Raw genomic sequence first — 56,662 nt, forward strand, 5'->3', positions numbered from 1 at the left:
ACCGCGGGAGATCCCGGGGTTCGAAACCATCACTGCCTGACCGACACGGCCACCGCCTGCCGTCTGACCGCCGGCACGCGCCGTCGCACGGTACGCGCGCGTGCCCGTCGAGCAGTCGATCCGCCGGCGCTCCCGCGTGCCGTCACACCGTGCTCAGCAGCCCCGCGTGGTGCCGCTCGGCGACCAGCGGGTGGGCGCGCAGCTTGCCCTTCAGCTCGTTGTAGCCGTACTCGGCGAAGAGCGGGTTGGCCGGGTCGTCGGTGACGCCGGGGGCGGTGGAGGCGTGCGGGAAGACCAGCGGCTCCACGCGCGCGTCCAGGCGCGGGTTGTAGAAGAACGGCACGGAGAAGCGCTCGGTCGCGCCGGGCGGGCTGACGACGCGGTGGCGCGTGGCGAGCAGATAGCCGTTGGTCGCCACCTCCAGCAGCTCGCCCAGGTTGACCACGAAGGCGCCGTCCATGGGCGGCACGTCGTGGTAGTTGCCGTCCTCGCGCAGCACCTGGAGGCCGCCGACCTTGTCCTGGAGCAGCAGCGTCAGGAAGCCGTAGTCCTTGTGGATGCCGACGCCCTGGTTGGAGCCGTCGGCCGCGCTGCCGGGGTAGCGCACGAGCTTGAGGTGCGGGTAGGCGCTGTCGCCGAAGAGGGCGTCGTAGAAGTCGGCGGGGGCGCCGATGGCGGTGAGCAGCTCGTGCAGCAGCCGCTCGGCGACGCTGCTGAGCCGGTCGACCCAGGCGAGGGCGGCGCTGCGCAGCTCGGGCAGGGCGGCGGGCCACTGGTTCGGGCCCTGCAGCCACCAGTACGCGGGCTCGCCCGGCCCCGGTATGTGCGCGGGCCGCTCGGCGCCTATGTCGAGCTGGTCACGCCAGTCGCGGGCGCCGGCGGTGCGCTCGTCGCCGGTGCGGGTGTAGCCGCGGAAGTGCGGCGAGTTGATGTTGTCGAGGGCGAGCCGGTCGGCCTCGGGAAGGGCGAAGAAGGCGCGCATCGCGGAGAGCAGCGCGTCGGTCTCGACCTGGGTCACGCCGTGGCCGACGAGCTGGAAGAAACCGACGTCATGGGCGGCGCTGTGCAGCTGCTCGTGCAGCAGGGCGCGCTCCCGGGGGCCGCGGTCGGCGGCCGAGAGGTCGATGATCGGGAGCTGCTGGTACGACGGGTTCGTCGTGGTGTGCGTCATGGAGTGCGTCCGCAGGTTGTACGGGAGGGCCGGGCGGCCGTCATGGGTGGACGGGGGCCACGGATGCCACAAGGGTCCGGAAAGAAAGGGGGCGGGAGTCAGGCAGAGCGCCGACAGCCCATGCTTGTGACACGCACGTAGTCCACGTGGCGGCGTCGAACAAGCATCGGATGCATGGGCCCCAGCGTAACGCCCCTCGATCGTTACCCTTGCGCCCGCACTCAGCCCAGGGCCTCGTCCAGCAGGGCCGCCCACTGGGCCACCACCCGCTCCCGGCGCGCGGTGTCGTCGGTGAGGAGGTTGGCCAGGCCCAGGCCACGGGCCATGTCGAGCAGTCCCTGGACCGTCTCGCGGACTCCGGGGCGGGATTCGTCGGCGCCCAGCAGCTCCACCGCTATGCGATGGGTCTCACGTCCGACGCGCGCCTCCAGCTCGGCGACGCGCGGACCCAGCTGCTCCTCGTTGGAGGCGGCCACCCACAGGTGGAGGGCGGCGCGGAAGAGGGGGCCGGTGTAGAGGTCGACGAGGGCGGCGACGGCGGCCCGCCGGTCACCGGGGCCCTCGGGGCCGTCGGGGAACAGGGCGCGCAGGGCGGTGGAGCGTTCCTCGGCGACGTATTCGACGGCCGCGGTGAAGAGGTCCTCGCGGGTCGGGAAGTGGTGCTGGGCGGCGCCGCGGGAGACGCCGGCGCGTTCGGCGACGACGGAGACGGTGGAGCCCGCCCAGCCGTGTTCGGCGAGGCAGGCCACGGCCGCTTCCAGGAGCCGCTGCCGGGTGGCCCGGCTGCGGTCCTGTTTGGGGTGGCGGTCGACTGAGGTCACAGCACCCATGCGGGATCCCGTCGTTCTAGGAAGGCCGTCATCCCCTCCCGGGCCTCGGCGGAGGAGAACAGCCGGGCCGAGAGCGCGGTCAGCTCGGCCGCGTCCCGGTCGAAGACTTCCAGCACCCTAGCCGTGAGCAGGCGTTTCGTCTCGGCCAGCCCGTGCGGGGAGGACCGGCGCAGCCCTTCCAGTACGGGCGCCAGGACGGCGTCGACGTCGTCGCCGGCCGCCGTCAGCAGGCCGGCGCGGACCGCCTCGGCCGCGTCGAAGCGCTCGCCGGTGAGGCAGTAGCGGGCCAGGGTGCGCGGGTCCGCGCGCGGGATCAGCGGCAGCGAGATGACGGCCGGCGCCACCCCGATCCGTACCTCCGTGAACGCGAACGTGGCGTCGCTCGACGCGGCCGCGATGTCGCAGACCCCGAGCAGTCCGAGCCCGCCCGCCCGTACGTGTCCGGTCACCCGGGCGACGACGGGTGTGGGCAGCTCGACGATCTGCCGCAGCAGCCCGACCAGGGCGTCCGGGTCGGGCGGGTCCTTCAGGTCGGCGCCCGCGCAGAACGTGTTGCCGGTGTGGGTGAGGACGACGGCCCGTACGTCCGCGTCCTCGGCGCTCTCGGCCAGGGCGTCCGCGAGCTCGCCGACCAGCGCGGCGGAGAGGGCGTTGCGGGTGTCGGGCGAGTCGAGGCTGAGGAACGCGATGCCCCGCGCGCGTGTGCGACCGATCAAGGGGGTGCCGTCGATCGAAGTGGTGCGGCCGGTCAGGGTCATGAGCGCTCCCGCAGCTGCCGTCGGAGGATCTTCCCGGAGGCGGCCCGGGGCACGCCGTCGATGAAGGTGACCTGCCGTATCCGTTTGTAGGGGGCGACGCGTTCGGCGACGTACATCATCACCTCGCCCGCGCCGAGGTCCGGGGCGGTGGGCCGGCGGACGACATAGGCGTGCGGAACCTCGTTGCCGTCGTCGTTGTAGACGCCGATCACGGCGGCGTCGGCGATGCCGGGGTGGGTGAGGAGCAGGGCCTCCAGCTCGGCGGGTGCCACCTGGAAGCCCTTGTACTTGATGAGTTCCTTCACCCGGTCGACGACGAACAGCCAGCCGTCGGTGTCCACGTGCCCGACATCCCCGGTGTGCAGCCAGCCGTCGGCGTCGATCATGTCGGCGGTGGCGTCGGGGCGCCCCAGATAGCCCTTCATGATCTGGGGGCCGCGGATGAGGATCTCGCCGGGCTCGCCGGTGCCGAGGTCGCGGCCCGGGTCGTCGAGGGAGACGATGCGCATCTCGGTGCCCGCGACGAGCTTGCCGACGGTGCCGGGAGGCGCCTGCTCCATGGCGTCCAGGGGGACGACGTGCGTGCCGGGCGAGAGCTCCGTCATGCCGTACGCCTGCCCGACCGGCGGCAGCCCGAGCCGCTGCGAACAGGCGGCGGCGAGGTGGGCGTCCAGGGGGGCGGCGGCGCTGATGACGTACTTCAGGGACGACAGGTCGTACCGCGCGACCGCCGGGTGCTTGGCGAGGGCGAGGACGATCGGCGGGGCGACGTACAGACCGGTGATGCGGTGGTTCTCGATGGCCGCGAGGAACGTCTCCAGGTCGAAGCGCGGCAGTACGACGACGGTGGCGCCCTGTCTGAGGGGCGCGTTCATGAGCGCCGTCAGGCCGTAGATATGAAAAAAGGGCAGCACGGCGAGGATGCGGTCGCCGGGGCCGACGGCGATCGGGGCTTCGAGCTGGGCGAGATTGGTGGCGATCTGGCGGTGGGTGAGCATGACGCCCTTGGGGACGCCGGTGGTGCCGGAGGAGTACGGCAGCGCGGCGACGTCCTCGGCCGGGTCGATGTCGGGGCGCGGTTCGGGCGCGGTGCTCGACAGCATGTCCACCAGTGAGCGGTGGCCGCGTGTGTCGTCGCAGACGAATATCTCCCCTACGCCACCGGCGAGTTCGGCGGCCCTGCGGGCCGTGCCGAGCAGCGGTGAGACGGTGACGATCCAGCGGGCCCCGGAGTCCCGCAGCTGCTTGGCGAACTCCTCGGGTGTGGCGAGCGGGTGCACGGTGGTGACGGCGGCACCCGCGCGCGTGGCGGCGTAGAAGGCGGTCGGGAAGGCGATGGTGTTGGGGCTGTGCAGGGCGAGGACGTCGCCCTTGCGCACGCCGGCGTCGGCGAGCGCGGCGGCGATGCGCCGGTGGAACCGGTCCACTTGTGCGTACGTGAGCGTGGTGCCGTCCGTGCCGTCGATCAGGGCGGGCAGGTCGCCGAACTCGGCGGCCCTCCCCAGGACGGCTTCGTGGATGGGCAGTTCGACGGGCGGGACGTCTGCGTACTCGCTGCGGAACACGGTTCCTCCAAGCGGCTACGGCGGCCTAGTAGGACTTGGGCAGGCCCAGGGTCTGGTGGGAGACGTAGTTGAGAATCATCTCCCGGCTCACCGGGGCGATACGAGCCACGCGTGAGGCGGTTATCAACGAGGCGAGCCCGAACTCGCGCGTGAGGCCGTTGCCGCCGAGGGTGTGCACGGCCTGGTCGACCGCCTTCACACAGGCCTCTCCGGCCGCGTACTTGGCCATGTTGGCGGCCTCGCCCGCGCCGATGTCGTCGCCCGCGTCGTACAGATGGGCCGCCTTCTGCATCATCAGGCGGGCCAGTTCGAGGTCGATGTGCGCCTGGGCGAGGGGGTGCGCGATGGCCTGGTGGGCGCCGATGGGCGCCTTCCAGACGGTGCGGTCGCGGGCGTACTCGACGGCCTTGGCCAACGCGTAGCGCCCCATGCCGATCGCGAAGGCGGCCGTCATGATCCGCTCGGGGTTGAGACCGGCGAACAGCTGCAGCAACCCCGCGTCCTCGTCGCCTACGAGCGCTTCGGTGGGCAGCCGCACATCGTCCAGGACCAGTTCGAACTGCTTCTCCGCGGTGTTGAGTTCCATGTCGATGGGGTTGCGGGAGAAGCCCTCGGCGTCGCGCGGGACGATGAAGAGGCAGGGCTTGAGGCTGCCGGTGCGGGCGTCCTCGGTGCGGCCGACGATGAGGGTGGCGTCCGCCTGGTCCACGCCGGACACGAACACCTTGCGGCCGGTCAGCAGCCAGTCGGCGCCGTCCTTGCGGGCCGTGGTGGTGATGCGATGGGAGTTGGAGCCGGCGTCGGGTTCGGTGATGCCGAAGGCGATGAGGCGGCTGCCGTCGGCGAGTCCGGGAAGCCAGGTGCGCTTCTGCTCCTCGGTGCCGAAGCGGGAGAGGACGGTACCGACGATGGCCGGGGAGACGATGAGCATGAGGAGAGGTGCGCCTGCGGCGCCCAACTCCTCCAGCACTATGGAGAGTTCGGCGATGCCGCCTCCTCCGCCGCCGTACTCCTCCGGGAGGTTGACGCCGAGGTAGCCGAGTTTGCCCGCCTCGGACCAGAGTTCCGTGAGGGGGGCTCCTGCGGCGATGGTGCGGGTGACGTAGTCGCGGCCGTAGCGCTTGCCGAGGGCTGATACGGCGGCTCGCAGGGCTTTGTGCTCGTCGGTTTCCAGAATGGTGCTCACTGGTCCTGAACCTCCTTCTGTACGTTCGCTCGTACATCCGTTGCTTCTTCCACGACGGCGAGCAGGGCGCCGACCTCGACCTGCCCGCCGACGACGGCGTGCAGAGCGCTGAGCGTGCCGTCGGCCGGGGCGGTGATCCGGTGCTGCATCTTCATCGCCTCCAGCCAGATCAGGGGTTGGCCCGCCCGGACCGTGGTGCCTTCAGCCAGGCCCTCGGCGACGCGGACGACCGTGCCCGGCATCGGGGCCAGGAGGGAGCCGGGGGCGAGTTGGGCGCTCGGGTCGGGGAAGCGGGGGAGGGCGGTGAGGGCGGTGGAGTTGACGTACACCTGGTCGCCGCCGTACCGGGAGACCTCGAACCTCCGCCGTACGCCGTCCACTTCGAGGACGACGAGCCGCGCGTCGGCGTGCACGACCCGCACCCCGTCGGCGGCCAGGCCCGCACGTGTGTGCCGGTAGTGGACCTCGTGCTCCTGCCCCGCCATCGCGTACCGCTTGACCTGCGGCTGTGACGCCACGTTGCGCCAGCCGCCGAACCGGGAGCGGCCGTGCGCGTCGGCGAGGGCGGCGGCCAGCGGGGCGTACGGGTCGGGGGCGGGCCCGGTGAGGGCGGTGAGGTGGCGGTCGTAGAAGCCGGTGTCCATGCGGGCGGCCGTGAACTCCGGGTGGCGCAGGGAGCCCACGAGCAGGTCGCGGTTGGTGACCGGGCCGTGGACCGCCGCGCGCTCCAGGGCGCCGGCGAGCTTGCGGACCGCCTCCGCGCGCGTGGGTGCGTACGCGACGGCCTTGGCGAGCATCGGGTCGTAGTGGACGCCGATGGTGTCGCCGTCGCTGTAGCCGCTGTCCAGGCGGATGCCGTCCGGTACGGCGAGACGGTGCAGGGTGCCGGTCTGCGGGGCCCAGTCGCGGGCCGGGTCCTCGGCGTAGAGGCGGGCCTCGACGGCATGGCCACGCGCGCATGGCGGCTCCTTTTCCAGCGCGTGCCCCTCGGCGACGCGGATCTGGAGTGCCACGAGGTCGATGCCGAACACGGCTTCCGTGACCGGGTGTTCGACCTGGAGGCGGGTGTTCATCTCCAGGAAGTGGGCCCGGCCGTCGGCGACGAGGAACTCGACGGTCCCGGCGCCGACGTAGTCGACGGCTCGGGCGGCCCGGCCGGCCATCTCGTACAGCTCGTCGGTGAGCCCGGAGTCCAGACCCGGCGCGGGGGCCTCCTCGATCACCTTCTGGTGGCGGCGCTGGAGGGAGCAGTCGCGGGTGCCGAGCGTCCACACCGTGCCATGGGTGTCGGCGAGGATCTGCACCTCGACATGGCGGCCGCTCTCGACGTAGGGCTCGACGAAGACCTCGCCGTCGCCGAAGGCGCTCGCGGCCTCGGAGCGGGCGGACTCCAACGCGCCGTCGAGGTCGGCCAGTCGGCGCACGATCCGCATGCCGCGCCCGCCGCCGCCCGCCGCCGCCTTCACCAGCACCGGCAGATCGGCCTCGGCGACCTCGCCGAGGGGCGCGACGCCCATCAGCTCCTTGGCGCGCGTCTTGGACGCCATCGCCTCGATCGCCTCCGGGGGCGGCCCGATCCAGACGAGCCCGGCGTCGAGGACGGCGCGCGCGAAGTCGGGGTTCTCGGAGAGGAAGCCGTAGCCGGGGTGCACGGCGTCGGCGCCGGCCAGGGCGGCGGCCTTCACGATCAGGTCGCCGCGCAGATACGTCTCGGCGGGCGCGGCGCCCGGCAGCCGTACCGCCGTGTCGGCCATGCGCACGTGCAGGGCACTGTCGTCGGCGTCCGAGTGCACGGCGACCGTACGGACGCCCAGCTCACGGCAGGTTCGGAAGATCCGGCAGGCGATCTCGCCCCGGTTGGCCACAAGGACAGAAGTGATCACGGGTGGTCCCTCACATCCGGAAGACGCCGAAGCCGCCGCGCGCGCCTTCGTAGGGGGCGGTGTGGAGGGCGGACAGGCACAGGCCGAGGACGGTGCGGGTGTCGCGCGGGTCGATGACGCCGTCGTCGTACAGCCGCCCGGACAGGAACATCGGCAGCGACTCGGACTCGATCTGCTGCTCCACCATGGCCCGCAGCGCCGCGTCCGCCTCCTCGTCGTACGGCTGCCCCTTGGCGGCGGCCGACTGGCGGGCGACGATCGACAGCACGCCGGCGAGCTGCTGCGGGCCCATGACGGCCGACTTGGCGCTGGGCCAGGCGAACAGGAAGCGGGGGTCGTAGGCGCGGCCGCACATGCCGTAGTGCCCGGCGCCGTACGACGCGCCCATGAGCACGGAGAGGTGGGGCACCTTCGAGTTGGAGACGGCGTTGATCATCATAGCGCCGTGCTTGATGATGCCGCCCTGCTCGTACTCCTTGCCGACCATGTAGCCGGTGGTGTTGTGCAGGAAGAGCAGCGGGATGTCGCGCTGGTTGGCCAGCTGGATGAACTGGGCGGCCTTCTGCGACTCCTCGCTGAACAGGACGCCCTGGGCGTTGGCCAGGATGCCGACGGGATAGCCGTGCAGGGTCGCCCAGCCGGTCGCGAGGCTCGTCCCGTACAGCGGCTTGAACTCGTCGAAGTCGGAGCCGTCGACGACACGGGCGATGACCTCGCGCGGGTCGAAGGGGGTCTTCAGATCGCCGGGGACGATCCCGAGGAGTTCCTCCGGGTCGTACTTGGGCGGCTCGGCCGGGCCCGGATCGCCGTACGCCTTGCGGTGGTTGAGCCGGGCGACCACGCGGCGGGCCTGGCGGAGGGCGTCCTGCTCGTCCACGGCGAAGTAGTCGGCGAGGCCCGACACGCGCGCGTGCATCTCCGCGCCGCCGAGCGACTCGTCGTCGCTCTCCTCGCCGGTCGCCATCTTCACCAGCGGCGGCCCGCCGAGGAAGACCTTGGCCCGCTCCTTGACCATGATCACGTGGTCGGACATGCCGGGGACGTAGGCGCCACCGGCGGTGGAGTTCCCGAAGACGACGGCGACGGTCGGGATGCCGGCGGCGGAGAGGCGGGTGATGTCCCGGAAGATGGCGCCTCCGGGGATGAAGATCTCCTTCTGGGAGGGCAGGTCGGCGCCGCCGGACTCGACCAGACTGATGCAGGGCAGCCGGTTGGCGAGTGCGATGTCGTTCGCACGCAGGGCCTTCTTCAGGCTCCACGGGTTGCTGGCGCCGCCGCGTACGGTCGGGTCGTTGGCGGTGATCAGGCACTCCACGCCCTCGACGACGCCGATGCCGGTGACGAGGGAGGCGCCGACGGCGTAGTCGCTGCCCCAGGCCGCCAACGGGGACAGCTCCAGGAACGGCGTGTCCGGGTCGAGGAGCAGCTCGATGCGCTCGCGGGCGAGCAGTTTGCCGCGCCCGCGGTGTCTGGCCACGTACTTCTCGCCGCCGCCCGCGAGGGCTTTCGCGTGCTCGGCGTCCAGCTCGGCGAGCCTGGCGAGCATGGCCTCGCGGTTGGCCCGGTGGTCGGAGCCGCTGACGTCCAGGGTGGAGGGGAGGAGCGTCACAGGAGGGCCTCCGGAATGTCCAGGTGGCGGGAGCGCAGCCATTCGCCGAGGGCCTTGGCCTGCGGGTCGAAGCGGTGCTGGGCGGCGACGCCGTCGCCGAGGATGCCCTCGACGGTGAAGTTGAGGGCGCGGAGGTTGGGGAGGACGTGGCGGGTGACGGGCAGTTCACGGCACTCGGGGATCAGTTGCCGGAATCGGTCGACCGTCAGCTCGTGCGCGAGCCATCGCCAGGCCTCGTCGGTACGGGCCCAGACGCCGACGTTGGCGTTGCCGCCCTTGTCGCCGCTGCGGGCTCCGGCGATCAGGCCGAGGGGGGCGCGGCGCGTCGGTCCGGGGGGCGGAGGCTCGGGCAGGGGCGGTTCGGCCACCTCCTCGAGGACGAGGGTCCCGCGGGCCGGTGCCACAGGGATGCGCCGCCCGTCGTAGAAGACAGCCACATGGTCGACGGCACCATGGGGCACGTACACATCCTCGAAGACCCCATAGGGCGCCCCCTTTCCCGGTGGCGCGAGCACATGGAAGCCGGGGTAACTGGCCAGTGCCAGCTCGATGGCGGCCCCGCTCAGCGCCCGCCCGACGGCCTGCTGCTCCGGGTCCCGTACGACGAGCCGCAGCAGCGCACTGGCCGTCTCCTCGGTGTCGGCGTCGGCGCGGTCGGTGCGGACGAGTTCCCACCGGATGTCGGCGGGCGGGGACTTGGCGAGGGCCGCGCTCATCTGCTCCCGTACCAGCGCGGCCTTGTCCTCGATGTCGAGCCCGGTGAGGACGAAGACGACCTCGTTGCGGAAGCCGCCGAGCCGGTTGAGGCCGACCTTGAGGGTGGGCGGCGGAGCCTCGCCCCGCACCCCGTCGACGCGCACCCGGTCGGGGCCGTCCCCGGTGAGCCGTACGGTGTCGAGCCGGGCGGTGACATCGGGCCCGGCGTACCGGGCACTCCCCGTCTCGTACAGCAGCTGGGCCGTGACCGTGCCGACGTCGACGAGGCCGCCGGTGCCGGGGTGCTTGGTGATGACGCAGCTGCCGTCGGCGTGGATCTCGGCGAGCGGGAAGCCGGGACGGCGGACGTCGACGGCGCCCCTGTTGAAGAACGCGTAGTTTCCGCCGGTGGCCTGCGTGCCGCACTCCAGCACGTGCCCGGCGACGACGGCGCCCGCGAGCCGGTCGTACTCCCCCGGCTCCCAGCCGAAGTGGGCGGCTGCGGGCCCGGTGACGAGCGCGGCGTCGGTGACGCGCCCGGTGACCACGATGTCGGCGCCCTCGCGCAGGCAGGTGGCGATCCCGAAGCCGCCGAGGTAGGCGTGGGCGGCGAGGCTGCCGGGGTGTGCGGCGGAGAGGTCGTCGCCCTCGACGTGGGCCACGCGCACGGGGATGCCGAGCCGGTCGGCCACCTGCCGTACGGCATCGGCGAGTCCGGCGGGGTTGAGGCCGCCGGCGTTGGTCACGATCTTCACCGACCGCTCGTGCGCGAGGCCGAGGCACTCCTCGATCTGGCGCAGGAAGGTACGGGCGTACCCGGCGGAGGGGTCCTTGAGCCGGTCCCGTCCCAGGATCAGCATGGTGAGCTCGGCGAGGTAGTCGCCGGTCAGGACGTCCAGTTCACCGCCGGTGAGCATCTCGCGCATGGCGTCGAAGCGGTCGCCGTAGAAACCGGAGGCGTTGCCTATGCGCAGAGGGGTGCGCTGGGTGGTGCGCGGGGGCGTCACCGGGCGGACTCCTTCGGTTCGCGTCCGGCGCCGGGCGGGCCCGCGAAGGCCTGGGCGATGTCGAGCCACCGGTCGGCGTCGGGCCCCTCGGCGCGTACGGCCAGATCGGCGCGGTGGGCACGCTGGGTGACCAGCAGGCAGAAGTCGAGGGCGGGCCCGGTGACGCGCTGGGCTGCGTCCTCGGGTCCGTAGCCCCACACCTCACCACTGGGCGCGGTGATCTCGACCCGGAACTCGTCGGCGGGCACGGGAAGTCCCCGCGCGCCGAAGGCGAAGTTCCGTGCGCGCACACCGATGCGGACCACATGCTTCAGACGGTCGGTGGGTGTACGACGCACACCCAGCGCGTCGGCGACGTCCTGACCGTGGGCCCAGGTCTCCATGATCCGGCCGGTGGCCATGGAGGCGGCCGACATGGGCGGCCCGTACCAGGGGAAGCGGGCGCCGGGAGCGCTCTGCCGCAGGGCCCGGTCGAGTGCGGCCCGCCCTTCCCGCCACCGCGCCAGCAACGCGTCGGACGCCAGCCGGGCCCCCTCTTCCGCACCGTCGTCCACGAACGACTCCGGCGCGGCGAGGGCCTTCTCCACGAGCGCCTGGAAGCCGTCCGCGTCCGTGACGGCGAGGAGGGCCGAGCGGTCGGTCCAGTGAAGGTGAGCGATCTGGTGGGCGACGCTCCAGCCGGGTGCGGGCGTCGCAAGCGCCCACTGCCCGGGACTCAACCCGGCCACCAGCCGGTCGAGTTCCTCGCTCTCCTCACGCAGATCGTCGAAGACGGGCGTCGGATCGGACACGATGCGCTCCCTCGGGGCACGACGGTGTGCGGGGCGGTGCGTGGAGGAGCATGGCAGTGCGAGCAGAAACAATCAAGCATGCTTGCATGAAAATCAGGCCGGGGTGTCGGGCGACCGGCACCGCCCCCTCAGGCCAGTGATCGAGGCAGACAGGAAGAGCCCTGCAAGCGCCCTCGGACCTCAGGAAGGAGAGCCCACCCCGCTCGCCTTCCCCCGGCCCACCTGAGTCCGCACCGCGCCCATGCTCGCCGCGATGACCAGGGCGATCGCCAGTGCCTCCGTGAGGGAGAGTGCCTGGCCCAGGATGAGGAAGCCGGCCGTGGCGGCGATGGCGGGTTCCAGGCTCATCAGGATGGCGAAGGTGGACGCGGGGAGGCGGCGCAGGGCGAGGAGTTCGAGGGTGTAGGGGAGGACGGAGGAGAGCACCGCCACCGACGAGCCCAGGGCGATCGTCGTCGGGTCGAGGAGCCTGCCGCCCGCTCCGGCGATCCCCAGCGGCAGGAACAGCAGCGCCGCCACCACCATGGCCAGCGCCAGCCCGTCGGCCTGCGGGAAACGTCGGCCCGTACGGGCGCTGAAGACTATGTATGTCGCCCACATGGTGCCCGCCCCCAGGGCGAAGCCGACACCTATGGGGTCGAGGTCGCTGAAGCCTCCGCCGCCGAGGAGGAACACGCCGGCGAGGGCCAGGGCCGCCCAGATCGCGTTGATCGCGCGGCGGGAGGCCAGGACCGAGAGCGCCAGGGGGCCCAGCACCTCCAGGGTGACCGCGGTCCCCAGTGGGATGCGGGCGATCGCCTCGTAGAAGAGGCCGTTCATCGCGCCCATCGCCGCGCCGAAGGCGAGCACGGTGCCCCAGTCGGAGCGCGAGTGCCCGCGCAGCCGGGGACGGCAGACGAGCAGCAGGATCACCGCCGCCGCCATCAGCCGTAGGGTCACCACGCCCAGGGCGCCGGCCCGCGGCATCAGCGTCACGGCGAGCGCGCCGCCGAACTGGACCGAGATCCCTCCGGCGAGCACCAGCCCGACCGGCCCGAGAGAACCGAGAGAGCCGAACGAGCCGAAGCGACGCCTGGTGCCACCGTCCGGCGCGGGGGCGGCCGACGCCGGGACGTCGGCCGGTGACGACGAGGTCGAAGTGGTGGCGCTGGGGGTACTCACAAGGCGGTCCCGGGGTGACTCGGATCAGGATGCGATCGGCGGTCGATCGGCGCTCGATCGGGGTTCGTTCATCACGATGTACTGGCCAGTCCAGGGTAAGAGACCGCGTCAGGTGTGTGAACCGATGATGCGGCTGTCTCACATGCCGGTCGGGCCCTCCGCCTCCAACCCCTCGGGCTCCAGCGCCTCCGCCAGCACCTCCGCCACGTGCCGCCCCCGTACCCCGCCCAGCTGCTCCAGCTGCGTACGGCAGGAGAAGCCGTCCGCCAGGACCACCGCCCCCTCGGGCGCCTCCCGTACCGACGGGAGCAGTTGTTCCTCCGCGCAGGCCCGCGACACCTCGAAGTGGCCTTTTTCGAAGCCGAAGTTGCCCGCCAGGCCGCAGCAGCCGCCGCTCAGTTCGCCCGTGAGGCCCGCGGCCTCGCGCAGGCCGCGGTCCGGAGCATCGCCCAGGACCGCGTGCTGGTGGCAGTGGGTCTGGCCGGTCACGGGGCGGTTCACGGCGGGCGGGGACCAGTCCGGGGCGTACCGCTGGAGCGCCTCGGCGAAGGTGACGACCGCCGACGCCAGCCGTGCCGCGCGCGGGTCGTCGTGCAGCAGCTCGGGCAGGTCGGTGCGCAGGGCGGCCGCGCAGCTGGGTTCCAGGACGACGACCGGCGGGGCGTCCTCGCCGAGCTCCGGGAGCAGGTAGGGCTCCATCAGGTCGAGCGTGCGGCGCATGACCGCACGGGCGCGGTCGAGCTGGCCCGTGGAGACGTAGGTCAGCCCGCAGCAGACGCGGTCGCGGCGCCCGAACCACAGGTTCGTGCCGACCGACCGGACCTCGCCCCGCGCCGACCGCTCCACCCGCACCCGCACCCTCGGCGTCGGCACCACGGCCAGCCCCGCCGCCTCCAGGACGCGGACGGCCGCCCGGCCCACGGACGGCGAGAGGTACTCGGTGAAGGTGTCGGGCCAGAGGAGCACGAGCTTCCGGGGCCGCCGCTCCGTCCGGCCCCACCGCTCCCCCGCCCGCTCCGCGGCGCTCAGGTCTCCCACCCGTGCCCGCAGTCGCCGGCCCCACCACCGGCTGAACGTCTCCACGGCCACCCGCGGCAGCTCCCGCTCGGGCGCGATCCCGCCCAGCCGCTTCGCCGCGCGCGCGAGCGGCCGTACGGACGCGAGCGCGTTCACCGGCCGGGCCGTGTGCGTCCGCGTCACCCAGCGCAGCCACACCGGCAGCAGGCCCATCGCGTAGTGGGCGGCCGGGCGGCGCCGTCCCGCGTAGTGGTGGTGCAGGAACTCCGCCTTGTACGTGGCCATGTCGACCTCGACCGGGCAGTCGGAGCGGCACGCCTTGCAGGACAGGCACAGGTCCAGCGCGTCCCGGACCTCCGTCGACCGCCAGCCGTCCGTCACCACCTCGCCCGCGAGCATCTCGTGCAGCAGGCGCGCGCGCCCGCGCGTGGAGTGCTCCTCCTCGCCTGTCGCCCGGAAGGACGGGCACATGACCGATGAGCCGGCCGCCGTCGTCGTACGGCATTTCGCCACGCCCACGCAGCGGCGCACCGCCGCCGAGAAGTCGCCGCCGTCGGCCGGGTAACCGAAGGCCACGTCCACGGGCCCGCGCGGCAGGACGGAGAAGCGGAGGTTGGTGTCCAGGGGCGCGGGGCGCACCAGCATCCCGGGGTTGAGCAGGTCGTCGGGGTCCCACACCGCCTTGGCCCGTTCGAAGAGGCGGACCGTCTCGGCGCCGTACATCGTCGGCAGGAGCTCCGCGCGGGCCTGCCCGTCGCCGTGCTCCCCGGACAGCGAACCGCCGTGGGACACGACCAGTTCGGCCAGTTCCTGCGAGAAGCGCCGGAAGCGGGCGATTCCCGGCCCCGTCAGCAGGTCGAAGTCGATGCGGACGTGGACACAGCCGTCTCCGAAGTGGCCGTACGGGGTGCCGCGCAGGCCGTGGGACGTCAACAGGGCCCGGAAGTCGCGCAGATACCCCCCGAGCCGGGCCGGCGGCACCGCGCAGTCCTCCCAGCCGGGCCACGCCTCGGTGCCGTCCGGCATCCGGGTCGCCGTGCCGCTCGCGTCCTCGCGCACGCGCCACAGGGCCCGTTGGGCGCTGTCGTCGGTCACCACCAGGGAGTCGACGACGTCGGCCGCTCGGACGATTCGCTCGGCACGCGCGCGTGCCTCCCCTGTCGTCTCCCCGCCGGTCTCCACGAACAGCCAGGCGCCGCCCCGCGGCAGCCCCGCCGTCGACGGCACCAGGTCGGCCGCCATGCCCTCCACCGTCAACGGCCCGTACGGCAGCAGTCCCGCAGCCGCGTCCGCGGCCGCGCTCTCGGTGGCGTACGCCAGCACGGCCAGGGCACGCGCGCGTGGCGCCTCGACCAGCCGCACGACGGCCTCCGTCAGCACGCCCAGCGTGCCCTCGGAACCGCAGAAGGAGCGCGCGACATCGGCGCCCTTCTCAGGGAGGAGGGCGTCCAGCGCGTAGCCGGAGATACGGCGGGGCAGCTCGGGGAAGCCGGTGCGCAGCCGCGCCAACTCGCCTTCCGCCAGGGCCCGTAGCCCCTCCGGCGCACCCGCCCAGTCACGGCCCGGGCGCAGCCGCTGCCCGCGCGCGGTGAGCACCTCCAGTTCCCGTACGTTGTCCGCCGTGGTCCCCCAGGCCACCGAGTGCGAGCCGCACGCGTTGTTGCCGATCATTCCGCCGAGCGTGCACCGGCTGTGGGTGGAGGGATCGGGGCCGAAGCGGAGCCCGTGCGGGGCGGCGGCCTCCTGGAGGCGGTCGAGGACCAGGCCCGGCTGGACCACGGCCGTGCGCGTGCCGGGGTCGATCTCCAGTACGCGGTTCATGTGCCGGGTGAAGTCCAGCACCACGCCCGTGCCGGTCGCCTGCCCCGCGATCGACGTACCTCCGCCGCGTGCCACGACCGGCACGCCCCGCGCGCGGCACACCGCCAGGACGGCGGCCGCGTCGTCCGCGTCGCGCGGGGCGACGACCCCGGTCGGGACGCGCCGGTAGTTGGACGCGTCCATGGTGACCAGCGCCCGGGAGGTGACGTCGAACCGCACCCCGCCCCGGACGGCCGCGCGCAGCTCCGCCTCAAGATCCGCCATATGTCGCCCCGCCACACGTCGTCGTCCCACACGTCGCTGTACGTCGTCCCGCCACATGTCGTGCCATGCGTCGTTCCGCCACGTACCGATCCGCCGTACGCCGTCCCGCCATGGGGCGATCCGCCATACGTAAGGATCTCCTCGTATCTCCGCACAAGTCCACGGTCCGGAGGACGTCGTCTCATCGAACGGACAGATCGCCATCCGGTTTCACCGAAGAGATACCCTCCGCTCGTGGCTGAGATCCAGATTCCTGCTGACATCAAGCCCGCGGACGGTCGATTCGGCGCGGGTCCCTCCAAGGTGCGGGTGGAGGCGCTGGACGCGCTGGCCGCCACCGGTACGTCCCTCCTCGGCACCTCCCACCGCCAGGCCCCGGTCAAGAACCTGGTCGGCCAGGTGCGCGAGGGCATCAGCGAGCTGTTCGGGCTCCCCGAGGGCTACGAGGTCGTCCTCGGCAACGGCGGCTCCACGGCGTTCTGGGACATCGCCACGCACGGCCTGATCGAGAACAAGTCCCAGCACCTCAACTTCGGCGAGTTCTCCTCCAAGTTCGCCAAGGCCGCGAAGCTCGCCCCCTGGCTGGCCGAGCCCACCGTGATCGCCTCCGACCCCGGCACCCACCCGGAGGCGCGGGCGGAGGCGGGCGTCGACGTCTACGCCCTCACGCACAACGAGACCTCCACCGGTGTCGCCATGCCGATCCGGCGCGTGGCCGGCGCCGACGAGGGCGCGCTGGTCCTCGTGGACGCCACGTCCGGCGCGGGCGGCCTGCCGGTCGACATCGCCGAGACCGACGTCTACTACTTCGCCCCGCAGAAGTCCTTCGCCTCCGACGGCGGCCTGTGGATCGGCGTCTTCTCCCCGGCCGCGATCGAGCGCGCGGAGCGGATCCACGCGTCCGGCCGCCACGTCCCGGAGTTCTTCAGCCTCCCCACGGCGATCGACAACTCCCGCAAGAACCAGACGTACAACACGCCGGCGCTCGCCACGCTCTTCCTGCTGAACCAGCAGCTGGAGTGGCTCAACGGCCAGGGCGGCCTGGAGTTCTCCACGGCCCGCACCAAGGACTCCTCGAGCCGCCTGTACACCTGGGCGGAGGACTCCAAGTACGCGACTCCGTTCGTCACCGACCCGGCCAAGCGCTCCCAGGTGATCGGCACGATCGACTTCGCCGACGAGATCGACGCGGCGGCGGTCGCCAAGGTGCTGCGCGCCAACGGCATCGTGGACACCGAGCCGTACCGCAAGCTCGGCCGCAACCAGCTGCGCATCGCGATGTTCCCGGCCATCGACCCCGCGGACGTCGAGGCGCTGACGAAGTGCGTCGACTACGTGATCGAGAAGATCCAGTCGGTCTAGAGCCTCCCTTCCGGATCTTGCCGGGGCCGGCCGGACGGCCCAGTCGGCAGGAGTCGGCCCGATCCGGAAGAAAGGCCCTGGTCGGCCTGGCGGGGCGCGTGGATAATCCCCGGCGTGGCAGACACAGACCGCCCGAGATGGTGGTTCGGGCTTCGCGGCTTCGCGCGCTTCCTGGGGGCCGGTGGCCTCGCCCTGTTCGCGTACGACGAGCTGACGCATCGGCCGGGCGGGCCGCCGTGGCGATGGCTGGTCTTCGGAGCGGTCGTCTGCGGGGTGCTCAGCGCGCTGTTTCCGAGGCGGCGCCGGGGCTGAGCCAGGGGCTGCCCGGGCTGTGAAAGCAGACACCGGGCGCCCTTTCCACACCTCCCGAAGGCGTCAGCCCCGTCGTCGCAGCCGCCGCAGCCCGAACAGGGCGGCCGCGACGACGGCCACCGCGACGGCGCCGGTCTTGAGGCGGCCGTTCGTCGCCGTGCCGAAACCGCCGCCGGACGAACTCCCGCTCTGCGACGTCGCATCGGAGTCCCCGGCCCCGCCTCCGGGCGCGTCCTTCGCCACCACGGCACTGTCCTTGCCCTCGCTGCCGTACATCAGCTTGCTTCCGTCGGCGGAGTAGGTGACGGACTCGCCCTGGCCCTGCAACGGGACGTCGAGCATGCCCCGGCGCTTGATGCGCCCGCCGTTCCAGTCGTAGTCGATGCCGCCGAAGTAGCCGCGGACGACGAGCCGCCGGCCGTTGGGGGAGAAGGCGGCGTCCGTGGCCCACAGGTCGACGACGGCGACCGGCTCGAAGACGTTGGTGCCGGTGGAGGACAGCTCGGCGGGCCCCTCGTACAGGTGGCCGCCTTCCTCCTTCTTGTCGATGATGTAGACCCGACCGGTCCGGGGGTGCACGAGGAGCGACTCGGCGTTACGGGCACCGTCGGAGTACTTCACGACGTACTGCGTGGCCCGGATCGTCTGGTCCTTCAGCACTTTCGGCTCGGGCAGACGGTAGATCCAGACGTACGGCCACTTGCCGCCCAGGTTGTCGCCGATGTCGCCGACGTAGATCTGGTGGTCGGGCCCGATGGAGATGGCCTCGACGTCACGCGGCGTACCGATGCCGCTGAGCGTGACGGTGGCGACGGTCCTGCCGGTCGCACTGTCCACGGCGTAGATGTACGGGCCGTCGTTGCTGTCGTTGTGGGTCCAGTAGATGCCGGGGTGGAGATGTGAGGCGGCGAGGCCGCTGGACTCGGTGATCCGCGGGTCCTTGATCGTGAACCCCTGGTCACCGCCGTCGGAGGAGGCGGAGGCGGGAACCGCGAGGGCGAGGGCACCCGTGAGCAGCGCTCCGGCGGCTCCGGCGAGAACGGCATACGATCGACGCATGGCGCAAGCCTGCCACCCCGCACAGCCGTTCGCGCCTCCTGACGTGGCGGGCCTCACACGGCCTCACACGCCAACCGCACACATGATCCTCCATCATGATCTGGTGCTCAGGTTCATGCCCGTAGGTGACTCCATGACGATCGGGAGCGCGGGTGAACACACCTGGCGCTACCGGCTGTGGCAGCACCTCCGCACGGCGTACGACGGCCCGTTCACCCTGGTCGGCCCGCGCGAGACGCTGTACGACAAGGCGACGGACGCCCCGACCTCGTACGACTACGCCGACCCCGACTTCCCGCGTGCCCACCTGGCCGGCTGGGGCGAGGGCTGGCTGCACATGACCCCGCTGATCGGCGGAGCGGTACGCGACTGCCGCGCGGACATCCTGCTCGTCTCGCTCGGCCTGATCGACCTGGGCTTCTACACGGACGCGGAACAGACGGCGCACAACGTCCGCGGCTTCGTCACCGCGGCCCGGGATGCCAACCCGTACATCCGCATGATCCTGCTCCCGGTGATCCCGAACGTCCGGGCCGAGCTGGACCCGTCCTTCGCCGAGCAGGTGGCCCGCTTCAACATGCTCCTCGCGAAGGCGGTGGCGGACCTGGACGAACCCCGCTCACCCCTCCTCCTGACGTCCCCTCCCCCGTCGTACGACATCCACGTCGACACATACGACGGCACACATCCCAACACGAGCGGCGAACACAAGATCGCGGCGGCCTGCGCGCGGGCGATGCACGAGGCGTGGGGGATCGGACATCCGTACGCGGCCGGAACAGGTTGACCGATTTCCGGCGTCTCCTGGTCACGCTGCGTATCGTTGAGCCGCGCGGCTGCACCTGTCCGTGGGGCAGCCCGGGAGGAGCGCCACGATGACCGTCCTTGAAGACAGGATCGCGATGGCCGACGCCGACGCCAACACCGAGCGCCTGAACGAGTGGTTCGAGCGCCTTGAGCGGATGCCCGTCCCCGAAGGATTCAGGGTCGAGATCGTCGGGGGCAACGTCTACATGACGCCGCAGCGGGACATCCACTGGGAAATCATCCGCAGGTTCCTTTGGGCCCTCGAGGACAGGTTCGGAAGAAAGGCCAGGGTGTTCTCGGACGTCCGCATCGACTTCCCGGGCCACGAGAACGGCTTCTGCCCGGACATCGCCATGCTCAAGGACTCGGCGAAGCAGGACGACAAGGGCCACTGGCGCTACCAGGACGTCGAGTTCGTCGCCGAGGTCATCTCCCAGGGCACGGCCCCCAACGACTACGGCCCGAAGAAAATCGCCTACGCGGAGGCCGAGGTCCCCCTCTACGTCGTCGCCGATCCTTACCAGGGGCGATGCTTCGTCTTCACCGACCCCAAGGACGGCGACTACGAGAACAGGACGCCGGTGGACTTCGGCACCGACATCGACCTCACCGGCACAGTGGTCGACCTCGTCCTCAAGACCGACGACTTCCCCCACGACTGATCTCCAGGCCGGTGACAGCCCCGCCGCCTGCCGCGGCGGGGCCGAAGCGCACCAGGGGATGCTTCGTCAGCGCACAGCCGGCGTCACCAGGCGAAGGCCTCCGGGGAGGGGCCGGGGCCCGGGAAGATCTCGTCCAGGCCCGCCAGGACCTCGTCGCTCAGCTTCAGGTCGACCGCGCGCAGCGCCGACTCCAACTGTGCGGCCGTACGCGGGCCGACGATCGGGCCGGTCACGCCCGGACGGGTGAGCAGCCAGGCCAGCGCGGTCTCGCCGGGCTCCAGGCCATGCTTGTCGAGCAGGTCCTCGTACGCCTGGATCTGCGCGCGTACGACGGTGTTCGCGAGGGCGTCGGCGGCCCGGCCGCTCGCCCGGCGACCGCCCTCGACCTCCTTCTTGATCACGCCGCCGAGCAGTCCGCCGTGCAGCGGCGACCAGGGGATGACCCCGAGGCCGTACGCCTGGGCGGCCGGGATGACCTCCATCTCGGCGCGCCGCTCCGCGAGGTTGTAGAGGCACTGCTCGCTGACCAGGCCGACCATGCCGCGCCGGTACGCGGCCTCGTTGGCCTGGGCGATCTTCCAGCCGGGGAAGTTGCTGGACCCCGCGTAGAGGATCTTGCCCTGCTGGAGCAGGACGTCGATCGCCTGCCAGATCTCGTCGACCGGGGTGTCCCGGTCGACGTGGTGGAACTGGTAGACGTCGATGTAGTCGGTCTTCAGCCGCTTGAGGCTGGCGTCGACGGCCCGCCGGATGTTGAGCGCGGAGAGCTTGTCGTAGTTGGGCCAGGCCTCGCCGTCGGGGCCCATGTTCCCGTAGACCTTGGTGGCGAGCACGACCTTCTCGCGCCGCTCGCCGCCCTGCGTGAACCAGTTCCCGATGATCGATTCCGTACGGCCCTTGTTCTCGCCCCAGCCGTACACGTTCGCGGTGTCGAAGAAGTTGATGCCCGCGTCCAGCGCCGCGTCCATGATCGCGTGACTGTCGGCTTCGTCGGTCTGCGGTCCGAAGTTCATGGTGCCGAGGACGAGCCGGCTGACCTTGAGTCCTGTGCGTCCGAGCTGCGTGTACTCCATGATTCCCCAGCCAACGCCTTCGAGTCCCCTCAAGGCAAGGGCGGCACAACGTCCACCGCTTTCCGGAGGAACCCATGACCGTCACGTACCTGATGATCGCGCGCCTGCCGGAGGGAGGCCTGCGGGACTTCGACGCCTACGAGCGGGCCGTACTGCCCCTCCTCGCCGAGTACGACGGGCGGCTCGAACGGCGGCTGCGCACCCCGGACGACCGCGTCGAGGCCCACCTGGTGACCTTCCCCGGCGACGACGACTTCGCCGCGTACCGCGCCGACCCCCGCCGCTCCTCCGCGGCCCCGCTGCTGGAGTCCTCCGGCGCGACGATCGAGCTCCTCGCGGTGCGGGACGTGCCGTGAAGTCGCACGAACACGTGGAGTGAAGACGGTCGACGAGGCGGCTGCGAGGCGGGGCGGGGCAGGCGGTCTACCTGCCGACCGCCGCCGCCATCGCCACCACTACGAACATCATCACAAGCGCACCGGCCATGATCCGGTTCCGGGTTTTCGGGTCCACGTAGTCGAGACTAACCGGCCCCGCCAAGTGCCCAGCGGGCGACCGTCTCATAGCGGGGCTGCTCGCCGGGTGTCCCGGATCTCGGCAGGTTGCTCCGCATCAGGTCCAGCTCGGCCACCGTCCAGGTGCTGCTGGCGAACTCGCGCAGGAGCGAGACGTACGGCCGTACGTCCACGTGGTCCCGGCTGCGGGCCAGCGTGAGGTGGGCCTTGTACCGCCGGTGCTCGCCCATCGCCACCCCCGCCTTCCGCCCGGCCGCCTCGGTCCGGTCGGCCAGCAGCCCCATCGTCTCCACGTCACCCTCGGCGCCCGCCCACACCACGCGCCCGTGCCCGAACTGTCCGCCGCCGGACACGGCGAGAGGGAAGGCGGCCGTACGGCCGGCCGCGCGCGCCAGACGGTCCGAGAGGTCCGGCACGAGCTCCTCGTCGACCTCGCCGTAGAAGGCGAGGGTGAAGTGCCAGCCGGGGCGGCCGGTCCAGCGGTACCCCTCCGCGCCGGGCAGGCTCTTCAACTTCGCCACCTCGGCAGCGAGTTCATGGATCACACCCTCCGGGGGGTGCACGGCGGCGAAGAGTCTCATGTCCTCACCTTCGCAGACGCAAGCGGGCATGATGAGCGCATGGCGATCACCATTCGTGCGGGCGGCCCCGACGACATCCCCGTGATTCTCGGCATGTTCGACAGCGGAGTGGAGTGGCTGGTGGCCCAGGGCCGGACCGAGCAGTGGGGCACGAAGCCCTGGTCGGCCGACCCCAGGGCCGTGGAGCTGGTCGAGCGGTACGTCACCGAGGGCGACCCCTACATCGCCGAACTGGACGGCGTGGCGGCGGCCACCCTCACCCTCACCGGCGCGCCCGGCCCCTACCTCCGGCCCGCCGACGAGCCCGAGCGCTACATCCACCTGCTCGCCTCCGACCGCCGCTTCAAGGGCCACGGCGTCGGCGCCGCCCTGCTCGCCCACGCCGTCGAGGAGACGCGGCGGGCCGGGGTCTCCCTGCTGCGCGTGGACTGCTACCGGGGCGGCGACGGCAAGCTGGTCGCCTACTACCGGAGCAACGGCTTCACCCCGACCGAGGCCTTCACGTTCGGCGAGGGCAACTGGCCGGGGCAGGTGCTGGCCCGGCGGGTGTGACCGCCCGGCGAGCACCCGGGGTGCGGCGACGGATCACTTCTCGGCGCGCAAGGTGCCGAGAAGGCCGTGCTGCTCGTCCTCGATTCCCGCGGCGAACCAGACGCTGTCCTTGCCGCCCGACTGGGCGGTGCCCTGCTGCAGTCCCCACAGGCCGTTGATCACGATCGGCTTGCCCTCGCGGTCCTTCAGCGTCCCCTTGAACCGGCCGGTCTTCAGGTTGAAGACGTTGATGCGGCCGTCCCCGAAGTTGCCGACGAGCAGGTCACCGGCGAACTTCCCGAACCCCTTGGGCGCCGTCTCGAGGCCCCAGGGCGAGTTGAGCACGCCGCCGCTCGCGAAGTGCTGGAGCAGCTCGCCCTTGGTGTTGAACACGTCGATGAAGCCGTTGCCCGGACCCGGGACGTCGTCCTTCTTGTCCGCGTCCTGCAGGGCGTACGTCACGAAGACCTTCTGGCCGATCTTCTTGACGTCGAAGGGCGCGAAGCCGCCGGGAAGGTTCGGGTCCTGGAACGCGCCGTCGGGCAGCGTCACCTGCTTGAAGTCGGTGTCGAAGGCGTCGATGCGCGCGTCACGGAAGTTCGCGACGAGGATGCGCGACTGCTGCTTGCCACCCTTCTCGCATCCGTTGCCCTGCCCGCCCTTCTTCTCGCACTCCACCAGCGTCAGGCCCTTGAAGACCGCGTCGTCCTCCTGTGCGACCTCGAAGGCGTGCGTCTGGTCCACCCTCGCGTTGAACGCGAAGAGGCCGCCGCCCTCCCCGGCGAAGATGTACCGCGCGGGAGCCGACTTGCCGGAGGCGCTGAAGCGGAAGTCTTTGGTGTCGTTCCTCACGATCCCGGTCGGGTCGGCATCCTCAGGCAGGTGGATGACGGGGGAGAGGATGTTGACCGGCTGCCCGTTCCGGGCGCCCGAGTACACCGTGGACGTGCTGGTTCCGTTGTTCGAGACCCTGATCGCACCCTGCGGCGTGCGGACCAGGCCCCACGGGTTCACGAGGTTGTCGTCCTGCTCCTCCGCCCTGCCCTGAAGGTCGGAGACGAGGTCGCGCTCCTTGAAGCCGTGATCGGCCTTGCGCGGCGCGTGCCCGGCCCCGGCGGGGGCCCCGGCCGAGTGCGGCGCTGCGGCGGCGAGCGCGCCGACCGTGCCCAGGGTCAGCGCGACCGCCGTCAGCCGCCGAAGGCGCGAGCCGGGGCTCGAGGTCGATGTCTGTGATGCCATGCGGATGCTCCTGTTTCCCGTGCCCATCCAGTCGGGCATATCGGGAGAAGTCATCTCATGCGACATCCGTCGCACCCGCGATCGACACGCGGGACGCTCCATCGACACGCAGCCAGCGCCGTCCGACGCGTGCCGTTTCCTACGTCGCGGTCGCCAACTGCTCCCGCTCGCGCGGTATGAACCGCACCTCGGGATGGCCGTGGTTCCAGCCCATCGACAGCCGCAGGCCGCCGATGCGGGCCAGGACCAGGCCGATGGTGGCCGCGGCGGCGGCCGAGACGACCCCGCCGACGGCGAAGCCGACCCGGGGGCCGTAGGTGTCGGTGATCCAGCCGACGACCGGCGCGCCCAGCGGCGTACCGCCCATGAAGACCATCATGAACAGGGCCATCACCCGGCCGCGCATGGCCGGGTCGGTGCCCATCTGGACCGTGGTGTTCGCCGTGACGTTGACCGTCAGGCCGCAGATCCCGATCGGGACCATGAGCAGCGCGAACAGCCAGTACGACGGGGCGAGGGCGGCCACGATCTCCAGCACGCCGAAGGCCGTCGCGGCCGCGATCAGCAGGCGCAGCCGGGCCGTGCCGCGCCGGGCGGCGAGCAGCGCTCCGGCCAGGGAACCGGCCGCCATCAGCGTGTTGAAGAGGCTGTAGGCGCCGGCACCGGCGTGGAAGACGTTGTCCGCGTAGGCCGACAGCCACACCGGGAAGTTGAAGCCGAAGGTGCCGATGAAGCCGACGAGGACGATGGGCCAGATCAGCTCGGGCCGACCGGCGACGTAGCGCAGGCCCTCCCGCAGCTGGCCCTTCCCCTTCGGCGCCCGCTGGACCGTGTGCAGCTCACGCGTGCGCATCAGCAGCAGGCTCGCAAGAGGGGCGACGAAGGACAGGCCGTTGAAGAGGAACGCCCAGCCGGTGCCCACACCGGTGATCAGCAGGCCCGCGACGGCGGGGCCGACCAGGCGGGCGGACTGGAAGTTCGCGGAGTTCAGGCTGACCGCGTTGTGCAGCTGCGCCGGGCCGACCATCTCGGAGACGAAGGACTGACGGGCCGGGTTGTCGACGACCGTGGCGAGTCCGACGGCGAAGGCGGCGACGTAGACGTGCCACACCTGGACATGGCCTGTGAGGGTGAGGACCGCGAGCACCAGGCCGGTGACGGCCATCGCCGACTGCGTGACGAGCAGGGTGGGGCGCTTGGGCAGACGGTCGACGAGGACGCCGCCGTACAGACCGAAGAGCAGCATCGGCAGGAACTGCAGGGCCGTGGTGATGCCGACGGCCGCGGAGGAACCGGTGAGGCTGAGAACCAGCCAGTCCTGGGCGATGCGCTGCATCCAGGTGCCGGTGTTGGAGACGACCTGGCCGATGAAGAAGAACCGGTAGTTCCGGATCGCCAGCGAGCTGAACATCGAGCCAGGGGTCGTGGGGGTGGTCGGTGCGGGGGCGGAAGCTGTTCCGGATCCCGAACTCAAAAGGGTTCGCCTCCTTGAGGAACGCGCCTGCGGGCAGCGCGTCGTGTGCGTGCGTGCGGGTGGTGTGCTGCTCAGAGGTGGGCGAGCTTCTCCAGTACGGGGGCGGCGGCGCGCAGCTTGGCCCACTCGTCGTCGTCGAGGCCGTCGACCAGGCCGGCCAGGAACGCGTTGCGCTTACGACGGCTCTCCTCGAGCATCGCCTCGGCCTGCTCGGTCTGGGTGACCACCTTCTGGCGCCGGTCCTCGGGGTGTGCCTCCAGACGGACCAGCCCCTTGGACTCGAGCAGGGCGACGATGCGGGTCATCGAGGGCGGCTGGACGTGCTCCTTGCGGGCGAGCTCGCCCGGCGTGGCCTTGCCGCAGTTGGACAGGGTGCCGAGCACCGACATCTCGGTAGGGCTCAGCGACTCGTCGACCCGCTGGTGCTTGAGTCGACGGGACAGCCGCATCACGGCGGAGCGGAGGGAGTTCACGGCGGCAGCGTCGTCGCCATGCGTAAGGTCCGGCATGTTCTTTAGAGTAACTCATTACTCTCTCTAAAGACCAGTCGGGACACGCCCCCTCGCCGTGACCCTGGACACGGCACAGCAGTGCCCCTGAACACGGCGCGGTCCCCCTGAACACCGACGGGAAACGGTCAGTCACCCATATGAGTGAGGCGATTCCGGAAAGTGACGCGCCCGGCGCCCGCACCTGGCGACCCTCGTAGACATGGGGACCAGCGTGCTCAGTCTGCGCATGGACAGGGAGCTGCTCGACCGGCTCCGGGACCATGCGGCGAAAAGAGGAATGAGCGTCCAGGACTACGTGGTCCGGACGCTCATTCGGGACGACTTCGACGAGCGGTTCCAGGCCGCCGTCGAGGAGACGGAGAAGTTCTACGGGGTCACGTGAGCGCGGCTCACGTCAGCCCGGCTCGGGCCGGACCCGCTCAGGTCAGGCCGAGTGCCGGCATCAGGTAGTAGAAGGCGAACACGGCGGAGACGACGTACATCGCCACCGGGATCTCGCGGCCGCGCCCGACGGCGAGGCGCAGCACCACGAAGGTGATGAAGCCCATGCCGATGCCGTTGGTGATCGAGTAGGTGAACGGCATCATCACCATGGTGATGAAGGCCGGGGCGGCGACGGTGAAGTCCGACCAGTCGATCTCCTTGACCGAGCCGGCCATGATCAGGAAGCCGACCGCGAGCAGCGCCGGGGTGGCCGCCTGGGCCGGGACCATCGTGGCGACGGGCGTCAGGAACAGCGCCAGGGCGAACAGCCCACCGGTGATGACGTTGGCGAAGCCGGTGCGCGCCCCCTCGCCGACACCCGCGGTCGACTCGACGAAGCAGGTGTTGGCGGACGCGGAGCCGACACCGCCGGCGGCGACGGCGATGCCGTCCACGAAGAGCACCTTGTTGATGCCGGGCATCTGGCCCTCGGCGTCGGTCAGCTTGGCCTCGTCGCTGACGCCCATGATCGTGCCCATGGCGTCGAAGAAGCTGGACAGCAGGACGGTGAAGACGAAGAGGATGCCGGTCAGCAGGCCGACCTTGCCGAAGCCGCCGAAGAGGCTGACGTTGCCGATCAGTCCGAAGTCCGGGGTGGAGACGGGGTTGCCGGGCCACTTCGGGGTGGTGAGACCCCAGGAGGGCACGGTGGCTACGGCGTTGATGATGCCCGCGAGCACGGTCATCGAGACGATCGAGATGAGGATCGCGCCGGAGACCTTCCGCACGATCAGCACGAGCGTGAGCAGGGCGCCCAGGATGAAGACCAGCACCGGCCAGCCGTTGAGATGACCGTCCGCGCCGAGCTGGAGCGGCACGGTGGTGTGCGCGGCGTCCGGGATACGGCTGACGAAGCCGGAGTCGACGAGCCCGATCAGCATGATGAACAGGCCGATGCCGATGGCGATGGCCTTGCGCAGGCTGTACGGCACGGCGTTCATCACGCGCTCTCGCAGACCGGTGGCGACGAGCAGCATCACGACGAGGCCGGCGAGCACGACCATGCCCATGGCGTCCGGCCAGGTCATGCGCGGCGCGAGCTGGAGCGCGACCACGGAGTTCACGCCGAGCCCGGCGGCGAGCGCGATGGGGACGTTGCCGATGACGCCCATGAGGAGCGTGGTGAAGGCGGCGGTGATCGCGGTGGCCGTCACCAGCTGACCGTGGTCGAGCTGGTGCCCGTACATGTCCTTCGCGCTGCCGAGGATGATCGGGTTCAGCACGATGATGTAGGCCATCGCGAAGAAGGTGGCGAAGCCGCCTCGGATCTCGCGCGGCAGGCTGCTGCCCCGCTCGGAAATCTTGAAGAAGCGGTCGAGCGCGCCGTAGGCGGGCTCTCTGCCCGGCTGTTCCGGGGCGGGGACCTTGGCGGGGGCCGAGGCGGACATGCGGGACCTCATCACCAACGGGGCTCCCCCAGGCACCGTTGGAGTTTCATACGAAAGGAAATGGTCAGAGACAAACGGTTTCAGTATGAACGTATGAGCTCCACTTCGCTAACTCAGCATGGAGAACCGATCGCTTCGTAACGGGACCGTAAGGAGCCGAAAGCCCTCGTAAGCTGTGCGCATGACGAAGTGGACCCCCAAGCACGAGGCACCGGAGCCCCTGGAGGGCCCCGTGGTCGCCACCATCATCGGCGGCACCATCGTGTGGTTCGTCCTCTTCCTGGTCCAGCTCCCCTTCTACGGCTGGTTCGACGCCCACGGCCACACATGGTGGCTGTGGACGTGCCTGGCCGGCGGCGGTCTGGGCCTGATCGGCATCTGGTACGTCCGCAAGCGGGACGCGGCGATCAAGCGCGCGGCCGCCAAGAAGCCCGACCACGCCAGCGGCCACTCCGAGGCCGACGTGTCCTGAAGCGGCCTGAGCAGCCACCCGCGAAGGCCCCAGGGGTGGGTCACTCATCGGCCGTCCGGGCCGACAGGTGAACCCGCCCATCCGCACGTACCGTCGATTGCATGACGCACATCGACGCGGGCGCCGAGCTCGACCCTGTGCATCCGGTCCCCCTGCCGTCGACGCCGTCGACCGGCCTGACCACCACCGAGGTCGCGGAACGCATCGCCCGCGGCCAGGTCAACGACGTGCCGGTCCGCTCCAGCCGCTCGCTCGCCGAGATCGTCCGCGCCAACGTCTTCACCCGCTTCAACGCGATCATCGGCGTCCTCTGGGTGATCATGCTGTTCGTCGCCCCGATCCAGGACAGCCTCTTCGGCTTCGTGATCCTCGCCAACACCGGCATCGGCATCGTCCAGGAGTGGCGCGCGAAGAAGACCCTCGACTCGCTCGCCGTGATCGGTGAGGCCCGCCCCACCGTCCGCCGCGACGGGCTCGCCACCGAGATCGCCACCCATGAGGTCGTCCTAGGCGACCTCATGGAGACAGGACCCGGCGACAAGATCGTCGTGGACGGCGTGTGCGCCGTTGCCGACAACCTGGAGATCGACGAGTCCCTGCTCACCGGCGAGGCCGACCCCGTCGTCAAACGCCTCGGCGACACCGTCATGTCCGGCAGCTTCGTCGTCTCCGGCAGCGGCGCCTTCACCGTCACCAAGGTCGGCCGCGAGGCCTACGCCGCCCGGCTCGCCGAGGAGGCCGCCCGCTTCACGCTCGTCCACTCCGAGCTGCGCACCGGCATCTCGACGATCCTGAAGTACGTGACCTGGATGATGGTCCCGGCCGCCCTCGGCCTGATCGTCACCCAGCTCGTCGTCAAGAACAACGAGCTGGGGGACTCCATCGCCCGCACCGTCGGCGGCATCATCCCCATGGTCCCGGAGGGCCTCGTCCTCCTCACCTCCGTCGCCTTCGCGATCGGCGTCATCCGCCTCGGCCGCAAGCAGTGCCTCGTCCAGGAACTCCCGGCCATCGAGGGCCTCGCCCGCGTCGACACCGTCTGCCTCGACAAGACCGGCACGCTCACCGAGGGCGGCATGGACGTCACCGAGCTGCGCCCCCTCGACCACAGCGACGAGACGTACGTACGACGGGTCCTCGGCGCGCTCGGCGAGTCCGACCCACACCCCAACGCCTCCCTGCAGGCGATCATCGAGGCCTACCCCGACAGCGAGGAATGGCGCTGCGTCGAGTCGCTGCCCTTCTCCTCGGCCCGCAAGTACAGCGGCGCCACCTTCAGCGAGGGCAACGGAGAGACCAGCACCTGGCTGCTCGGCGCACCGGACGTCCTCCTCGCCGACGGCGACCCGGCCCTCGCCGAGACCGAGCGGCTCAACGAACAGGGCCTGCGCGTCCTGCTCCTCGCCCGCGCCGCCCGTGACCTCGACGACGCCGACGTGGCCGAGGGGTCAGGGCCCACCGCCCTCGTCGTGCTGGAGCAGCGGCTGCGCCCGGACGCCGCCGACACCCTGCGCTACTTCGCGGACCAGAACGTCCGCGCCAAGGTCATCTCCGGCGACAACGCGGTGTCCGTCGGCGCGGTCGCCGCCAAGCTCGGGCTGCGCGGCACGGCGGTCGACGCGCGCCGGCTCCCCACGGACCGGACCGGGATGGCGACCGCCCTCGACACGGGCACCGTCTTCGGGCGGGTCACCCCGCGGCAGAAGCAGGACATGGTGGGCGCGCTCCAGTCACGCGGGCACACGGTCGCGATGACCGGGGACGGCGTGAACGACGTACTGGCCCTGAAGGACGCCGACATCGGCGTCTCGATGGGGTCGGGCTCCGAGGCGACCCGTGCGGTCGCGCAGATCGTGCTGCTGAACAACAGCTTCGCCACGCTGCCGTCGGTGGTGGCGGAGGGGCGCCGGGTCATCGGCAACATCACCCGGGTGGCCACGCTGTTCCTGGTGAAGACCGTCTACTCGGTCCTGCTGGCCGTGCTGGTGGTCTGCTGGCAGGTCGAATACCCCTTCCTGCCCCGCCACCTGACCCTGTTGTCCACCCTCACCATCGGCGTCCCCGCCTTCTTCCTCGCGCTCGCCCCCAACAAGGAGCGGGCGCGGCCCCACTTCGTACGGCGGGTGATGCGGTACGCGATCCCGGGCGGGCTGGTGGCCGGCATCGCGACCTTCGCCACGTATCTGCTCGCCCGCCACTACTACACGGGCGCGGGCGCGCTGGCCGCGGAGACCAGCGCCGCCACGCTCACGCTCTTCCTGATCTCGATGTGGGTCCTGGCGATCATCGCCCGTCCCTACACCTGGTGGCGGGTGGCGCTGGTGGCGGCGATGGCCGCGGCGTTCCTGTTCGTGCTGATCGTGCCCGCGCTGCAGCGGTTCTTCGCGCTGAAGCTGGTGGGGGTCACGATGCCGTGGACGGCGGTGGCCGTCGCGGTGGTGGCGGCGGTCGCCCTGGAGTTGCTGTGGAGATGGGTCGACCGCCGCTTCCCCGCCTGAAGGCGGGCCGGAACTACTGCACGTCGACGTAGTCACCCGTGGCGTTGACCGCCGGGGTGGTCGAGGTGCCGGCGAAGCTGAGGCGCCAGTAGCCGTCGTAGGAGGCGGTGGCGGTGGCCTTCACGTTGCCGGACGAGTCCGAGTAGACGGTCTTGACCGTCGTGTAGGTGGTCGTGCCCGCCTTCCTGAACTGCAGCTTCACCGGCTGGTTGGTGTAGCCGTGGTACAGGCCGTCCTCCCAGTTGGCGCGGGACAGCTTGCCGGTGGTGGTGAGGGTCGCGCCCTTCTTCACCGGCTCCGGGCCCGCGTTGGCGGTGAGCTTGGAGTAGCGCTGGACGTTGCTGGTGGCGAGGCCGCCCTGCTCCGCGAAGCCGACCTTGCTCATGTCGGGGTTGCTCTGGTCCTGGCCGTTGAAGGCGATGGCCTCGGCGGCGACCGACCAGCTGCCGGCGTCGGCGTTCACCAGGTCGCCGTCGGCCGGGTAGATGTCGACGGTGCCCGTGCAGGTGGCGGTGGTGTCCGTGACCACGGTGCAGGTGGCCTCGTTGTCGCCCTCCAGCGTCTTGGACGGGTCGTCCAGGGCGCCGCGGTAGAGGTAGGCGTCGCTGTAGAAGTCGGACCGCGTGATGTCCACGTCCGAGCCGTGCGTCAGCGTGTACGAGTACGTGGTGCTGACCTTGTTGGTGGTGCCGACCTTGATCGCCGAGGCGATCTTGAGGTTCGAGAAGCTGACGTCCATCGTGTACGGCGCGCCGGTGTCGGCGGCCTGCGCGGCCGGTACGGCGAAGACGGAGAGGGCCAGGGCGCCGGTGACGGCTGCCACAGTGGCTCGTATGCGCATGTGCGTTCCCCTGGTGGAGAAAGGTGGGCGCGGGGCCCAAATGATCGTGGAGCCTGTTGACTCAGGTGATCAGATCCGCGACCGCCGCCGCTGGTTGTACGGGGATGGCGCGCCCCGGCCAGATTTTGTGCACGGATTGCAAGCCGATGACCAAAAGCGGAAGGAGGGGTTCGGCCCCGGGAAACTCCGGCGCCGAACCCCTCCCTTTGCTTAAAGCGTTGCCTTACTGCACGTCGACGAAGTCACCCGTGGCGTTGACCGCCGGGGTGGTCGTGGTGCCCGCGAAGGAGTAGCGGTAGTAGCCGTCGACCGTCGCGGTGGTCGTGGTCTTCAGGTTGCCGGTCGAGTCCGACGTGATGGTCTTCAGCGTGGTGTAGGTGCTGGAGGTCTTCTTGCGGAACTGGAGCTTCACGGGCTGCTTGGTGTAGCCGTGGTACAGGCCGTCGTCCCAGTTGGCGCGGGACAGCTTGCCGGTGACCGTGATGGTCCGGCCCTTCTTCACCGGCTCCGGCGAGGCGTTGACCGTCAGCTTGGAGTAGCGCTGCAGCTTGAAGGCCGCGGCGTTGTCCGTCACCGCGACACCGACGTTGTCGATGTTGGCGTCGGACGGGTCCTCACCGTTGAACGCGACCGCGTAGCCGGCCGCCTTCCAGGAACCGGCGTCCTCGTTCAGCAGCTCGGCCGGGTCGATCTCGACGGTCGAGGTGCAGGAGGCGACGGTGTCCGAGGAAGCGACGCAGTTCGCCTTGTCGCTGCTGAAGTCCCAGATGGACTCCTCGAACGACGGGCCGCGGTACAGGTCGACGCCCGCCACGAAGTCGTCGGCGGTGATGTCGACGTCCGCGCCGTGGGTCAGCGTGAAGGAGACCGGCACGGTGACCAGGTTGGTGGTGCCGACCGCGATGTTCTTGCCCTTGTTGACCAGCACGTTCGAGAAGGAGGCGTCGAGGGCGTAGGGCTCGCCGTTCACGGTGGCGGTGCTGAACGCGGTCTTGCCGGCGGCGGAGTGGGCGACCTTGAGGGCACCGGCGACGTCCGCGGGCGGCTTCGGGGCGTCGGCGGCGAGCGCGGCCGGCGCGGCGAAGGCGGAGAGGGCCAGGGCGCCGGAGACGGCGGCCACAGTGGCACGAATGCGCATGTCGTTCCCCAGGTGGAGAAAGGGGCCCCGTCGCTCGCCGATCCCCAAGGCGGTTCCCTGGGGATCGCGTACACGACGGGGTCCAAATGATCGTGGAGTCTGTTGACTCAACGGATCAGATCCGCGACACACATGGATGGTTGTACGTCCGGTGAAAATTCTGTGAGGGACTTTCCCCGCCACACCCGCACCACGGGTTCCGTGCTCCCCCGCGCTCAGTCGAACCAGCGGTCCCGCGCCAGTTCCTCCGTGCGGGACGGGTCCTCCAGCAGGGCCGCGACCTCGAAGCGGCGCGGCCACTGACCGGCCGCCCAGGCGAGCCCGGCGGCGACGCCTTCGAGCGTCGAGGCGTGCAGCACACCGTCGTTCGTCAGCCGCCAGTCGATCTCCACGCCGTCCACGACGAGTTCGTCGTGTTCGAGGTAGGCGTCGGGGGTGCGCGGGCCCAGCAGCACCCGCACCGAGTCCGGTACGGCGTGCTCGGTGCCGTCGGAGTCCACCTCGCCGGTGACGGACTCGCTCAGCCGCCGCACCTGGAAGAGTTCCGCCAACTCGGCGGCCCGGGCGGGCCGTACGGGCAGCAGCGGGACGCCCTCGGTGAAGGGCAGCAGGTCGGGCGAGTCGACGACCACCGCGTCGGCGGCGTCCACCACCTCGACCCGCCCGTCGACGACGGCCCGCAGCTCGTCCGGCAGGGTCACCTGCTCCGGGTCGAGCTCGGCCAACGCGCCGTACAGGCCGTGCAGTTGGGCGGGGGTGACCAGGCGTTCCGGGTCGGCGAGCCGTTCGAGCAGCTCGGCGGCGCCGCCGGGTTCGTCGAGCAGCGCGGCGACCGACGTCCGTACGCCCAGGGCCCGCAGCACCTGTTCGTCCTCGAACCCGGTGGCGTCGGCCTCGTCGTACAGCCCGCGCAGGAGCGGGTCGCCGCCGGCGGCCAGCAGACCGGCGGGCCGGCGGCCGTCCAGGACCGGGTGCCCGCGCAGCCACCATGCGGTGTACGGCCGTACGACCTCGTGCGTGCCGTCCGGCAGCAGGATGCGCACCGGCTGGGTGAGCGCGTCGCGCAGCGGCGGGCGGGCGAGCAGCGCGAGGGCCTGCGGCCAGTGGTCGTCGTCGACGAGGTCGAGGTCGCGTACGGCGACGAGCTCGGTGGCGACCGGCGGCACGGGGGTGTCCGGGAAGCGGTCGAGGATGTCCTCGCACCACACGTCCACGGCGTCGAGCAGACCCGCGTCGTCCGGCTCCGCGAAGTCGCCCTCCCGGGGCTCCAGTTCGTCCGGGTCGAGGACGACGTCCGTGGCGCGCACGAGGGCGAAGTCGGCGAGGACGCCACAGGCGGCCAGCGACTGCTCGCCCCACTTCTCGACCAGCTCGGCGTCCACGGAAGCCAGTTCGTCCTCGCGGATGACCTGGGCGAAGGGGCTGCCGGGGACGACCAGCTCACCGGCGGGGGCGAGTTCGCCGTCCTCGTCGGGCAGGGCGAGGGCGCCGAGCCAGGGCTCCTCCCCGGGTTCGAGGCCCGCGTCGCGGACGAGGGAGAGGACCGTGTCGGCCAACTCCTCGGCGTCCAGGGCGTCTTCCTCCCAGGCCACGGCGCCCTCGTCGTCGAGGGAGGCGGCGACCGCGGCCCGCACCTGGGGCGTGGTGAGGACGGCGCGGGGCGTGGCCGGCAGCGCGCCGAGCTTCTCCAGGAGCGGGTGGGCGGCGTCCGGGTGGGCGACCTTCAGGCCGAGCCGGCCGAGGATCTCCGGGTCGATGCCCGCGCCGTCCGGGGTGGGCAGCAGGACCTGCCGGGGGCCGATCGTCGTACGCCGGTCCGCGAGCGGCACGGGGAGGCCGGAGAGCCGGTCCGGGTCCACCCCGGCGAGGCTGTCGTACAGCCGCCGCCACCAGTCGGGCTCCTTCTCCAGCCCGGCCAGCCGGTCGATCACGTCGGCGAGCGGGAGGCGGGCGACGCCCAGCGTGCGCAGCTCGACGCGGCGTTCGAGACCGGCCGGGAGGAGCGTGGGCAGCACCTCGGCGAGGACCTGGACGGTGTCGCCGCCGGCGCCCTCGGCGACCTCGGCGTCACGGGGGCGCAGAACCTCGGGGAGGTCGGCGTCGTGCTCCCCGGGCCGCACGGCCGGCGGGAGGAAGGCGGTGCGCGGCAGCCGCTGGAGGATCGCCTGCCGCAGCGCGCCGTCAAGCTCGCCCTTGCCGAGCGGGCCGGGCACGAGGTCGATGATGCCCTCGGTCACCGGGCGCCAGTCGGCGAGCAGTTCGGCGTACGCGTCCGCGGCGCGCTGCACCAGGAAGTCGGTCAGCGGACCGGGAGCGGCGTGGCGTCGGGTCGTGTCCAGCGGGAAGGACGCGATGAGCAGGGCGGGCACGCCGAGGGGCTCGTCGCTGGGGGTGGGCGCGTGCACGACGGGGGCGGTACGGGGGCGGGCCGGCGCGCCGTCCGGGTCGGCCGGGTCCACGGGGACGGCCCAGGTGACCGACCAGTGCGGGCGCAGCCGCTCCTCGACCGGGCGGTCGGCGAGCAGTTCGGGGGTGAGCGGGCCGTGCGCGGAGACCGTACGCCAGCGGGTCGTGCCGTCACGGGAGTCCTCCACGACCGTGCAGCCGCCGTCGGTGCGGCGGCGCAGGGTGCGGGGGTCCTCGCCGTTGATCTCGACGACCACTTCCTCCAGGCCGGGCAGGGCCAGCAGGAGGGCGTCGTCGACGGCGCGGAGGAGGCGTTCGGCGAGGTCGGTGGCGGCGGTGTCGCGCAGCGGGAGGATGACGACCGTGTCGTACGGGTCCGGGGCGGTGCCCTCGGCCGCGAACGGCAGGCGCAGCAGCGGGACATGCCCGTCGCGCCGGCGGATCTCGTCGCCCAGGCCCGGGCTGTGGCGAGCGGTGTCGGCGGACAGCTCGCGGGCCTCGGCGAGGGACCAGCGGACACCGCCGTGCCGGCCCACGACCGCGGGCTCGTCGGTGACGGCGAGCACGGCGGCGAAGCCGACGCCGAAACGGCCGACGGTGGCATGGCCGGCTTGTTCCTGCGCCTGCTCGTGGGCGTCGCGCTTGGCCGAGGCGCGGAGCGTGGCGAGCGACTCGACGCCGGCCGCGTCCAGCGGGGCGCCGGTGTTGGCGGCGAACAGGACGCCGTCGCGGAGGGTGAGCCGGAGACGGCCGGGCACGCTCGCGCGGGCCGCGGCGTCGGCGGCGTTCTGGGCGAGCTCCACGACCAGGCGGTCGCGGTAGCCGCCGAGGACGAGGTCCTCCTCGGCATTGGCGTCCTCGCGGAAGCGGGCAGGGCTGGTGGCCCAGGCGTCGAGGACACCACGGCGCAGGCGGGCTGTCCCGAACGGGTCGGCACCCTCGGCCGCGGGCCGCACGAACTTGCTCACGTTCACCTCTCCATCATGGCGGGTCGCTGCTTGTCGCTGCCGCTGAGCGTGGCCGACCATTCTGCCCACCCGCCCACCCGACTCGGTCGGGTCGAAAGGTGCCCCTCACCCCGGGGCTCCGCCCCGACCCCCGGGCGGGGACTCCGTCCCCTGCCCCCTGCACCGCGGCCCCGTGGCCGGGACTCCGCTCCGCGGACCGCCGTACACCGCTCCGAGGCAACCGCGGGTTTCACCCAAGGCGCCCGAGGCACCCGCGCCCCGCTCAGGAGTGGCCGAGTTCCGCCGTCTTCTCGTCGCCCGTCGTCGGGACCGAGCCGGAGTCCGGGGCGGGACGGAGGGGGAAGGGGTCGACCCTCGTCTCGTCGATCACCGGGGCCGGGGGCTGGGGCGGCTTCGGCATGATCGCCGCCTCGGAGTGCGCGCCGCAGCCGTAGGCGAGGGAGACGACGCGGCCGTCGGCCGGGGAGAACTCGTTGGCGCAGACGCCGAAGGCCTGGCCGATGAAGCCGCCGAGGGGGACCAGGAAGGCGCAGCTGACGCAGGGCGCCGGCGCCGCCTGGGCCATGGGCGTCTTGGGGCCGAACGCGTCTTCCCAGCGGTCGGCGGCCACGGTCAGGCCGTAGCGGGAGAGGACTCGGGCGCGCCGCATGCCGAGTTCCTCGGCCACCGAGGCGATCGAGCCACGGGCCGGAACCGTCGGGAGCGTGGCCGGGGTGCCCGGCGTGACCTCCGCGTCCTCGGCCTCCGCCAGCTCCGTCATCTCCCGCGACACCGCGGCGTTCGGCGCCGGCTCGTCCTCGCCGGAGTAGCCGGGCTCCAGGCGCAGGTCCTCCGCCTGGGTGGGGAGCAGGTCGCCGGGGCCCAGGTCGCCGGGGCGCAGGCGCTCGCTCCACGGCACCCACTCGGGGGCGAGGAGGGCGTCCGGGCCGGGGAGCAGGACCACCTCGTCGAGGGTGACGATCTTCGCGCGGGAGGCGCGGGCCACCGTCACGGCCCAGCGCCAGCCCCGGTACCCGAGCTCCTTGCACGCAAAGAAGTGCGTGACGACACGGTCACCCTCCGACACCATGCCGACGTGCTCGCCGACGACGCCGGGCGCGGCGGCCTCCTCTGCCGCGGCGCGGGCGAGGTCGACCGCCTCGGCGCACAGGCGGTCGGGGGTGCGGCTTCGCGTTGTCGCTGCGCTCACAGGTATCGCTTCTCTCCTACGCCGTCTCACGAGTGCGCCGGCCTGACGACGACGGGACGGACGGAGCGGACCTGAGGGCCGCGTCGACGTCCGCGCCCGATCGCACTCGGGCGCACCTATGTCATCCATTCTGCGGGATGACCGAGAGGCGCGCGGCCGAGAACGTTCGCCACGACGCGCTACGCACGCTACCTGTTCGACGCGGTTCGGCCTACACCGACGGGTCGGTTCGCGGTGCCTCGGTGGTCTCCGGCCGTCCTTCACGGAAGGCATTTCCCGTCCGTCCACCGTGGCGATTACCTTCCACGGCACGCCACTTGGCGAGGGCATCTCCCCTCCGTCCCCTCCCTGTTCCCTCCGCGCCTCCTCTCCTTACTTCTTTCCGCATCCCCTACGCCGGCCGTCCGGCCGCTCCGGATCCACCGACCACGCACCACCCGACTCGCTCGGCCGCAAACCACCCCACATACAGGTTTCCCGGGGCACTATGAACGTCGTGGCAGCCGCGAGGTCGCCCCAGGGCACCACCGGGACCGGTGGGGTCAGGGCAAGCAGGCGAGGTGGCGGTTCGGGCCGGGTGGGCGGTGCCGTCCGCGCGGTCGGGCGTGCCCTGCACTTTCCCCTCACCGGCGCCGCCCGCGGGATCCGCAGGGCCACGCACGCCCATGGCGCCGGGGAGTCGGGGCTCGGCAAACTGATCGAGCTGCACGCCGTGAACGGCGCCGGCGACGTCATGATCACCGTCGCGCTCGCCTCGACCGTGTTCTTCTCGGTGCCGACGGACGAGGCCCGTGGGCGCGTCGCGCTCTATCTCGCCATCACCATGGCGCCCTTCACCGTCCTCGCCCCCGTCATCGGGCCTCTTCTCGACCGGCTGCCGCACGGCCGCCGTGCCGCGATGGCCGGCGCGATGCTCGCCCGCGCCCTGCTCGCGCTGATCATCTCCGGGGCCGTCGCCACCGGCAGTCTGCAGCTGTATCCGGCCGCGCTGGGCGTCCTCGTCGCGTCGAAGGCGTACGGAGTCGTCAGAAGCGCGGTCGTGCCGCGCCTCCTGCCGCCCCGCTTCTCCCTCGTCAAGGCCAACTCCCGGGTCACCCTGGGCGGGCTGCTCGCGACCGGCATCGCCGCGCCCGTCGCCGCGGGGCTGCAGGCCCTCGGGCCGCGCTGGCCGCTCTACGGCGCCTTCGCGATCTTCATCGCGGGTACGGTCCTGTCCTTCTCCCTGCCGCCGAAGGTCGACTCGGCCAAGGGCGAGGACATCGCGCTGCTCGCGGCCGACGAGCAGCATCTGCACGGGCCGCACCGCCGGCCGCCGAAGCGCCCGGGGCTGCGCACGGTCGGTACGGCCGTCACGCACGCCCTCGGCGCCAACGCCGCCCTGCGCTGCCTCTCCGGATTCCTGATCTTCTTCCTCGCCTTCCTGCTGCGGGAGCACCCGCTGGGCGGCCAGAGCGCGGCGGTGTCGCTGGGGATCGTGGTCGCGGCGGCGGGTGGGGGCAACGCGCTCGGTACGGCGGTCGGGGCGTGGCTCAGAGCGCGGGCGCCGGAGATCATCATCGTGACCGCGGTCGCGGTGGTGCTGGGCACGGCGATCCTCGCTGTGGTGTTCTTCGGCACGGTCTTCGTGGCGTGTCTCGCCGCGGTCGCCGGGTTCGGCCAGGCGCTGGCCAAGCTGTCCCTGGACGCGCTGATCCAGCGGGACGTGCCGGAGCAGGTCCGTACGTCGGCGTTCGCCCGCTCCGAGACGCTGCTGCAGATGGCGTGGGTGTTCGGCGGCGCGATCGGCATCGTGATGCCGCTCATCGGCCCGCTGGGCCTGGCGGTGGCCGCCGCGATCGTCGCCGCCGGCTGGCTGACCACCCTGCGCGGCCTGCTGAGTTCCGCCCGGCACGGCGGAGCGGCGCGAGCGCGCGTGGCGTAACGAACCGGGCACGTCTCACCCCACGTGGGAGGTGCCTCACAGACGCCCGATAGCCTTCGGCCATGAGCATGCACTCCGCTACGCGACGCCGCCGCGCCGTCGCCGCCGCCGTCGCCGTTTCCGCCGGACTGCTCGTCCTCTCGGCCTGCGACAAGCCGACGCCGATCGCGACGATCACGGTCGGCACGAACTCGGTCGACGCCGAGGCCACCTGCTACAACGACGGCGCCGAGCTGAACGCGGCCGCCCTCGCGAAGTGCGTCGGTGCCAAGGACATCAAGTCCATCAAGGTGGACCCCGACGCGAGCGTGCACTTCGGTGTCGACCCGGAGATCGCGAAGAACAGCTGGACGATCCTGCTGAACGGTCAGCCGCTCACCGACTCCAGCACGAAGACGTACCGCACCATCCCGGGCAGCGTGTTCTTCAACGCCCAGTACGGCGCGCAGGGCAACTCGACCACGGTCTCCATCAAGGAGGGCGACAAGACCGTCAAGGGTCTGTGGTCCTTCAAGCTCGAGAAGGCAGCCTGATCACGTCCGCCGTACGCCTCCTCGTCGCCACCGCGGTGCCCGCCGAACGGGACGCGGTGGCACGGGCGTTCCCGGAAGCGGCAAGCGAAGTACGGATTCCCGGCGCGGTCCTGCAGCGGATCACCGGTGAGCACGGGCAGCCGTTCGCCGTGGCCTGCGACCTTCTCGCCGCCGGTGTCGGGCCGGCCCTCGCCGCCGCCTCCACCGCGGCCGCCCTCACCGCCGCCGCCCTCGAAGGCGCCCCCTACGACCTGGTCGTATCCGCCGGAATCGCCGGAGGTTTCCCGCCCGAGGCCCCGGTCGGCTCACTCGTCGTCGCCGACGAGATCACGGCGGCCGACCTGGGCGCCGAGACGGCCGACGGCTTCCTTCCGGTCACCGAGCTGGGCTTCGGGACGGTCGGTCACCGGCCGCCCGAGGCGCTCGTGCGGCACGTCGCCGCCGCGACCGGGGCGCGCCCCGGTGCCGTACTCACCGTCTCGACGGTGACCGGGACGGCCGCCCGGGCCGCCGAACTGCGGGCCCGTCATCCCCGCGCCGTCGCCGAGGCCATGGAAGGCTTCGGGGTGGCCGAGGCGGCCGCCGCGCACCACGTGCCCGTGCTGGAGATGCGCGCGGTCTCCAATCCCGTCGGCCCGCGCGACCGTGCCGCCTGGCGTATCGGTGACGCCCTCGCGGCACTCACCGAGGCCTTCGGGAAGCTCACGCCCGCATTGGAGAGTTGGAAAGAGCATGACCGCACCCACCAGTGAGCAGCAGCACCTGCAGATCGCTTATTCGCCCTGCCCCAACGACACCTTCGTCTTCGACGCCCTCGCCCACGGCCGCGTCCCGGACGCGCCCGTGCTGGACGTGACGTTCGCGGACATCGACATCACCAACGGCATGGCCGAGCGCGGCGAGTTCGACGTGCTCAAGGTGTCGTACGCGGTGCTGCCGTACGTCCTCGACGAGTACGCGCTGCTGCCCTGCGGCGGTGCGCTGGGCCGGGGCTGCGGGCCGCTGGTCCTCACGCGGGAGGCGGGCACGGACCTGACGGGTCGTACGGTCGCCGTGCCGAGCGAGAAGTCGACCGCCTATCTGCTGTTTCGGCTGTGGGCGGCGGACACCGTGCCCGGCGGGGTCGGCGAGATCGTCGTCATGCCGTTCCACGAGATCATGCCGGCCGTGCGGGACGGCAAGGTCGACGCCGGTCTCGTCATCCACGAGGCCCGCTTCACGTACCAGAACTACGGGCTGCACAAGCTCGCGGACATGGGCGAGCACTGGGAGCACACGACCGGGCTGCCGATCCCGCTGGGCGCGATCATCGCCAAGCGGTCGCTGGGTGCCGAGGCGCTGACGCGGCTGGCCGACGCCATCCACACGTCCGTGCACGCCGCCTGGGACGACCCCGAGGCCTCCCGCCCGTACGTCATGGAGCACGCCCAGGAGATGGACCCGGCCGTCGCCGACCAGCACATCGGGCTGTACGTCAACGAGTTCACGTCGGCGCTCGGCAACGACGGCTACGCGGCCGTCCGGGGTCTGCTGACGCGCGCGGCGGCCGAAGGGCTCGTGCCGCCCCTCGGCCCGCAGGCGCTGGATTTCCCGTAGAGGTCAGACGTCCAGCTGATCGGCCACCGCCCGCAGCAGGCCCGCGATCTTCTTGCCGGAGACCTTGTCGGGATAACGGCCCTTCTCGAGCATCGGCGTGATGTTCTCGAGGAGGGTCGTCAGGTCCTGCACGATCGAGGCCAGCTCGTCCGGCTTCTTTCGCTGCGCGGCCGCGACCGAAGGCGTCGGGTCGAGAATGGCCACGGAAAGCGCCTGGTCGCCGCGCTGACCGGCGACCACTCCGAACTCCACGCGCTGTCCCGGCTTGAGCACATCGACTCCGGCGGGGAGAACCGAGGAATGGACGAAGACGTCACCGCCGTCGTCGCGGGAGAGAAAGCCGAAGCCCTTCTCACTGTTGAACCACTTGACTTTGCCGGTGGGCACGTCTGTCCTCGTCCTCGTATCTCGTCGGAAAACTGCTTCGGAAACGGCTCTGGATAGCACTGGGGCGGGTCGTCCACGACCCGCCGGTACCAAGGCTAATGGTCTTCGGGCCGGTGACAAGACGTCGCCCGGTTGTTCCTTCGCGCAGGGAACTACCCTGGTCCGGTGCGTGACAAAACCCAAACGAATTCCACCGCACCGGGTGACGGACTGATCCGCGCCGGTGCCGTCGTCTTCTTCATCGGTGCCGTGGCCACTCTCGTCACCGTGGCACCGCTGTTTCTCGGTACGGCGCCTTTTCCGACGTACATGTACGGCCTGTGCATGCTGATGGGCGTCGGCTTCTTCATCGCCGGCGCGGGAGTCCTGCGGTCGGTCGCCGCGGGGCGGCGTCAGGCGCGGCGCGCGGCGAGGTAGCCGGTCAGCCAGTCCGGGAAAGCCGACAGGTCGTCGAGGACGACGTCGGCGCCCGCGGTGCGCAGTTCGTCCGCGTCGCACGGGCCGGTGGCCACGGCCACGGACAGGGCGTCGGCGCTGCGGGCACCGCGCACGTCTCCGACGTGGTCACCGACGTACACGCTCGCGCCGTACTCGCGCAGCGCCTCCGCCTTCTGCTCCGCCCACAGGTCGCCGACGACCGCGTCGGGCTCGATGCCGAGGTGGGCCAGGTGCAGCTTGGCGTTCGGCTCGTACTTCGCGGTGACGACGATCGCCCGCCCGCCGGCCTCCCGGACGGCGGCGACCGCCTCCCGGGCACCGGTCATCGCGGGCGTCGCGGCGACGGCGAAGGCCGGGTACATCTCGCGGTACAGGTCCGCCATCTCCCCGATCCGCTCGGCCGGGAACCAGTTGACCAGCTCCTGCGTGAGCGGCGGCCCGAGCCGCGTGACCGCCAGGTCCGCGTCGATGTACGTGCCCGTCCGCTCGGACAGCGCCAGATAGCAGGCACGGATTCCGGGCCGGGAGTCGATCAGGGTCATGTCGAGATCGAACCCGACGGTCAGCATGCGAGAAGTCATGTGAGCCATTGTGCCCAGGCGGCGCGGAAACCCCCCGGGCTCACCGCTGCCGCTGGGAGCGCCAGAGCAGGTACAGGGCCGAGGCGACCGCCGCGCCCCGGACGACCCACGGCCAGGTCTCGGCGGCGGCGCCGTTCATGTGGCCCTGGGCGAGGGGGGCGCCCCAGCGGCCGTCGGTCCGGCCCCAGAGCCAGACCACTCCGGCCGTGAGGGCCAGGCCCGGCAGGATCATGACCGCCCACTTGGTCTCGGCCGGGGTGAGCCGCCGGGAGCCGTAGGCGATGAGCCAGCCGAGGATCAGCGCGAACCAGTTGCCGAGGACGGCCCCGACGACCAGTGCCCCGGCGGCGAGCAGCAGCAGGGGGTTGCGCCAGCCGGCCGCGAGCCGGGGCAGCGCGAACCGGGGGCGCCGGGCGGAGGCGTCCGCTTCCGGGTCGGCGGCGTCCGCCTTCCCGAGCGGCTCGGCGTCCTTCGGCTCGTCCCGCCCGGCCGCGTCCTGCGTCGGCTTCGCCGGCGGCCGCTTCAGCAGGTCCGGGATCTCCACGCCGCCGACGAATCCCGGGACGCTGTCGCCCACGTCGAACGTGCTGCCGTCCACCCGCCACCAGTCGGGTTGCAGGGCGCTGTCCCCGAGTTCGTCCGCTCCCGCGAGATGCGGCGGGGACGGAGCGGTCGCGGGCGGGTCCTCGGGCTCCGCGGGACGCGGGCGCGGCACGACCCGGCGCCACTGCCTCGGCTCCGGGTCACGGGGCTCGGGCTGCGCGGGGACCGCGGCGGGCGTCGGCTGCGGGACACCGGCGGTGCCGCCCGCGGCCGTGACGACGTCGTCGGGAGTGCCCAGCCGGGCGAGGATGCGGCGGACGGCGGCGGGGCTGTCGACGGCGGCCTTGGCGCGGCTGCGGTCGATCTCGTTGCGCAACTCCGAGACCAGGCGCATCCGGGTCGCCGACGGCAACTGCCGCTGCTGCGCGACATCGCCGACGCGGCTCAGATACTCGTAGACGACCTGATCGCTCTCGATACCCACGAAGTCCCTCCGGGGGTCTGGCCGTTGCAACCCCGCCGGACGACGTTATCGCGTGTTGCCGGGAGCCAGGGGCGCACAGCGCGCGCCTGCATCCATCGGCCCGTGCACACCGACGCCGGTAACGTTGGGCAGATGAGTACCGAGGACCGGCCCCGCTCCCTCGCGGAGGCGCTCCGTGACAGGGACGACGCCTCCCTGACCGCGCTGCTGCACAGCCGGCCCGATCTCATCACGCCCGTCCCCACCGACCTCACCCAGCTCGCCACCCGCGCGGGCACCCGGGCCTCGGTCGTACGCGCCGTGGAGCGGCTGGACCGCTTCGCGCTGCAGACGGCGGAGGCGCTGGCCGTGGCGGCGGACCCGGCGACGTACGACGAACTGCTCGGCCTGATGGCGGGCGACGCGGGTGATCCGGCCGTCGAGGCCGCGCTGCCCGGCGCCCTGGCCGGCCTGCGTGAGCAGGCCCTGGTCTGGGGCGGCGACGACCGGCTGCGCCTGGTGCGCACGGCACGTGAGCTGCTCGCCCCGTCGGCGCAGCACCCGTCCCCCACCGGGCTCGGCCCCACCGTGCGCGAGGCCAGCGCGGGCATGTCGCCGGGCCGGATCCAGGAGATCGTGGCCGCCGTCGGCCTGCCCTCGACGCCCGACTCGGTCTCCGCCGTCGCCTCGCTCACCGCCCTGTTCACGGACCGGAAGCGGATGGCGGCCCTGCTCGCCGAGGTCCCCGAGGAGTCGCGAGAGGTCCTCGACCGGCTCGTGTGGGGGCCACCGTACGGCCAGGTCACCGCAGACCCGGCCGCCCACCTGCGTCGGCTGCTGGACCGCGGGCTGCTGCTGCCGACGGCGCCCGGCACGGTCGTCCTGCCCCGCGAGGTCGCCCTGCACCTGCGCGAGGGCCGCGCCCACCGTGCGCCCGAGGCCGTACCGCCCGCCGTCGAGGCGGCCGCGACGCACCGGCCGGACATGGTGGACGCGACGGCGGCCGGGCAGGCGTACACCGCGCTGGCCACCGTCGAGGAGCTGCTGCGCGACTGGGACGAGGGCGGCCCCGCGATGCTGCGGGCCGGCGGCCTGAGCGTGCGGGACCTCAAGCGCACGGCCGTCGCCCTCGACGTACCGGAGCCGGTCGCCGCCTTCTGGACGGAGCTCGCGTACGCGACCGGCCTGCTGGCCTCCGACGGCGAGGTCGACGAGCGGTACGCGGCGACCCCCGCCTACGACGACTGGCTGGAGCGGCCCCCGGCGGAGCGCTGGGCGCGGCTGGCCGAGGCGTGGCTGACGGCGACCCGGACCGCGGGCCTGATCGGCGGACGGGACGCGAAGGACCGTGCGCTGTCGGCGCTGGGCCCGGGCCTGGACCGCTCCGCCGCGCCCGAGGTACGGCACCGGGTGCTGAGCCTGCTGGCCGCGCTGCCGGAGGGGGCCGCACCGTCCGGCGACTCCGTCCTGGCCCGGCTGCGCTGGGAGCGGCCGTTGCGCGGCGCGCAGACCCAGCCGCCCTCGCAGTCCCCGCGGGACGAGGACAGCGATCTGCGCTCCCGGCTGGCCCGCTGGACGCTGGCGGAGGCCGAGCTGCTCGGGGTGACCGGGCGCGGCGCGCTCTCCGCTCACGGCCGGGCGCTGATCGGCGCGCCCGCCGAGGACCGCGCCGCCACGCAGGCCGCGGCGCCGTCCGGCCCCGGCGACAAGCTCCCCGTGCACCACCGCCCGCACGCCCCGCTCGCGCCCCTCACCCCGGCCCAGCAGGCCGTCGCCTCCGCCACGGCCGGCCGCCTGCTCGCCCCGCTCCTGCCCGCGCCGCTGGACCACATGCTGCTCCAGGCCGACCTCACGGCGGTGGCGCCCGGCCCGCTGGAACGGCCGCTGGCCGACGTGCTGAGCGTGCTCGCGGACGTGGAGTCGAAGGGCGGCGCGACCGTCTACCGCTTCACGCCCGCCTCCGTACGCCGCGCCCTGGACGCCGGCCGCAGCGCCTCCGACCTGCACGCCTTCCTCGCCGCGCACTCCCGTACCCCGGTTCCGCAGCCGCTGGCGTACCTGATCGACGACGTGGCCCGCAAGCACGGCCATCTGCGCGTCGGCGCGGCGTCCGCCTACGTCCGCTGCGACGACGACGCGGTCCTGGGCGAGATCCTCGCCGACAAGCGGTCCGCCGCCCTGCGCCTGCGCCGCCTGGCGCCGACCGTGCTGGCGGCGCAGGCCGATCCGGCGACGCTGCTCGCGGGCCTGCGCGAGATGGGCTACGCGCCGGCCGCCGAGTCCGCCGAGGGCGACGTCCTGATCACCCGGGCCCACTCCCACCGCACCCCGCCGCGTACGGCACCGGAACCGGTCCCGGGCGGCCCGCCCACCCCCGACGCCATGCTGCTGTCGGCCGCGATCCGGGCGATCCGCGCGGGCGACCTCGCCGCCACCGCCCCGCGCAAGCCGGCGGCCACCGGCGCCCCCGCGGCGAACGGCGACCTCCCCCGCACCAGCTCCGCCGAGACCCTCGCCACCGTGCAGGCCGCCGTCCTGACGGGCGAGGCGCTGTGGATCGGGTACGTGAATGCCGAGGGGGCCGCCAGCCAGCGCGTGATCGCCCCCGTCCGCGTCGAGGGCGGCTTCGTGACGGCGTACGACCACACGGCCGACGAGGTGCGCACGTACCCGCTGCACCGGATCACGGGAGTGGCCGAGCTGGCGGACGACTGACCGTGATCACCCCTCAGTAGGGCAGACTGGACGTTTGGCCGGAAGAAAGGGTGCCCGCGCGTGAATGGTCCGCTGATCGTCCAATCAGACAAGACCCTGCTCCTTGAGGTCGACCACGAGCGGGCCGACGACTGCCGTCGGGCCATCGCTCCGTTCGCCGAGCTGGAGCGGGCGCCGGAGCACATCCACACCTACCGGGTGACGCCGCTCGGTCTGTGGAACGCCCGGGCCGCCGGGCACGACGCCGAGCAGGTCGTGGACGCGCTGGTGCAGTACAGCCGCTACCCGGTGCCGCACGCGCTGCTGGTCGACATCGCCGAGACCATGGACCGCTACGGGCGGCTGACCCTCAACAAGCACCCGGCGCACGGGCTCGTGCTGACCAGCACCGACCGGCCGGTGCTGGAGGAGGTCCTGCGCTCGAAGCGGATCGCCCCGCTCGTCGGCGCCCGCATCGACCCGGACAGCGTGGCCGTGCACCCCTCCGAGCGCGGGCAGATCAAGCAGGTGCTGCTCAAGCTGGGCTGGCCCGCCGAGGACCTCGCGGGCTACGTGGACGGCGAGGCGCACCCGATCGAGCTGGCCGAGGACGGCTGGTCCCTGCGGCCGTACCAGAAGCAGGCCGTGGAGAACTTCTGGCACGGCGGCAGCGGTGTCGTCGTGCTGCCGTGCGGTGCCGGCAAGACGCTGGTCGGCGCCGGGGCCATGGCACAGGCCAAGTCGACCACCCTGATCCTCGTCACCAACACCGTCTCCGCCCGGCAGTGGAAGCACGAGCTGGTGAAGCGGACCTCGCTGACCGAGGACGAGATCGGCGAGTACAGCGGTACGCGCAAGGAGATCCGCCCGGTCACCATCGCGACGTACCAGGTGCTGACGACGAAGCGGAAGGGCGTCTACCCGCACCTCGAACTCTTCGACTCCCGCGACTGGGGCCTGGTCGTCTACGACGAGGTGCACCTGCTGCCGGCGCCCGTCTTCAAGTTCACCGCCGACCTCCAGGCGCGCCGCCGCCTCGGCCTGACCGCGACCCTCGTCCGCGAGGACGGCCGCGAGTCGGACGTGTTCTCCCTGATCGGGCCCAAGCGTTTCGACGCGCCCTGGAAGGAGATCGAGGCGCAGGGCTACATCGCCCCCGCCGACTGCGTCGAGGTCCGCGTCAACCTCACGGACTCCGAGCGGCTGGCGTACGCCACCGCCGAGACCGAGGAGAAGTACCGCTTCTGCGCGACGACCGACACCAAGCGGAAGGTGACGGAGGCGATCGTCCGCCGGTTCGCCGGGCAGCAGATCCTCGTCATCGGCCAGTACATCGACCAGCTCGACGAGCTCGGCGAGCATCTGAACGCCCCGGTGATCAAGGGCGAGACGACGAACGCCCAGCGCGAGAAGCTCTTCGACGCCTTCCGCGAGGGCGAGATCAGCGTGCTGGTGGTGTCGAAGGTCGCCAACTTCTCCATCGACCTGCCGGAGGCGACGGTCGCCGTCCAGGTGTCGGGCACCTTCGGCTCCCGCCAGGAGGAGGCCCAGCGCCTCGGCCGTGTCCTGCGGCCCAAGGCCGACGGCCACCAGGCGCACTTCTACTCCGTCGTCGCCCGCGACACCATCGACCAGGACTTCGCCGCCCACCGCCAGCGGTTCCTGGCCGAACAGGGCTACGCGTACCGCATCGTGGACGCGGACGAGCTGCTGGCGGAGGGCTGAGGCGGGCGGCTGTCCGGCTCACCTCACAGATCGTTGCCGAGTACATGGTCCGGGGCCGGCTGCTGCTGGTCAGGCCGCGGACCCTCGACGACGCGGACATCCCGCTTCCTGAGGAAGGCCGAGGCCAGCGCGGCCAGCGCCAGCAGCGGATAGGGCGCGGCCAGCGGCACCTCCCACCACGGCATCCGCAGGTCGAGGTCGCCCTGGTGCGGCACGACCCACATCGTGCGGGCGGTGAAGACGACCGCCGTCAGGACCGCGAGACGGGTGCGGCCTTCAGCCAGCAGTACGGCGATCAGCGGGACGCACCACACCCAGTGGTGGGACCAGCTGATCGGTGAGACCAGCAGGGCGGTGAAGGCCGTCAGCAGGATGCCGTGCCGGTCCTCGCCCGCCCGCATGGCCAGCCACAGTCCGACGGCCCCCACGGCGGCCGCCGGGAGGAGCCATGCCGTCCCCGGCGCCGGATCGCCCACCGCCCGTGCGATCAGGCCCTGCAGCGACTGGTTGTCGACGATCCAGGCCTTGCCCACGCGCCCGGTCTCGTACAGCCGCCTGCTCCAGAACTCGACGCTCGCCGCGGGAAGCAGCAGCGCCCCGAGGACGACCGTGCCGCCGAACGCCGCCGTCGCCGTGGCCGCCTCCCGTCTGCGCCCGGTCAGGAGCAGGTATACGACGAAGATGCCCGGGGTGAGCTTGATCCCGGTCGCGATGCCCACGGCCACGCCCTTGCCCCGGGCGCCCGGGGGCCGGGTGAGGTCCCACAGGACCAGGCAGGTGACGGCGAGGTTGACCTGGCCGAACAGAAACGTCTGGAAGACCGGTTCCAGCCAGAGGGACACGGCGATGCCCGCGCACACCAGCGGCAGCCGGGGCGTCCGGCCCGCCAGCCGCGCGGAGAGGACGACGAGTACCGCGAGCAGGACCACGTTGACCGCGAGGAACGCCGCCTTCAGCGCCGGCAGGGGCAACCAGGCCGTCGGGACGAACAGGGCGGCCCCGAAGGGCGGGTACGTCGCCGGCAGCCGCCACTCGGTGACCGTGAAGCCGTAGAGGTCGCCGCCGTGCGCGACGGCCCTGCCCTCGGCCCGGTAGACCAGCACGTCCACCATCCGGGGGCGCTGCAGGACGCAGAGGGCGGCGAAGGAGGAGAGGGAGAACGCGAGCAGGAGTAATGGCTTCACCGTCCGTTGGGGCACGGAGGTGAACCTATGTGATCACCTGTGGTGGACGCCCACCTCCTCGCCGTATTCGCCGAGGATCACGACATCGAACGCGGCGCAGACGAACACCTTGATGGCACGCAGGGCGTTGCCGAGAAGGTGGTGGTGGACGCCGTCGAGAGCCGTGGCACCGGCCGGCAGGCCATGGAACGGGGCGATGGTCGCTGCACCCATGCCTCCATGATGAGACGCCGGACACGGGACCGGAACGGACCTTTGGTCCCTTTCTCGGGCACACGCCCCACTCTCGGACATCAACCCCCGATCCCGGACACCAGAGACCATCCCGAACAGAGAAAACCATTGGCCCCACTCGGGCCTCCTCACTAGAATCTCCGCTCTTGCCCGCCTCCCGCACGGAGTGCCGCCGTCCGGCCGGTAACCGGACGGCACCTGGTTCACGTCACAGATCACGTAAGCGAGGCACTCCCTTGTCACACCTGCCCAGACCCGCCGACGATCCGCTCGCCCGGGAACGCTCCCATCTCGCCATCTCCCGCGCCGCGCTCCGCGCCATGCGCGAGGACGCCGAGGCGCTCGACATCCGCGACGTCGCCGCGAACTGGGTGAACGCACAGGTCCTCGCCCGCCAGATCGACGAGCGGATCAAGGCCCTGGCCGACCTCAGCGACACCCCGCTGTTCTTCGGCCGGCTCGACTACCTGCACGCACCGGGCGCCGACCAGGCGGAGGGCGCGGAGGGAGAGCGCTTCTACATCGGGCGGCGGCATGTGCACGATGCCGAGGGCGACCCGATGGTCATCGACTGGCGCGCGCCGGTCTCGCAGCCGTTCTACCGGGCCTCGAAGAAGGACCCGATGGACATCGGGCTGCGCCGCCGCTTCGGCTACACCGGCGGCGACCTCACGGCGTACGAGGACGAACACCTCTCCGACCCGGCCGACGCTTCGGAGGCCGCCACCACCAGCAAGCTGCTCCAGCAGGAGATCGAGCGTCCGCGCGTCGGCCCGATGCGCGACATCGTCGCGACCATCCAGCCCGAGCAGGACGAGATCGTGCGCAGCGGGCTCGGCGGCACGGTGTGTGTGCAGGGCGGGCCCGGCACCGGGAAGACGGCGGTCGGCCTCCACCGGGTCGCGTACCTGCTGTACGCCCACCGCGAGCGGCTCGCCCGTACCGGCACGCTGGTCATCGGTCCGAACAAGAGCTTCCTGCACTACATCGAGCAAGTGCTTCCCGCTCTGGGCGAGTTGACCGTGCAGCAGGCCACCGTCGACGACCTGGTCACGGGAAGCGGAAACGGAAGCGCAGGCGGAGGCGGAGGCGTGGAGGTGCGCGGCGCCGACGACGCGGCCGCCGCGACCGTCAAGGGCGACGCCCGGATGGCCGAGGTCCTGCGGCGGGCCCTCTACTCCCACGTGACCCTCCCGACCGAGCCGGTCGTCGTCGTGCGCGGTTCGCGGCGCTGGCGCGTCCCGGCGTACGAACTGGAGGATCTCGTAAGGGAGTTGCTGGATCGCGGCATGCGGTACGGCGCCGCCCGCGAGGCCCTGCCCCAGCGCATCGCGCACGCCGTGCTGGTGCGGATGGAGCAGGCCGGCGAGGCCCCGGACGACCGGGTGCAGGACGCCGTCGCGCGGAGCAGCGCGGTGAAGGCGGCGGTCAAGGAGGTGTGGCCGGCCGTCGACCCGGCGAAGCTCGTGCTGCGGCTGCTGACGGACGCGGACTTCCTCGCCGTACACGCCGAGGGCATCCTCGACGAGGCCGAGCAGAAGACGATCCTGTGGGCGAAGCCGGTGCGCAGCGTGAAGTCGGCCAAATGGTCCGCCGCCGACGCCGTGTTGATCGACGAGGCGTCCGACCTCGTGCAACGCACCCACTCGCTCGGGCACGTGGTGCTGGACGAGGCGCAGGACCTGTCCCCCATGCAGTACCGCGCCGTCGGCCGCCGCTGCACCACCGGCAGCGCGACCGTCCTCGGCGACCTGGCACAGGGCACCACCCCCTGGGCGACCCGGAGTTGGGTCGAGGCGCTCGCCCACCTCGGCAAGTCCGACGGGGTGATCGAGGAACTGACCGCCGGTTTCCGCGTCCCGACGGACGTCATCACGTACGCCTCCCTCCTGCTGCCGCACATCGCGCCCGGCCTCACCCCGGTCGCGTCGGTGCGGGAGAACCCCGGCTTCTTCGAGGTCCGTCCGATCGCGGGGACCGCCGACGTGGTCGCCGCCTGCGCGGAGTTGCTGCGCAACGAGGGCTCGACCGGCCTGATCGCCGCCGACGCCAGGGTCCCGGCCCTCGCCGAGGCCCTCACCGCGGCCGGGCTGCCGTACATCGCCCCGGGCGAGGAGACCACCGAGGAGACCCGGCTGACCCTGGTCCCGGCCTCGCTCGCCAAGGGCCTGGAGTACGACTACGTCGTCCTCGACGAGCCGCAGGCGGTGGTCGACGGTGAACCGGACGAACGCACCGGCCTGCGCCGCCTGTACGTGTCCCTGACCCGAGCGGTGTCGGGCCTGATCGTCACCCACGCGACCACGCTGCCCTCGCAGCTGACGGACGCCGCCACCGCACTGCCGGCCTGAACGCCCTAAGCGGCTTCGCCGTCCAGCACCCCCCGCCACCGCGCGACCGCCTCCGCGGAGACCGGCCCGTCCCATCCGTCGGGGCGGGCCGCGCCGCCGATGTGGAAGGCCTCGATCCCGCCGTCCCTCAGGCGCGGTACATGATCGAGGCGCAGGCCGCCGCCGACGAGCATCCGCTGCTCGTACCCGGGCTTTCCGTCGAGCGCCGCCTCGGCGACCAGCGTGGCGATCCCCTCGTCCACGCCCCCGGCCGCACCCGCGGTCAGGTAGGTGTCCAGTCCGGGCAGGCCCGCCAGCCGTCTGCGCAGGGCGTCGCGGTCGGCGGCGCGGTCGATCGCCCGGTGGAAGGTCCAGCGGCAGCCGCCCAGCTCGGCGACGACCCGCTCCACGGCGGCCAGATCGACAGCCCCGTCCGCGCCGAGGAACCCGAGCACGAACTGGTCGGCGCCCGCCTCCCGCAGCTCGCCCGCCGCCCGCACCAGCCGGCCGAGGTCGCCCGCGGCGAACCCGTCCCTCAGCCGCAGCATCACGCGCAGGTCGATGTCGACGGCGGCGCGGATCCCGGCGAAGGTCCGGCACGACGGGGTCAGTCCGTCGGCCGCCATGTCGGTGACCAGCTCCAGCCGGTCCGCGCCTCCGGCCTGGGCGGCGACCGCGTCCTCGACGTCGAGGGCGATCACCTCCAGGACTGCACGCGTGCTCATACGACCCCTTCCGCCGGCGCTCCCTGAGCGACTACAGGTCTAGTCCAATCGGAAGGGTACGTCGGAAGGCCGCGGGCCGCGAGATCGCCGCCGTCGGCGCACGCTCGGTTCACCGGCCCCCGAACACGTTCAGCTCAGCGGCCTCCACCCCCGCCAGCTCGTACGACGCGTCCGGCAGCGGGCGTCCCGAGTAGAGGCGGACGAGCGTGGCGGCGTCCCCGATGAAGCGCGCCGGGGCCCGCGTCCCGCTGAGCTCCCCCAGCAGCAGCGGCTCGTCCATGTCGTCGAGGTCGGCGTGCAGCGGCAGATGGCCCTTCTCCCGTGTCACCCGCGCCAGCAGGGGGAGCGCGTACGGCAGTCCGTCCCCGGCGTAGGCACCCGGCTCACCGAAGGTCTCGCGCACGTCTCCGGCGTGCACCCACTCCCCCAGCGCGATGACGTCCAGCACGCCACCCGCCTCGGCGATGACCGGCCCGGCCTGCGTCATCCCGCGCTCCAGCTCGTCGACGACCTGCGCGTTGGTCCAGTCGGCCCGCTCGGCGATGTCCCGATCGTTCGACTCGGGCGAGAACACCCCCGTCTCGAACCGGCTCTCCAGCACCCTGATCAGCGCGGACGAACAGTGCGCGAGCACATCCCGCACCGTCCAGCCCGGACACGCGGCGGTCGCGAGCGCGAAGTCAGTGTCGGGCCGGGACCTGAGCAGCGTGATGAGGGCGTCCCGCTCGGCGGCCAGCAGTCGGCCGGGCAGTTCGGAGTCTCGTGGTGGTTCGTGTGTGTCGGCCATGCCGCCCACGCTAGGGCCTGTCCGCCGTACACGGCACGGCCCCGCCGGACACGCCGGGGACCCGGCGAGGCGAACGCGGGAGAATGACCCCATGGCCGAACTCGCCGACCTCGACGCCCTGCGCACCCGCTTCACCCGCGCCCTGGAAGGAGCCTGCGGCCCCGGCGGCGGCCCCGACCCGGCGCCGTACGCCGAGCGTCTCCTCGCCCGCTGGCAGGAGCCGCAGCGCCACTACCACACGCTCACGCACCTCACCGCCGTCCTCGACCACGTCGACGCGCTGGCGCAGTACGCGGACGACCCGGACGTCGTCCGCCTGGCCGTCTGGTTCCACGACGCCGTCTACCTGCCCGAGCGGTCCGAGAACGAGGAGCGGTCCGCCCGGCTCGCCGAGCGCGCCCTGACCGAGGCCGGCGTCCCGGCCGGGAAGGTCGCCGAGGTCGCCCGTCTGGTCCGGCTCACCGTCACCCACGACCCGGCCCCCGACGACCGCGACGGCCAGGTCCTGTGCGACGCCGACCTCGCGATCCTGGCCGCGTCCCCGTCCGCGTACGCGGCCTACACCGCGGCCGTCCGCGAGGAGTACCACTTCGTCCCGAACGACGCCTTCCGGGCGGGCCGCGGCGCGATCCTGCGTCAACTCCTCGACCTGCCCAGGCTGTTCAGAACGCCGTACGGCGAGGCGAAATGGACGGCGACGGCCCGCTACAACATGGCCTCCGAGCTGGAAATGCTGTCGACCCCGACAGACCCGGCCGCATAGGGTGCGCCCCATGCGTGCATGGGGTGGGGACCAGGTGGAGGAGGCCGTCGCGGACTGCGTGGCGGTGCTGGGTACGGCGGCGGACCGGGACTGGGACGCGGTGAAGGCCGGTCGCCTGGAGTGGAGTTGCGCCACCACGGCGTTCCACATCGCCGAGGATCTCGTCGCCTACGCCGGCCAGCTGGCCGGACGCGCCCAGGACGACTACGTGCCCTTCCAGATCACCCTCGACGAAGGCACCGGCACCACGGGCCTGCTGCAGGTGATCGAGACGGGCGGCGCCCTGCTCGCCGCCGCCGTCCGCACGGCCCCGCCCGAGGCGCGCGCCTTCCACCCGTACCCCTTCCGCAGCGCGGACCGCGAGGGCTTCGCCGCGATGGGCATCGCCGAGGTGCTGCTGCACACGCACGACATCGCCGTGGGCCTGGGGCTCGCATACGCCCCGTCCGACGAGCTCGCCGAGTCCGTCCTGATGCGGCTCTTCCCGCACGTCCAGCCCGGCCCGGGCCCCTGGCGGACGCTGCTGTGGGCGACCGGCCGCGGCGAACTGCCCGGCCGCGCGCCGGTCACCGAGTGGCGCTGGACGAACAACCTCGTCCTGCCCGCCGACCGCCTCACCCTGGTCGGCGTCCGGCCCGCCGCCGCCCGCGACCTGCGCCTGGACGGCGACGGCGGCTTCACGTGGGTCGACGGCGGCCCGTACGAGGGCACGCGGGACGCCGCCGGGATGGTTCTGAAGGCGTACGACGGGGGCGTGCACCGACCCGAGTTCGGGGTCTTCGTCCTCGTCCGGCACGAGGACGGCCGCGCCGTCGGCGCCATGGGCTTCCACGGCGCCCCGGACGAGGAGGGCCGCGTGGAGCTGGGCTACGACCTCGCCGAGGCGGCCCGCGGCCGGGGCTACGCCACCGAGGCCCTGCGCGCGCTGTCGCGGTGGGCGCTGGCACGGGACGACGTACGGAGCATGTTCGCGACCATCGCGCGGGACAACACCGCGTCCCGGGCGGTGGTCTCACGGGCCGGCTTCCGGCAGGCGGGCGAGGACGAGGAGCACCTCGTCTACGAACTGCGGCCCGGCACTCCCTGACCGCGTACCACACGTCCCTTGGGCCTGCGCAGCCCCGAGTCGTGCAGCAGCCGCACCACCTCGCGGCTGCTGACCTCGACCGCCCCGGCGGCCACCGCGTCCGCGTATCGGTGCGAGGGAAGGTCGTAGTGATCGCGCTCGAAGGCCCGCCGCGGCACGTCCAACCCGGCGGCGAACAGGTGAAGTTCGTCGTACGAGACGTCGCTCACGAGATGCGACCACAGGCGCCCGTGGCCGGGCCAGGCCGGGGGGTCGATGTAGACCGTCACGGGCGCCTCACGAGAACGAGTTCCCGTCCGCGCCCCCGTCCGCGTCGAAACCCGTCGCCTGCCCCAGCGAACCGACCGCCGCGACCTTCACGCCCGCCTTCCCGCACACCCAGTGCGGGTCGGGCCCGAGCTCCGGCTCGACGTCCAGCGCGTGCGGGTCGCCGGAGCCGCACACCGGGCACAGCGGCCAGCGCCCGTACCGTTCGAGGAGGGCGTCCTGCACGTCCTGCGCGACCAGTCCCGCCACGAACCCGGCGCCGTCCGGCCACTGCTCGACCCACCAGCGTCGCTGGACGACCGCGTCCTCGACCAGTGAGACCACGTCCGCGTGGGCGACATCGCCCGCGACGAGATCGGCGAGCACGAGGGCGCGCGCATGGTGCAGCGCTTGTTCCAGGGGACTTACGGGCTCCATGGTCCCATTGTGCGCGCTCTTGACCCCGACGCCGAGCCGAAAATATCTTTCATACGTGACCCAGGACGTGAAGGAAATTTTCGGACCCGGGAACGCTCCCCCGGCGCCCGCCGCCCTTGCCGCCAAGGTGCGCACCCTCGCCCCCTCCATGACCCGCTCCATGCACCGCGTCGCCGAGGCCGTCGCGCACGACCCGGCCGGCTGCGCCGCCCTCACGGTCACCGGCCTGGCCGAACTCACCGGCACCAGCGAGGCCACGGTCGTCCGCACCGCCCGCCTGCTCGGCTACCCCGGCTACCGCGACCTGCGCCTCGCCCTGGCCGGCCTCGCCGCCCAGCAGCAGTCCGGCCGCGCGCCCGCCCTCACGACCGACATCGCGGTCGACGACCCGATCGCCGACGTGGTCGCCAAGCTCGCCTACGACGAGCAGCAGACCCTCGCCGACACGGCCGCCGGCCTCGACACCGCGCAGCTCGGCGCGGCGGTCGCCGCGCTGGCCGGGGCCCGGCGCACGGACGTGTACGGCATCGGCGCATCGGGCCTCGTCGCCCAGGACCTCACCCAGAAGCTGCTGCGCATAGGGCTGATAGCGCACGCCCACAGCGATCCGCACCTCGCCGTGACCAACGCGGTGCAGCTGCGCGCCGGGGACGTGGCGATAGCGATCACGCACTCCGGCTCGACCGGGGACGTCATAGAGCCGCTCCGGGTCGCCTTC

The 56,662-nt window shown here is 72.1% G+C and carries 52 protein-coding genes (2 of these 52 cut by a window edge); 21 read left to right on the forward strand and 31 right to left on the reverse strand.

Features of this window, described 5'->3' with window-relative positions; translation table 11 throughout:
• A protein-coding gene (locus ABZ910_RS17285) for a citrate synthase 2 (RefSeq protein WP_361365108.1) crosses the window boundary here: on the forward strand, positions 1–40 show its end. The gene continues 1,061 nt to the left of window position 1, outside the view; 40 of the gene's 1,101 nt are visible here — the last part of the coding sequence; its start codon lies off the left edge, out of view; it ends in the stop codon at positions 38–40.
• Positions 41–142: 102 nt separating this feature from the next.
• Here the strand turns inward: ABZ910_RS17285 and ABZ910_RS17290 are convergent, their stop codons facing one another.
• From ABZ910_RS17290 to ABZ910_RS17340, 11 genes are all read right to left on the reverse strand, one after another.
• Entirely contained in the window at positions 143–1,171 is a 1,029-nt protein-coding gene (locus ABZ910_RS17290) for a 2-oxoglutarate and iron-dependent oxygenase domain-containing protein (RefSeq protein ID WP_361365110.1), read from the reverse strand.
• A 221-nt stretch (positions 1,172–1,392) separates the two neighbouring features.
• Complete coding sequence (locus ABZ910_RS17295) at positions 1,393–2,001, reverse strand: TetR/AcrR family transcriptional regulator (RefSeq protein WP_361365113.1); 609 nt, start codon at positions 1,999–2,001, stop codon at positions 1,393–1,395.
• Complete coding sequence (locus ABZ910_RS17300; RefSeq protein ID WP_361365116.1) at positions 1,989–2,759, reverse strand: enoyl-CoA hydratase family protein; 771 nt, start codon at positions 2,757–2,759, stop codon at positions 1,989–1,991. The genes ABZ910_RS17295 and ABZ910_RS17300 overlap by 13 nt, the downstream gene beginning before the upstream one ends.
• Positions 2,756–4,324 carry a 4-coumarate--CoA ligase family protein gene (locus tag ABZ910_RS17305; protein WP_361365119.1) on the reverse strand — a complete coding sequence of 523 codons (1,569 nt, stop codon included), beginning with the start codon at positions 4,322–4,324 and terminating at the stop codon, positions 2,756–2,758. The genes ABZ910_RS17300 and ABZ910_RS17305 overlap by 4 nt, the downstream gene beginning before the upstream one ends.
• Before the next feature lie 25 nt (positions 4,325–4,349).
• Positions 4,350–5,510 carry an acyl-CoA dehydrogenase family protein gene (locus ABZ910_RS17310; protein ID WP_361365122.1) on the reverse strand — a complete coding sequence of 387 codons (1,161 nt, stop codon included), beginning with the start codon at positions 5,508–5,510 and terminating at the stop codon, positions 4,350–4,352.
• Complete coding sequence (locus tag ABZ910_RS17315) at positions 5,507–7,393, reverse strand: biotin carboxylase N-terminal domain-containing protein (RefSeq protein WP_361365125.1); 1,887 nt, start codon at positions 7,391–7,393, stop codon at positions 5,507–5,509. The genes ABZ910_RS17310 and ABZ910_RS17315 overlap by 4 nt, the downstream gene beginning before the upstream one ends.
• Positions 7,394–7,403: 10 nt before the next feature.
• Positions 7,404–9,002 carry a carboxyl transferase domain-containing protein gene (locus tag ABZ910_RS17320; protein ID WP_361365128.1) on the reverse strand — a complete coding sequence of 533 codons (1,599 nt, stop codon included), beginning with the start codon at positions 9,000–9,002 and terminating at the stop codon, positions 7,404–7,406.
• Positions 8,999–10,705, reverse strand: coding sequence for an acyclic terpene utilization AtuA family protein (locus ABZ910_RS17325; RefSeq protein ID WP_361365130.1), 1,707 nt, complete (start codon positions 10,703–10,705; stop codon positions 8,999–9,001). Before ABZ910_RS17325 ends, ABZ910_RS17320 begins: the two co-directional genes overlap by 4 nt.
• On the reverse strand, positions 10,702–11,496 hold the full coding sequence (locus tag ABZ910_RS17330; protein WP_361365133.1) for a TIGR03084 family metal-binding protein: 795 nt from the start codon (positions 11,494–11,496) through the stop codon (positions 10,702–10,704). Before ABZ910_RS17330 ends, ABZ910_RS17325 begins: the two co-directional genes overlap by 4 nt.
• Positions 11,497–11,676: 180 nt before the next feature.
• The gene (locus ABZ910_RS17335; protein WP_361365136.1) at positions 11,677–12,657 is read right to left on the reverse strand and encodes an EamA family transporter; all 981 of its coding nucleotides are present in this window, start codon (positions 12,655–12,657) and stop codon (positions 11,677–11,679) included.
• Positions 12,658–12,795: 138 nt separating this feature from the next.
• Positions 12,796–15,759, reverse strand: coding sequence for an FAD-binding and (Fe-S)-binding domain-containing protein (locus tag ABZ910_RS17340; RefSeq protein ID WP_361365139.1), 2,964 nt, complete (start codon positions 15,757–15,759; stop codon positions 12,796–12,798).
• Positions 15,760–15,993: 234 nt separating this feature from the next.
• On the opposite strand from ABZ910_RS17340, the gene serC reads away from it, so the two are divergent.
• Together serC and ABZ910_RS17350 are read left to right on the forward strand one after the other, a co-directional pair.
• Positions 15,994–17,121: a phosphoserine transaminase gene (serC, locus tag ABZ910_RS17345; protein ID WP_361365141.1), complete on the forward strand. Its 1,128-nt coding sequence runs from the start codon at positions 15,994–15,996 to the stop codon at positions 17,119–17,121.
• A gap of 114 nt (positions 17,122–17,235) precedes the next feature.
• Complete coding sequence (locus ABZ910_RS17350; RefSeq protein WP_361365144.1) at positions 17,236–17,433, forward strand: hypothetical protein; 198 nt, start codon at positions 17,236–17,238, stop codon at positions 17,431–17,433.
• A gap of 63 nt (positions 17,434–17,496) precedes the next feature.
• Here ABZ910_RS17350 and ABZ910_RS17355 read toward each other — a convergent pair whose 3' ends face one another.
• Complete coding sequence (locus ABZ910_RS17355) at positions 17,497–18,492, reverse strand: WD40 repeat domain-containing protein (protein ID WP_361365147.1); 996 nt, start codon at positions 18,490–18,492, stop codon at positions 17,497–17,499.
• Positions 18,493–18,595: 103 nt separating this feature from the next.
• Here ABZ910_RS17355 and ABZ910_RS17360 point away from each other — a divergent pair, with 103 nt between their 5' ends.
• The gene (locus ABZ910_RS17360; RefSeq protein WP_361365150.1) at positions 18,596–19,279 is read left to right on the forward strand and encodes a GDSL-type esterase/lipase family protein; all 684 of its coding nucleotides are present in this window, start codon (positions 18,596–18,598) and stop codon (positions 19,277–19,279) included.
• An 88-nt stretch (positions 19,280–19,367) separates the two neighbouring features.
• Complete coding sequence (locus tag ABZ910_RS17365) at positions 19,368–19,961, forward strand: Uma2 family endonuclease (RefSeq protein ID WP_361365153.1); 594 nt, start codon at positions 19,368–19,370, stop codon at positions 19,959–19,961.
• Positions 19,962–20,044: 83 nt separating this feature from the next.
• On the opposite strand, the gene ABZ910_RS17370 is transcribed toward ABZ910_RS17365, so the two are convergent.
• A complete protein-coding gene (locus tag ABZ910_RS17370) occupies positions 20,045–21,034 on the reverse strand; it encodes an aldo/keto reductase (RefSeq protein ID WP_361365155.1) in 990 nt (329 codons plus the stop codon).
• 74 nt (positions 21,035–21,108) lie between these two features.
• On the opposite strand from ABZ910_RS17370, the gene ABZ910_RS17375 reads away from it, so the two are divergent.
• Positions 21,109–21,390, forward strand: coding sequence for a hypothetical protein (locus tag ABZ910_RS17375; RefSeq protein ID WP_361365158.1), 282 nt, complete (start codon positions 21,109–21,111; stop codon positions 21,388–21,390).
• Positions 21,391–21,557: 167 nt separating this feature from the next.
• On the opposite strand, the gene thpR is transcribed toward ABZ910_RS17375, so the two are convergent.
• The gene (gene thpR / locus ABZ910_RS17380; RefSeq protein ID WP_361365161.1) at positions 21,558–22,130 is read right to left on the reverse strand and encodes an RNA 2',3'-cyclic phosphodiesterase; all 573 of its coding nucleotides are present in this window, start codon (positions 22,128–22,130) and stop codon (positions 21,558–21,560) included.
• A 39-nt stretch (positions 22,131–22,169) separates the two neighbouring features.
• On the opposite strand from thpR, the gene ABZ910_RS17385 reads away from it, so the two are divergent.
• Positions 22,170–22,682, forward strand: a complete 513-nt coding sequence (locus ABZ910_RS17385) for a GNAT family N-acetyltransferase (protein WP_361365164.1) — start codon at positions 22,170–22,172, stop codon at positions 22,680–22,682.
• Between the two features lie 33 nt (positions 22,683–22,715).
• On the opposite strand, the gene ABZ910_RS17390 is transcribed toward ABZ910_RS17385, so the two are convergent.
• From ABZ910_RS17390 to ABZ910_RS17400, 3 genes are all read right to left on the reverse strand, one after another.
• A complete protein-coding gene (locus ABZ910_RS17390; protein WP_361365167.1) occupies positions 22,716–23,900 on the reverse strand; it encodes a TIGR03118 family protein in 1,185 nt (394 codons plus the stop codon).
• A gap of 139 nt (positions 23,901–24,039) precedes the next feature.
• Positions 24,040–25,311, reverse strand: a complete 1,272-nt coding sequence (locus ABZ910_RS17395) for an MFS transporter (RefSeq protein ID WP_361365169.1) — start codon at positions 25,309–25,311, stop codon at positions 24,040–24,042.
• A 134-nt stretch (positions 25,312–25,445) separates the two neighbouring features.
• Positions 25,446–25,883: a MarR family transcriptional regulator gene (locus ABZ910_RS17400; RefSeq protein WP_361365172.1), complete on the reverse strand. Its 438-nt coding sequence runs from the start codon at positions 25,881–25,883 to the stop codon at positions 25,446–25,448.
• Between the two features lie 202 nt (positions 25,884–26,085).
• Here ABZ910_RS17400 and ABZ910_RS17405 point away from each other — a divergent pair, with 202 nt between their 5' ends.
• Complete coding sequence (locus tag ABZ910_RS17405) at positions 26,086–26,268, forward strand: ribbon-helix-helix protein, CopG family (RefSeq protein ID WP_361365175.1); 183 nt, start codon at positions 26,086–26,088, stop codon at positions 26,266–26,268.
• A gap of 37 nt (positions 26,269–26,305) precedes the next feature.
• Here the strand turns inward: ABZ910_RS17405 and ABZ910_RS17410 are convergent, their stop codons facing one another.
• On the reverse strand, positions 26,306–27,757 hold the full coding sequence (locus tag ABZ910_RS17410; protein ID WP_361365178.1) for an NCS2 family permease: 1,452 nt from the start codon (positions 27,755–27,757) through the stop codon (positions 26,306–26,308).
• A gap of 181 nt (positions 27,758–27,938) precedes the next feature.
• Here ABZ910_RS17410 and ABZ910_RS17415 point away from each other — a divergent pair, with 181 nt between their 5' ends.
• Both ABZ910_RS17415 and ABZ910_RS17420 read left to right on the forward strand, forming a co-directional pair.
• Positions 27,939–28,229, forward strand: a complete 291-nt coding sequence (locus ABZ910_RS17415) for a DUF2530 domain-containing protein (RefSeq protein ID WP_361365181.1) — start codon at positions 27,939–27,941, stop codon at positions 28,227–28,229.
• A gap of 101 nt (positions 28,230–28,330) precedes the next feature.
• Positions 28,331–30,727, forward strand: a complete 2,397-nt coding sequence (locus tag ABZ910_RS17420; protein WP_361365183.1) for an HAD-IC family P-type ATPase — start codon at positions 28,331–28,333, stop codon at positions 30,725–30,727.
• 13 nt (positions 30,728–30,740) lie between these two features.
• On the opposite strand, the gene ABZ910_RS17425 is transcribed toward ABZ910_RS17420, so the two are convergent.
• From ABZ910_RS17425 to ABZ910_RS17440, 4 genes are all read right to left on the reverse strand, one after another.
• Complete coding sequence (locus ABZ910_RS17425; protein ID WP_361365185.1) at positions 30,741–31,568, reverse strand: hypothetical protein; 828 nt, start codon at positions 31,566–31,568, stop codon at positions 30,741–30,743.
• A gap of 223 nt (positions 31,569–31,791) precedes the next feature.
• Positions 31,792–32,706 (reverse strand): hypothetical protein, encoded by a 915-nt coding sequence (locus ABZ910_RS17430; RefSeq protein WP_361365188.1) that lies wholly within the window; start codon positions 32,704–32,706, stop codon positions 31,792–31,794.
• A gap of 215 nt (positions 32,707–32,921) precedes the next feature.
• Positions 32,922–36,080 carry a molecular chaperone Hsp90 gene (locus tag ABZ910_RS17435; RefSeq protein WP_361365190.1) on the reverse strand — a complete coding sequence of 1,053 codons (3,159 nt, stop codon included), beginning with the start codon at positions 36,078–36,080 and terminating at the stop codon, positions 32,922–32,924.
• A 262-nt stretch (positions 36,081–36,342) separates the two neighbouring features.
• Positions 36,343–37,269, reverse strand: coding sequence for a DUF3027 domain-containing protein (locus tag ABZ910_RS17440; protein WP_361365193.1), 927 nt, complete (start codon positions 37,267–37,269; stop codon positions 36,343–36,345).
• A gap of 496 nt (positions 37,270–37,765) precedes the next feature.
• Between ABZ910_RS17440 and ABZ910_RS17445 the strand changes: the two genes are divergently transcribed.
• From ABZ910_RS17445 to ABZ910_RS17460, 4 genes are all read left to right on the forward strand, one after another.
• A complete protein-coding gene (locus ABZ910_RS17445) occupies positions 37,766–39,190 on the forward strand; it encodes an MFS transporter (RefSeq protein ID WP_361365196.1) in 1,425 nt (474 codons plus the stop codon).
• A 62-nt stretch (positions 39,191–39,252) separates the two neighbouring features.
• Complete coding sequence (locus ABZ910_RS17450) at positions 39,253–39,723, forward strand: DUF2771 domain-containing protein (RefSeq protein ID WP_361365198.1); 471 nt, start codon at positions 39,253–39,255, stop codon at positions 39,721–39,723.
• Complete coding sequence (locus ABZ910_RS17455; protein WP_361365201.1) at positions 39,693–40,475, forward strand: futalosine hydrolase; 783 nt, start codon at positions 39,693–39,695, stop codon at positions 40,473–40,475. Before ABZ910_RS17450 ends, ABZ910_RS17455 begins: the two co-directional genes overlap by 31 nt.
• Positions 40,456–41,319: a 1,4-dihydroxy-6-naphthoate synthase gene (locus ABZ910_RS17460; RefSeq protein WP_361365204.1), complete on the forward strand. Its 864-nt coding sequence runs from the start codon at positions 40,456–40,458 to the stop codon at positions 41,317–41,319. Before ABZ910_RS17455 ends, ABZ910_RS17460 begins: the two co-directional genes overlap by 20 nt.
• 3 nt (positions 41,320–41,322) lie before the next feature.
• On the opposite strand, the gene ABZ910_RS17465 is transcribed toward ABZ910_RS17460, so the two are convergent.
• Positions 41,323–41,706: a cold-shock protein gene (locus ABZ910_RS17465; protein WP_361365207.1), complete on the reverse strand. Its 384-nt coding sequence runs from the start codon at positions 41,704–41,706 to the stop codon at positions 41,323–41,325.
• A 165-nt stretch (positions 41,707–41,871) separates the two neighbouring features.
• Between ABZ910_RS17465 and ABZ910_RS17470 the strand changes: the two genes are divergently transcribed.
• Entirely contained in the window at positions 41,872–42,123 is a 252-nt protein-coding gene (locus tag ABZ910_RS17470; RefSeq protein ID WP_361365210.1) for a hypothetical protein, read from the forward strand.
• Here ABZ910_RS17470 and ABZ910_RS17475 read toward each other — a convergent pair.
• The gene (locus ABZ910_RS17475; protein WP_361365213.1) at positions 42,099–42,734 is read right to left on the reverse strand and encodes a haloacid dehalogenase-like hydrolase; all 636 of its coding nucleotides are present in this window, start codon (positions 42,732–42,734) and stop codon (positions 42,099–42,101) included. The genes ABZ910_RS17470 and ABZ910_RS17475 overlap by 25 nt on opposite strands.
• Positions 42,735–42,765: 31 nt before the next feature.
• Positions 42,766–43,752 (reverse strand): hypothetical protein, encoded by a 987-nt coding sequence (locus tag ABZ910_RS17480; RefSeq protein ID WP_361365216.1) that lies wholly within the window; start codon positions 43,750–43,752, stop codon positions 42,766–42,768.
• A gap of 132 nt (positions 43,753–43,884) precedes the next feature.
• Between ABZ910_RS17480 and ABZ910_RS17485 the strand changes: the two genes are divergently transcribed.
• A complete protein-coding gene (locus tag ABZ910_RS17485; RefSeq protein ID WP_361365218.1) occupies positions 43,885–46,446 on the forward strand; it encodes a helicase C-terminal domain-containing protein in 2,562 nt (853 codons plus the stop codon).
• Between the two features lie 60 nt (positions 46,447–46,506).
• Positions 46,507–48,150, forward strand: a complete 1,644-nt coding sequence (locus ABZ910_RS17490) for a DNA repair helicase XPB (protein ID WP_361365221.1) — start codon at positions 46,507–46,509, stop codon at positions 48,148–48,150.
• 23 nt (positions 48,151–48,173) lie between these two features.
• Here the strand turns inward: ABZ910_RS17490 and ABZ910_RS17495 are convergent, their stop codons facing one another.
• Together ABZ910_RS17495 and ABZ910_RS17500 are read right to left on the reverse strand one after the other, a co-directional pair.
• On the reverse strand, positions 48,174–49,262 hold the full coding sequence (locus ABZ910_RS17495; RefSeq protein WP_361365333.1) for a glycosyltransferase 87 family protein: 1,089 nt from the start codon (positions 49,260–49,262) through the stop codon (positions 48,174–48,176).
• Positions 49,263–49,367: 105 nt separating this feature from the next.
• Positions 49,368–49,547, reverse strand: coding sequence for a hypothetical protein (locus ABZ910_RS17500; protein WP_361365224.1), 180 nt, complete (start codon positions 49,545–49,547; stop codon positions 49,368–49,370).
• A 341-nt stretch (positions 49,548–49,888) separates the two neighbouring features.
• On the opposite strand from ABZ910_RS17500, the gene ABZ910_RS17505 reads away from it, so the two are divergent.
• Positions 49,889–51,919 carry a UvrD-helicase domain-containing protein gene (locus ABZ910_RS17505; protein ID WP_361365336.1) on the forward strand — a complete coding sequence of 677 codons (2,031 nt, stop codon included), beginning with the start codon at positions 49,889–49,891 and terminating at the stop codon, positions 51,917–51,919.
• A gap of 5 nt (positions 51,920–51,924) precedes the next feature.
• Here ABZ910_RS17505 and ABZ910_RS17510 read toward each other — a convergent pair whose 3' ends face one another.
• Positions 51,925–52,623, reverse strand: a complete 699-nt coding sequence (locus ABZ910_RS17510; RefSeq protein WP_361365227.1) for a copper homeostasis protein CutC — start codon at positions 52,621–52,623, stop codon at positions 51,925–51,927.
• A gap of 109 nt (positions 52,624–52,732) precedes the next feature.
• Positions 52,733–53,410, reverse strand: a complete 678-nt coding sequence (locus ABZ910_RS17515) for a maleylpyruvate isomerase family mycothiol-dependent enzyme (protein WP_361365230.1) — start codon at positions 53,408–53,410, stop codon at positions 52,733–52,735.
• Between the two features lie 91 nt (positions 53,411–53,501).
• Here ABZ910_RS17515 and ABZ910_RS17520 point away from each other — a divergent pair, with 91 nt between their 5' ends.
• On the forward strand, positions 53,502–54,173 hold the full coding sequence (locus ABZ910_RS17520; RefSeq protein WP_361365233.1) for a hypothetical protein: 672 nt from the start codon (positions 53,502–53,504) through the stop codon (positions 54,171–54,173).
• Between the two features lie 10 nt (positions 54,174–54,183).
• A complete protein-coding gene (locus tag ABZ910_RS17525) occupies positions 54,184–55,260 on the forward strand; it encodes a GNAT family N-acetyltransferase (RefSeq protein ID WP_361365236.1) in 1,077 nt (358 codons plus the stop codon).
• On the opposite strand, the gene ABZ910_RS17530 is transcribed toward ABZ910_RS17525, so the two are convergent.
• Together ABZ910_RS17530 and ABZ910_RS17535 are read right to left on the reverse strand one after the other, a co-directional pair.
• On the reverse strand, positions 55,233–55,529 hold the full coding sequence (locus tag ABZ910_RS17530; RefSeq protein ID WP_361365238.1) for a DUF4031 domain-containing protein: 297 nt from the start codon (positions 55,527–55,529) through the stop codon (positions 55,233–55,235). The two genes, ABZ910_RS17525 and ABZ910_RS17530, sit on opposite strands and share 28 nt — an antisense overlap.
• A gap of 7 nt (positions 55,530–55,536) precedes the next feature.
• Positions 55,537–55,944: a hypothetical protein gene (locus ABZ910_RS17535; protein ID WP_361365241.1), complete on the reverse strand. Its 408-nt coding sequence runs from the start codon at positions 55,942–55,944 to the stop codon at positions 55,537–55,539.
• Positions 55,945–55,999: 55 nt separating this feature from the next.
• On the opposite strand from ABZ910_RS17535, the gene ABZ910_RS17540 reads away from it, so the two are divergent.
• Positions 56,000–56,662 carry the 5' portion of a MurR/RpiR family transcriptional regulator gene (locus tag ABZ910_RS17540; protein ID WP_361365244.1) on the forward strand. Its footprint extends 258 nt past the window's final position, so the window shows 663 of its 921 coding nt (coding positions 1–663); its start codon is at positions 56,000–56,002; the stop codon falls past the right edge of the window.

Source organism: Streptomyces sp. NPDC046805 (assembly GCF_040645355.1).
Lineage (GTDB): Bacteria > Actinomycetota > Actinomycetes > Streptomycetales > Streptomycetaceae > Streptomyces.

Coding starts and splice junctions, on each gene's coding strand:
- ABZ910_RS17290 (WP_361365110.1), bottom strand. CDS start 1,171: ATGACGCACACCACGACGAACCCGTCGTACCAGCAGCTCCCGATCATC.
- ABZ910_RS17295 (WP_361365113.1), bottom strand. CDS start 2,001: ATGGGTGCTGTGACCTCAGTCGACCGCCACCCCAAACAGGACCGCAGC.
- ABZ910_RS17300 (WP_361365116.1), bottom strand. CDS start 2,759: ATGACCCTGACCGGCCGCACCACTTCGATCGACGGCACCCCCTTGATC.
- ABZ910_RS17340 (WP_361365139.1), bottom strand. CDS start 15,759: ATGGCGGATCTTGAGGCGGAGCTGCGCGCGGCCGTCCGGGGCGGGGTG.
- ABZ910_RS17355 (WP_361365147.1), bottom strand. CDS start 18,492: ATGCGTCGATCGTATGCCGTTCTCGCCGGAGCCGCCGGAGCGCTGCTC.
- ABZ910_RS17365 (WP_361365153.1), top strand. CDS start 19,368: ATGACCGTCCTTGAAGACAGGATCGCGATGGCCGACGCCGACGCCAAC.
- ABZ910_RS17370 (WP_361365155.1), bottom strand. CDS start 21,034: ATGGAGTACACGCAGCTCGGACGCACAGGACTCAAGGTCAGCCGGCTC.
- ABZ910_RS17375 (WP_361365158.1), top strand. CDS start 21,109: ATGACCGTCACGTACCTGATGATCGCGCGCCTGCCGGAGGGAGGCCTG.
- thpR (WP_361365161.1), bottom strand. CDS start 22,130: ATGAGACTCTTCGCCGCCGTGCACCCCCCGGAGGGTGTGATCCATGAA.
- ABZ910_RS17385 (WP_361365164.1), top strand. CDS start 22,170: ATGGCGATCACCATTCGTGCGGGCGGCCCCGACGACATCCCCGTGATT.
- ABZ910_RS17390 (WP_361365167.1), bottom strand. CDS start 23,900: ATGGCATCACAGACATCGACCTCGAGCCCCGGCTCGCGCCTTCGGCGG.
- ABZ910_RS17395 (WP_361365169.1), bottom strand. CDS start 25,311: ATGTTCAGCTCGCTGGCGATCCGGAACTACCGGTTCTTCTTCATCGGC.
- ABZ910_RS17400 (WP_361365172.1), bottom strand. CDS start 25,883: ATGCCGGACCTTACGCATGGCGACGACGCTGCCGCCGTGAACTCCCTC.
- ABZ910_RS17405 (WP_361365175.1), top strand. CDS start 26,086: ATGGGGACCAGCGTGCTCAGTCTGCGCATGGACAGGGAGCTGCTCGAC.
- ABZ910_RS17410 (WP_361365178.1), bottom strand. CDS start 27,757: ATGTCCGCCTCGGCCCCCGCCAAGGTCCCCGCCCCGGAACAGCCGGGC.
- ABZ910_RS17415 (WP_361365181.1), top strand. CDS start 27,939: ATGACGAAGTGGACCCCCAAGCACGAGGCACCGGAGCCCCTGGAGGGC.
- ABZ910_RS17420 (WP_361365183.1), top strand. CDS start 28,331: ATGACGCACATCGACGCGGGCGCCGAGCTCGACCCTGTGCATCCGGTC.
- ABZ910_RS17425 (WP_361365185.1), bottom strand. CDS start 31,568: ATGCGCATACGAGCCACTGTGGCAGCCGTCACCGGCGCCCTGGCCCTC.
- ABZ910_RS17430 (WP_361365188.1), bottom strand. CDS start 32,706: ATGCGCATTCGTGCCACTGTGGCCGCCGTCTCCGGCGCCCTGGCCCTC.
- ABZ910_RS17450 (WP_361365198.1), top strand. CDS start 39,253: ATGAGCATGCACTCCGCTACGCGACGCCGCCGCGCCGTCGCCGCCGCC.
- ABZ910_RS17460 (WP_361365204.1), top strand. CDS start 40,456: ATGACCGCACCCACCAGTGAGCAGCAGCACCTGCAGATCGCTTATTCG.
- ABZ910_RS17475 (WP_361365213.1), bottom strand. CDS start 42,734: ATGGCTCACATGACTTCTCGCATGCTGACCGTCGGGTTCGATCTCGAC.
- ABZ910_RS17485 (WP_361365218.1), top strand. CDS start 43,885: ATGAGTACCGAGGACCGGCCCCGCTCCCTCGCGGAGGCGCTCCGTGAC.
- ABZ910_RS17495 (WP_361365333.1), bottom strand. CDS start 49,262: ATGGTGGACGTGCTGGTCTACCGGGCCGAGGGCAGGGCCGTCGCGCAC.
- ABZ910_RS17500 (WP_361365224.1), bottom strand. CDS start 49,547: ATGGGTGCAGCGACCATCGCCCCGTTCCATGGCCTGCCGGCCGGTGCC.
- ABZ910_RS17505 (WP_361365336.1), top strand. CDS start 49,889: ATGCGCGAGGACGCCGAGGCGCTCGACATCCGCGACGTCGCCGCGAAC.
- ABZ910_RS17510 (WP_361365227.1), bottom strand. CDS start 52,623: ATGAGCACGCGTGCAGTCCTGGAGGTGATCGCCCTCGACGTCGAGGAC.
- ABZ910_RS17515 (WP_361365230.1), bottom strand. CDS start 53,410: ATGGCCGACACACACGAACCACCACGAGACTCCGAACTGCCCGGCCGA.
- ABZ910_RS17520 (WP_361365233.1), top strand. CDS start 53,502: ATGGCCGAACTCGCCGACCTCGACGCCCTGCGCACCCGCTTCACCCGC.
- ABZ910_RS17525 (WP_361365236.1), top strand. CDS start 54,184: ATGCGTGCATGGGGTGGGGACCAGGTGGAGGAGGCCGTCGCGGACTGC.
- ABZ910_RS17535 (WP_361365241.1), bottom strand. CDS start 55,944: ATGGAGCCCGTAAGTCCCCTGGAACAAGCGCTGCACCATGCGCGCGCC.